Source organism: Amycolatopsis sp. NPDC049252 (genome assembly GCF_043197175.1).
Lineage (GTDB): Bacteria > Actinomycetota > Actinomycetes > Mycobacteriales > Pseudonocardiaceae > Amycolatopsis.
The window spans coordinates 1-56,058 of the sequence record NZ_JBICSQ010000036.1 but is presented as its reverse complement, the minus strand read 5'-3'; the positions used below and the strand labels follow the sequence as shown (position 1 = coordinate 56,058).

The 56,058-nt window shown below is 72.8% G+C and carries 54 protein-coding genes (1 of these 54 only partly in view); 30 read left to right on the top strand and 24 right to left on the bottom strand.

Features of this window, described 5'->3' with window-relative positions; translation table 11 throughout:
* Positions 1 to 702, bottom strand: partial view of an error-prone DNA polymerase gene (locus ACGFMK_RS29835; protein ID WP_392770025.1) — the 5' end (the start) only. Its footprint begins 2,616 nt before the window's first position; only the first 702 of its 3,318 coding nucleotides appear in the window; it begins with the start codon at positions 700 to 702; its stop codon lies off the left edge, out of view.
* 282 nt (positions 703 to 984) lie between these two features.
* Between ACGFMK_RS29835 and ACGFMK_RS29830 the strand changes: the two genes are divergently transcribed.
* Positions 985 to 1,422, top strand: coding sequence for a hypothetical protein (locus ACGFMK_RS29830; RefSeq protein ID WP_392770023.1), 438 nt, complete (start codon positions 985 to 987; stop codon positions 1,420 to 1,422).
* Between the two features lie 189 nt (positions 1,423 to 1,611).
* Positions 1,612 to 2,409 (top strand): maleylpyruvate isomerase family mycothiol-dependent enzyme, encoded by a 798-nt coding sequence (locus ACGFMK_RS29825; protein WP_392770020.1) that lies wholly within the window; start codon positions 1,612 to 1,614, stop codon positions 2,407 to 2,409.
* A 12-nt stretch (positions 2,410 to 2,421) separates the two neighbouring features.
* Here ACGFMK_RS29825 and ACGFMK_RS29820 read toward each other — a convergent pair whose 3' ends face one another.
* On the bottom strand, positions 2,422 to 3,657 hold the full coding sequence (locus ACGFMK_RS29820) for an epoxide hydrolase family protein (protein WP_392770018.1): 1,236 nt from the start codon (positions 3,655 to 3,657) through the stop codon (positions 2,422 to 2,424).
* A 29-nt stretch (positions 3,658 to 3,686) separates the two neighbouring features.
* Positions 3,687 to 5,084 carry an MFS transporter gene (locus ACGFMK_RS29815; RefSeq protein ID WP_392770015.1) on the bottom strand — a complete coding sequence of 466 codons (1,398 nt, stop codon included), beginning with the start codon at positions 5,082 to 5,084 and terminating at the stop codon, positions 3,687 to 3,689.
* An 81-nt stretch (positions 5,085 to 5,165) separates the two neighbouring features.
* On the opposite strand from ACGFMK_RS29815, the gene ACGFMK_RS29810 reads away from it, so the two are divergent.
* The 4 genes from ACGFMK_RS29810 to ACGFMK_RS29795 all read left to right on the top strand — a co-directional run bounded on the left by ACGFMK_RS29810 (position 5,166) and on the right by ACGFMK_RS29795 (position 7,861).
* Positions 5,166 to 5,876 (top strand): TetR/AcrR family transcriptional regulator, encoded by a 711-nt coding sequence (locus ACGFMK_RS29810; protein WP_392770012.1) that lies wholly within the window; start codon positions 5,166 to 5,168, stop codon positions 5,874 to 5,876.
* Positions 5,873 to 6,430 (top strand): DinB family protein, encoded by a 558-nt coding sequence (locus tag ACGFMK_RS29805; protein ID WP_392770009.1) that lies wholly within the window; start codon positions 5,873 to 5,875, stop codon positions 6,428 to 6,430. Before ACGFMK_RS29810 ends, ACGFMK_RS29805 begins: the two co-directional genes overlap by 4 nt.
* 580 nt (positions 6,431 to 7,010) lie before the next feature.
* Entirely contained in the window at positions 7,011 to 7,490 is a 480-nt protein-coding gene (gene crcB / locus ACGFMK_RS29800) for a fluoride efflux transporter CrcB (protein ID WP_392770006.1), read from the top strand.
* Positions 7,487 to 7,861 carry a fluoride efflux transporter FluC gene (locus ACGFMK_RS29795; RefSeq protein ID WP_392770003.1) on the top strand — a complete coding sequence of 125 codons (375 nt, stop codon included), beginning with the start codon at positions 7,487 to 7,489 and terminating at the stop codon, positions 7,859 to 7,861. The genes crcB and ACGFMK_RS29795 overlap by 4 nt, the downstream gene beginning before the upstream one ends.
* 1 nt (position 7,862) lies before the next feature.
* Here the strand turns inward: ACGFMK_RS29795 and ACGFMK_RS29790 are convergent, their stop codons facing one another.
* The 5 genes from ACGFMK_RS29790 to ACGFMK_RS29770 form a co-directional block, all read right to left on the bottom strand.
* Complete coding sequence (locus ACGFMK_RS29790; RefSeq protein ID WP_392770001.1) at positions 7,863 to 9,431, bottom strand: DNA polymerase Y family protein; 1,569 nt, start codon at positions 9,429 to 9,431, stop codon at positions 7,863 to 7,865.
* Positions 9,432 to 9,837: 406 nt separating this feature from the next.
* A complete protein-coding gene (locus ACGFMK_RS29785) occupies positions 9,838 to 10,536 on the bottom strand; it encodes a hypothetical protein (RefSeq protein ID WP_392769999.1) in 699 nt (232 codons plus the stop codon).
* A 128-nt stretch (positions 10,537 to 10,664) separates the two neighbouring features.
* Complete coding sequence (locus ACGFMK_RS29780) at positions 10,665 to 12,899, bottom strand: glycoside hydrolase family 3 N-terminal domain-containing protein (protein WP_392769997.1); 2,235 nt, start codon at positions 12,897 to 12,899, stop codon at positions 10,665 to 10,667.
* Positions 12,900 to 13,067: 168 nt separating this feature from the next.
* A complete protein-coding gene (locus ACGFMK_RS29775; RefSeq protein ID WP_392769995.1) occupies positions 13,068 to 13,466 on the bottom strand; it encodes an STAS domain-containing protein in 399 nt (132 codons plus the stop codon).
* A 169-nt stretch (positions 13,467 to 13,635) separates the two neighbouring features.
* Positions 13,636 to 13,812: a hypothetical protein gene (locus tag ACGFMK_RS29770; protein WP_392769993.1), complete on the bottom strand. Its 177-nt coding sequence runs from the start codon at positions 13,810 to 13,812 to the stop codon at positions 13,636 to 13,638.
* Positions 13,813 to 13,830: 18 nt separating this feature from the next.
* Between ACGFMK_RS29770 and ACGFMK_RS29765 the strand changes: the two genes are divergently transcribed.
* On the top strand, positions 13,831 to 14,466 hold the full coding sequence (locus ACGFMK_RS29765) for a hypothetical protein (protein WP_392769990.1): 636 nt from the start codon (positions 13,831 to 13,833) through the stop codon (positions 14,464 to 14,466).
* A gap of 21 nt (positions 14,467 to 14,487) precedes the next feature.
* Here ACGFMK_RS29765 and ACGFMK_RS29760 read toward each other — a convergent pair whose 3' ends face one another.
* Both ACGFMK_RS29760 and ACGFMK_RS29755 read right to left on the bottom strand, forming a co-directional pair.
* Positions 14,488 to 15,144 (bottom strand): phosphoribosyltransferase, encoded by a 657-nt coding sequence (locus ACGFMK_RS29760; RefSeq protein WP_392769987.1) that lies wholly within the window; start codon positions 15,142 to 15,144, stop codon positions 14,488 to 14,490.
* 85 nt (positions 15,145 to 15,229) lie between these two features.
* The gene (locus tag ACGFMK_RS29755; protein ID WP_392769985.1) at positions 15,230 to 15,745 is read right to left on the bottom strand and encodes an STAS domain-containing protein; all 516 of its coding nucleotides are present in this window, start codon (positions 15,743 to 15,745) and stop codon (positions 15,230 to 15,232) included.
* 319 nt (positions 15,746 to 16,064) lie between these two features.
* Here ACGFMK_RS29755 and ACGFMK_RS29750 point away from each other — a divergent pair, with 319 nt between their 5' ends.
* The 7 genes from ACGFMK_RS29750 to ACGFMK_RS29720 all read left to right on the top strand — a co-directional run bounded on the left by ACGFMK_RS29750 (position 16,065) and on the right by ACGFMK_RS29720 (position 22,617).
* Complete coding sequence (locus ACGFMK_RS29750; RefSeq protein ID WP_392769982.1) at positions 16,065 to 16,322, top strand: hypothetical protein; 258 nt, start codon at positions 16,065 to 16,067, stop codon at positions 16,320 to 16,322.
* A 278-nt stretch (positions 16,323 to 16,600) separates the two neighbouring features.
* Positions 16,601 to 18,784, top strand: a complete 2,184-nt coding sequence (locus ACGFMK_RS29745) for a SulP family inorganic anion transporter (protein ID WP_392769980.1) — start codon at positions 16,601 to 16,603, stop codon at positions 18,782 to 18,784.
* A gap of 45 nt (positions 18,785 to 18,829) precedes the next feature.
* A complete protein-coding gene (gene bioD, locus ACGFMK_RS29740; protein WP_392769978.1) occupies positions 18,830 to 19,555 on the top strand; it encodes a dethiobiotin synthase in 726 nt (241 codons plus the stop codon).
* 79 nt (positions 19,556 to 19,634) lie between these two features.
* Positions 19,635 to 20,648 (top strand): biotin synthase BioB, encoded by a 1,014-nt coding sequence (gene bioB, locus ACGFMK_RS29735; protein WP_392769975.1) that lies wholly within the window; start codon positions 19,635 to 19,637, stop codon positions 20,646 to 20,648.
* Positions 20,635 to 20,838 (top strand): hypothetical protein, encoded by a 204-nt coding sequence (locus tag ACGFMK_RS29730; RefSeq protein ID WP_392769973.1) that lies wholly within the window; start codon positions 20,635 to 20,637, stop codon positions 20,836 to 20,838. Before bioB ends, ACGFMK_RS29730 begins: the two co-directional genes overlap by 14 nt.
* 58 nt (positions 20,839 to 20,896) lie before the next feature.
* Positions 20,897 to 21,493: a DUF2567 domain-containing protein gene (locus ACGFMK_RS29725; RefSeq protein ID WP_392769972.1), complete on the top strand. Its 597-nt coding sequence runs from the start codon at positions 20,897 to 20,899 to the stop codon at positions 21,491 to 21,493.
* 68 nt (positions 21,494 to 21,561) lie between these two features.
* Positions 21,562 to 22,617: a M48 family metallopeptidase gene (locus ACGFMK_RS29720; protein ID WP_392769969.1), complete on the top strand. Its 1,056-nt coding sequence runs from the start codon at positions 21,562 to 21,564 to the stop codon at positions 22,615 to 22,617.
* Here the strand turns inward: ACGFMK_RS29720 and ACGFMK_RS29715 are convergent.
* Both ACGFMK_RS29715 and ACGFMK_RS29710 read right to left on the bottom strand, forming a co-directional pair.
* Positions 22,614 to 23,330: an LON peptidase substrate-binding domain-containing protein gene (locus tag ACGFMK_RS29715; protein ID WP_392769966.1), complete on the bottom strand. Its 717-nt coding sequence runs from the start codon at positions 23,328 to 23,330 to the stop codon at positions 22,614 to 22,616. The two genes, ACGFMK_RS29720 and ACGFMK_RS29715, sit on opposite strands and share 4 nt — an antisense overlap.
* A 41-nt stretch (positions 23,331 to 23,371) precedes the next feature.
* A complete protein-coding gene (locus tag ACGFMK_RS29710) occupies positions 23,372 to 24,004 on the bottom strand; it encodes an NUDIX domain-containing protein (RefSeq protein WP_323332620.1) in 633 nt (210 codons plus the stop codon).
* 111 nt (positions 24,005 to 24,115) lie between these two features.
* On the opposite strand from ACGFMK_RS29710, the gene nadA reads away from it, so the two are divergent.
* From nadA to ACGFMK_RS29690, 4 genes are all read left to right on the top strand, one after another.
* Positions 24,116 to 25,129: a quinolinate synthase NadA gene (gene nadA / locus ACGFMK_RS29705; protein WP_392769964.1), complete on the top strand. Its 1,014-nt coding sequence runs from the start codon at positions 24,116 to 24,118 to the stop codon at positions 25,127 to 25,129.
* Positions 25,126 to 26,775 carry an L-aspartate oxidase gene (locus tag ACGFMK_RS29700; RefSeq protein WP_392769961.1) on the top strand — a complete coding sequence of 550 codons (1,650 nt, stop codon included), beginning with the start codon at positions 25,126 to 25,128 and terminating at the stop codon, positions 26,773 to 26,775. The genes nadA and ACGFMK_RS29700 overlap by 4 nt, the downstream gene beginning before the upstream one ends.
* Positions 26,772 to 27,665, top strand: a complete 894-nt coding sequence (nadC, locus tag ACGFMK_RS29695) for a carboxylating nicotinate-nucleotide diphosphorylase (protein WP_392769958.1) — start codon at positions 26,772 to 26,774, stop codon at positions 27,663 to 27,665. The genes ACGFMK_RS29700 and nadC overlap by 4 nt, the downstream gene beginning before the upstream one ends.
* Positions 27,666 to 27,759: 94 nt before the next feature.
* Positions 27,760 to 28,911, top strand: coding sequence for a S8 family serine peptidase (locus ACGFMK_RS29690; protein ID WP_392770103.1), 1,152 nt, complete (start codon positions 27,760 to 27,762; stop codon positions 28,909 to 28,911).
* A gap of 227 nt (positions 28,912 to 29,138) precedes the next feature.
* On the opposite strand, the gene ACGFMK_RS29685 is transcribed toward ACGFMK_RS29690, so the two are convergent.
* From ACGFMK_RS29685 to ACGFMK_RS29660, 6 genes are all read right to left on the bottom strand, one after another.
* Entirely contained in the window at positions 29,139 to 29,504 is a 366-nt protein-coding gene (locus tag ACGFMK_RS29685) for a hypothetical protein (RefSeq protein ID WP_392769955.1), read from the bottom strand.
* Positions 29,501 to 30,847, bottom strand: a complete 1,347-nt coding sequence (locus ACGFMK_RS29680) for an alpha/beta hydrolase (protein ID WP_392769953.1) — start codon at positions 30,845 to 30,847, stop codon at positions 29,501 to 29,503. The genes ACGFMK_RS29685 and ACGFMK_RS29680 overlap by 4 nt, the downstream gene beginning before the upstream one ends.
* 31 nt (positions 30,848 to 30,878) lie before the next feature.
* Positions 30,879 to 32,195 (bottom strand): WXG100 family type VII secretion target, encoded by a 1,317-nt coding sequence (locus ACGFMK_RS29675; protein WP_392769950.1) that lies wholly within the window; start codon positions 32,193 to 32,195, stop codon positions 30,879 to 30,881.
* Entirely contained in the window at positions 32,192 to 32,575 is a 384-nt protein-coding gene (locus ACGFMK_RS29670; RefSeq protein ID WP_323332633.1) for a hypothetical protein, read from the bottom strand. The genes ACGFMK_RS29675 and ACGFMK_RS29670 overlap by 4 nt, the downstream gene beginning before the upstream one ends.
* A gap of 101 nt (positions 32,576 to 32,676) precedes the next feature.
* A complete protein-coding gene (locus ACGFMK_RS29665) occupies positions 32,677 to 32,979 on the bottom strand; it encodes a hypothetical protein (protein ID WP_072480751.1) in 303 nt (100 codons plus the stop codon).
* Between the two features lie 17 nt (positions 32,980 to 32,996).
* On the bottom strand, positions 32,997 to 33,341 hold the full coding sequence (locus tag ACGFMK_RS29660) for a WXG100 family type VII secretion target (RefSeq protein ID WP_155541946.1): 345 nt from the start codon (positions 33,339 to 33,341) through the stop codon (positions 32,997 to 32,999).
* Between the two features lie 299 nt (positions 33,342 to 33,640).
* Here ACGFMK_RS29660 and ACGFMK_RS29655 point away from each other — a divergent pair, with 299 nt between their 5' ends.
* Both ACGFMK_RS29655 and ACGFMK_RS29650 read left to right on the top strand, forming a co-directional pair.
* On the top strand, positions 33,641 to 34,540 hold the full coding sequence (locus ACGFMK_RS29655) for a hypothetical protein (protein WP_392769945.1): 900 nt from the start codon (positions 33,641 to 33,643) through the stop codon (positions 34,538 to 34,540).
* A gap of 45 nt (positions 34,541 to 34,585) precedes the next feature.
* Positions 34,586 to 36,049, top strand: a complete 1,464-nt coding sequence (locus tag ACGFMK_RS29650; protein ID WP_392769942.1) for a class I adenylate-forming enzyme family protein — start codon at positions 34,586 to 34,588, stop codon at positions 36,047 to 36,049.
* On the opposite strand, the gene ACGFMK_RS29645 is transcribed toward ACGFMK_RS29650, so the two are convergent.
* From ACGFMK_RS29645 to ACGFMK_RS29630, 4 genes are all read right to left on the bottom strand, one after another.
* Positions 36,046 to 36,522, bottom strand: a complete 477-nt coding sequence (locus tag ACGFMK_RS29645; RefSeq protein ID WP_392769940.1) for a nucleotidyltransferase domain-containing protein — start codon at positions 36,520 to 36,522, stop codon at positions 36,046 to 36,048. The two genes, ACGFMK_RS29650 and ACGFMK_RS29645, sit on opposite strands and share 4 nt — an antisense overlap.
* Entirely contained in the window at positions 36,522 to 36,965 is a 444-nt protein-coding gene (locus tag ACGFMK_RS29640) for a YdeI/OmpD-associated family protein (protein ID WP_392769937.1), read from the bottom strand. Before ACGFMK_RS29640 ends, ACGFMK_RS29645 begins: the two co-directional genes overlap by 1 nt.
* Positions 36,966 to 37,031: 66 nt before the next feature.
* Positions 37,032 to 37,748 carry a S1 family peptidase gene (locus tag ACGFMK_RS29635; protein ID WP_392769935.1) on the bottom strand — a complete coding sequence of 239 codons (717 nt, stop codon included), beginning with the start codon at positions 37,746 to 37,748 and terminating at the stop codon, positions 37,032 to 37,034.
* A gap of 214 nt (positions 37,749 to 37,962) precedes the next feature.
* Complete coding sequence (locus ACGFMK_RS29630; RefSeq protein ID WP_392769933.1) at positions 37,963 to 39,849, bottom strand: FG-GAP-like repeat-containing protein; 1,887 nt, start codon at positions 39,847 to 39,849, stop codon at positions 37,963 to 37,965.
* A gap of 217 nt (positions 39,850 to 40,066) precedes the next feature.
* On the opposite strand from ACGFMK_RS29630, the gene ACGFMK_RS29625 reads away from it, so the two are divergent.
* From ACGFMK_RS29625 to ACGFMK_RS29615, 3 genes are all read left to right on the top strand, one after another.
* Complete coding sequence (locus tag ACGFMK_RS29625) at positions 40,067 to 40,570, top strand: hypothetical protein (protein ID WP_392769930.1); 504 nt, start codon at positions 40,067 to 40,069, stop codon at positions 40,568 to 40,570.
* Between the two features lie 92 nt (positions 40,571 to 40,662).
* Positions 40,663 to 44,268, top strand: a complete 3,606-nt coding sequence (locus tag ACGFMK_RS29620; protein ID WP_392769927.1) for an ALF repeat-containing protein — start codon at positions 40,663 to 40,665, stop codon at positions 44,266 to 44,268.
* Between the two features lie 2 nt (positions 44,269 to 44,270).
* Positions 44,271 to 44,687 (top strand): hypothetical protein, encoded by a 417-nt coding sequence (locus ACGFMK_RS29615; RefSeq protein WP_392769924.1) that lies wholly within the window; start codon positions 44,271 to 44,273, stop codon positions 44,685 to 44,687.
* A gap of 8 nt (positions 44,688 to 44,695) precedes the next feature.
* Here ACGFMK_RS29615 and eccCa read toward each other — a convergent pair whose 3' ends face one another.
* Entirely contained in the window at positions 44,696 to 48,622 is a 3,927-nt protein-coding gene (eccCa, locus tag ACGFMK_RS29610) for a type VII secretion protein EccCa (protein ID WP_392769921.1), read from the bottom strand.
* A gap of 142 nt (positions 48,623 to 48,764) precedes the next feature.
* Between eccCa and ACGFMK_RS29605 the strand changes: the two genes are divergently transcribed.
* The 6 genes from ACGFMK_RS29605 to eccD are packed head-to-tail and all read left to right on the top strand — an operon-like array spanning position 48,765 to position 54,203.
* Positions 48,765 to 49,541, top strand: coding sequence for a WXG100 family type VII secretion target (locus ACGFMK_RS29605; RefSeq protein WP_392769918.1), 777 nt, complete (start codon positions 48,765 to 48,767; stop codon positions 49,539 to 49,541).
* A 40-nt stretch (positions 49,542 to 49,581) separates the two neighbouring features.
* A complete protein-coding gene (locus tag ACGFMK_RS29600; RefSeq protein ID WP_392769915.1) occupies positions 49,582 to 50,643 on the top strand; it encodes a hypothetical protein in 1,062 nt (353 codons plus the stop codon).
* Positions 50,644 to 50,646: 3 nt separating this feature from the next.
* A complete protein-coding gene (locus tag ACGFMK_RS29595; protein ID WP_392769913.1) occupies positions 50,647 to 52,008 on the top strand; it encodes a WXG100 family type VII secretion target in 1,362 nt (453 codons plus the stop codon).
* Positions 52,008 to 52,478: a hypothetical protein gene (locus ACGFMK_RS29590; RefSeq protein WP_392769910.1), complete on the top strand. Its 471-nt coding sequence runs from the start codon at positions 52,008 to 52,010 to the stop codon at positions 52,476 to 52,478. Before ACGFMK_RS29595 ends, ACGFMK_RS29590 begins: the two co-directional genes overlap by 1 nt.
* A complete protein-coding gene (locus ACGFMK_RS29585; protein WP_323332665.1) occupies positions 52,475 to 52,795 on the top strand; it encodes a YbaB/EbfC family nucleoid-associated protein in 321 nt (106 codons plus the stop codon). Before ACGFMK_RS29590 ends, ACGFMK_RS29585 begins: the two co-directional genes overlap by 4 nt.
* A gap of 34 nt (positions 52,796 to 52,829) precedes the next feature.
* Positions 52,830 to 54,203, top strand: a complete 1,374-nt coding sequence (gene eccD, locus ACGFMK_RS29580; protein ID WP_392769907.1) for a type VII secretion integral membrane protein EccD — start codon at positions 52,830 to 52,832, stop codon at positions 54,201 to 54,203.
* Between the two features lie 8 nt (positions 54,204 to 54,211).
* Here eccD and ACGFMK_RS29575 read toward each other — a convergent pair whose 3' ends face one another.
* Entirely contained in the window at positions 54,212 to 55,270 is a 1,059-nt protein-coding gene (locus ACGFMK_RS29575) for a type VII secretion protein EccE (protein ID WP_392769904.1), read from the bottom strand.
* A 153-nt stretch (positions 55,271 to 55,423) separates the two neighbouring features.
* Here ACGFMK_RS29575 and eccB point away from each other — a divergent pair.
* A partial coding sequence (gene eccB, locus ACGFMK_RS29570; protein ID WP_392769901.1) for a type VII secretion protein EccB occupies positions 55,424 to 56,058 on the top strand: 635 nt, incomplete at its 3' end.

The following is a 56,058-nucleotide window of genomic DNA, read 5'->3' as shown; positions in this document are numbered from 1 at the left end:
CTCGACCGCGACGTGGCCGCGCCCGAACCAGTCGACCAGCCGTGCCAGCTCGGTGTGCGCGGCCGCCGGACCGTGCTCGGCGAGCGCGCGGCGGACGGCGCCCTTGCGGCAGCCGCTCAGCACGACGACGTGCCCGGCCAGCTCGTCGACCAGCTCCTCGACGTCGTAGACCGGACGGCCCTTCGCACCCCCGGCGAGCTGGGCGTGGGAGATCACCCGGCAGAGCCGGTGGTACCCGTCCTGCCGCCGGGCGATCACCAGCAGGTGCGACCCGGCCGGATCCGGCTCACCGCCCTGCGGCGCCGGGAGGTCGAGGGACAGCTCGGCCCCGAACCCGACCCGCACCCCGAGCTCGCGGGCGGCGTCGTTGAACCGGACGGCGCCGTACATCCCGTCGTGATCGGTCAGCACCAGCGCGTCGAGCTCCAGCCGCGCGGCCTGCTCGACGAGGTTCTCGGGATGGGAGGCGCCGTCGAGAAAGCTGAAGTTCGAGTGGACGTGCAGCTCCGCGTACGGCGCCCGCCGCCGTTCCCCGCCGTCGTCCCGGCCCCGGCGGTCCCGCAGGTCGTCGGGCGCCCCGGCGTACCCGTCCCGCTTGCGCGACCACGCGGGCGAATCACCGCCGTCCCCCGGGAAGGGAGCCCGCCCGGAGGCGACCCGCTCGACCTCGGACCACGGCACATTCGGGTTGTTGAACACCAACGCCAGCTCCCACCGCTACGAGTTCGCCGTGGGGAAGCCAGCGACCACTGTTCGAACACACGTACGATTTCCGTTGCTGATCCTGAGTCCGACAGGACGCGCTGTCAACTCGTCGTGACGCCGATAACTGCAGGTGAGGCACTGGACACAAGGGACTGAGCCGACCGGGAACGGTCGCCGCCCGTAATTGACCGCTCACGCCGGCTAAACCGGTCCCGCACCCCGCGCGTGGTTCTGTCGCGGCTCGCTTCGGGCCGCCGCGACGGACAAAGGGGAGAAACCATGCTGAAGAACAGGACGACGGCGAAGAAGGTCGGCGCGGTCGTGGCCGCGGCGGCGTCGGTTGCCGGAATGGTCTTCGGGGCCGCGCCCGCCACCGCGGCCGCCTACCCCACCAGCTCCTTCAAGATCCAGTATGGGGAGAGCTACTACAACGGCACAGTCACCTTCTTCAACCGGTCGGTCGGCGTCACCGGAGCGTTCAAAGCCAGCAACTGCCGGCGGATCTACGTGAAGCCGTTCGCCGGCAGCACCCGGTTGGACTTCAAGAGCACCAGTCTCTGGTGCAACACAGCCGGGACGGCGCCCGTCGACGCTGAAGCGGACGTCCCCGGCGGGGCCGACAACGTCTGGGTCTACATGACCGACGAAACCGACGCCTACCTCAAAGGCGTGACCTGCTACCGCGGCTCCAGCCCCTGCATCGACGGTCTGCACTAGACCGAATCCAGGCAGGTCCGGACAGCTCGGCAAGCCGTCCGGACCTGCCTGGCGGACCGTGGTGGAGACCTCCGGCCGGAAAGATCGGAGGCCCTGTCGATCCCGGCTTTCGTCGTTCGACGCGTGGTCGAAGGCGCCTGCAGGGGGCGGGCACGACCACCGGCTGCCAGAGACCGAGGACACTCCACCATGACTGAGCTCAACGCGGAAACCACCCGGCGCGCGATCGTCGAGCACACCCGGCGCCTGGCGGAATCGGCCGTCGTGGCCGGGCCGGGCGCCGCTGTGCCGACGGCGCCGAAGTGGACCGTCGCCGATCTGGTCGCGCACCTGGGCCAGACCCAGCACTGGGTCGCGGAGATCATCGAACGGCGCATCACCGACCCCACCCGGCTGCCCACGGAGATGGCCGTGCCGCCGGCCGATCCCGGTGAGTGGCAGGCGTGGCTGTCGCGGTCCGCGCAGCGGGTCGCGGACGCGTGCTCCGACGACGCGCTCGAGGCGCCGGTGTTCAACGCCGCGGGTGACGCGCGGTCCGGGGCGCGGTTCTGGATGTCCAGCATGCTGAACGAGGCGGTCGTCCACGGCTTCGACGCGGCCGTCGCGGCGGACCGGCCGGTCGACGTCGAAGCCGACGTCGCCGCGGCGCTCATCGGCAACCACTTCACGATGCTCACCTCGCCCACCTGGGAGATGCAGCGGTCCGAGTCCGCCCACGCCATCCGGGGCACCGGGCAGACCCTGCAGTGGCGGGCCACCGACACCGCCGACGGCGAGGGGGCCTGGTTCGTCGAACGCCGGCCGGACGGGGCGGTGTGGCAGCCGGAAACCCGGGAGGCCGACGTGACGGTGACCGGGCCGGCCGGCTCGCTGCTTCAGATCCTGACCCGGCGTCTCCCCCTCGCCGGCAACGAAACCGTCGGCGTCGACGGCGACGCCGGCCTCGCCCAGCACTGGGTCGACAGCACCGCCCACGCCAGCGACTGACCGGGCCGGCGTTCAGGGCCGGCGGCCGCGGAAGGTGCGGCGCAGGTCGCTCACCCAGGCCTCCGGGTTCTCCCAGGGGATGAAGTGGCCGCCGCGGTCGTGGGCGGTGACGTTCACGTGGTTGAACCACCCGGCCTGCGGACCCGCCTCGAACGCCCGGACGCGCTCCTCGGCGGTGTGGACGCCGGGCGGGTTCTCGTAGGTGACGAAGGTGAGGCCGACCGGGGCCTGCACCACCGGGGTGCGGTCGTGGGCGGGGGTCCACGGGTAGCGGTTGGCGTTGGCGTAGTACCGCAGCGACGTGGCGACGGAGTTGTTCACCCAGTAGATCGTGGCGTGGGTGAGCAGGTCGTCCTTGGTGAAGACCGACTCGACGTCGCCGCCGTTGTCGCTCCAGGCGTTCCAGCGCTCCAGCAGCCAGGCGAGCAGCCCGGCGGGTGAGTCGCTCAGGCCGTGGGCCAGGGTGGCGCCGTCGAGCATGTGCACGGCGAGGTGGGACGCCGACCGGTGGTCCAGCTCGACGATGCGGGCGCGGACGTCGGCGGGCTGCTCGTCGGTGAGGGGCCGGTTCCGGGCGAAGTCCCAGGCGCGCGGGCCGGTGAAGAAGTCGAGCGGCAGCCCGGAGCCGATGTGGATGCCGTACAGCTCATCGGCGTACTTGTGGCCGAGCTGGCTGGAGACGATCCCGCCGATGTCGCAGCCCCCGGCGGCGTACTTCTCGTACCCCAGGGTCTCGGTCATCAGCGTGTGCCAGAGGTCGGCGACCTTCCAGAAGTTGACGTCCGGGAAGCCGGTCAGCGGGCCGGGGAAACCGAAACCGGGCAGGGACGGCACGAGGACGTCGAACGCGTCGGCGGGGTCCCCGCCGGACGCGGCCGGATCGGCGAGCGCGTCGATCACCTTCGACCAGTGCCAGAAGGTCCACGGCCAGCCGTGGGTGAGCAGCAGCGGGATCGGGCGGGGGCCGCGGCCGGGCTTGCGCATGAAGTGCACCGGGACACCGGCGACGCTCACCCGGTAGTGCTCGTAGGCGTTGATGGCGGCCTCGGCTTTGCGCCAGTCGTAACCGTCCCGCCAGTAGGCGACCAGCTCACGGAGGTAGCCGGCCGGGACGCCGTAGGACCAGTCGTCGTTCCCCTCGTCCAGCGGCGGCCGGGTCAGGGCGAGCCGGGCGCGCAGGTCGTCGAGCACCTCGCCGGGCACGTGGATCGGGGCGGGCTCCAGCGGGAAGGCGCGTGAGGTCGTCATCGCGGGACATTGTCGCAAACCGGTGGGGTTCACCCCGCTCTCCTGGGCAGCAGTCCGACCAGCAGCAGCACCAGCACGTAGCCGCCGGCGCAGAGGCCGAACACCAGCTCGGCGGCGGCGAAGTACGAGTGCGTCGAAGGCTGTCCGACGCGGGCGAAGAACACCGAGCCGAGGGCGGCGACACCGAGGGCGTTGGCGAACTGCTGGGCGGCGTTGAGCACGCCCGCGCCGGTGCCGACCTCTTCAGGGGTGGCGTCGCCGAGGATGAAGTCGAACAGCGGGACGAACAGCAGCCCGCAGCCGATGCCCGTCACCAGCAGGGCCGGGGCCAGCTTCGCCACGGTGAGGGCGTCGCCCCAGTGCGCGCACGTCCACCAGAGGCCGAGCAGGCCGGCGACCGCGATGGCCAGCCCGAGGTGCAGGTTGGCGCGTCCGAGCTTCTCGGCGAGCACCGCGCCGGACAGCAGGGTGGCGGCCGCGGTGCCCGCGGCCCAGGGGATCAGCGCGAAGCCGGTCTGCAGCGGCGTCCAGCCCAGGCCCGACTGCAGCAGCAGGTTGACGACCAGGACGAACGCGCTGAGCGCGGCGTAGAACCCGCCGACGATCAGCAGGCCGACGACGAAGCTGCGCTTGCCGAACAGCGACCGGGTCACGACGGGGTGGTCGCTGCGGCGTTCGGACACGACGAACAGGCCGAACACCACCAGCGCGGCGGCGATCATCACGTAGGTCCAGGCGGGCCAGCCGAGGTCGCGGCCCTGGATGAGCGGCACGATCAGCAGTGCCGAACCGGCGGTGAGCAGGCCCACGCCGCGGACGTCGAGGCGGGCGCTGCGGTCTTCGCCGCTGTGGCGCGGCAGGACCCACCAGCCGAGGGCGGCGGCGAAGACGCCGAACGGGACGTTGATCAGGAAGATCGAGCGCCACCCGCTGCCGAACAGGTCCAGGTGCAGCAGCCACCCGGCGAGGATCGGGCCGGCCACCATGGCCAGCCCCATGATCGGGCCGAACGGCATCAGCGCCCGGCGCAGGTGCTCGGGCGGGAAGACGATCTTCACCAGGGCCAGGCCCTGCGGGATCATCACCGACCCGAACAGGCCCTGGAACAGGCGGGCGACGATCAGGAACCCGGCGCCGGGCGCGAGGCCGCAGGCCAGTGACGCGAGGGTGAAGCCGGCCATGCCGAGCTGGAACAGCCGCCGGCGGCCGATGAGGTCGCCGAGCCTGCCGGAGGTGATCAGGCCGAGGGCGAAGGCCGCGGTGTAGGCGGACAGCACCCACTGCAGGGTCATCGGCCCGCCGCCGAGGTCGGCGCGGATCGAGGGGCCGGCGAGGTTGGCGACGCTGGTGTCGATCAGGTCCATGAGCTCGGCGACGATCACGACCACCAGGACGAGCCAGGCCTGGCCGAGGGGAAGCGGGGTCACGGGTCTTGACGAACTAAGTTCGATAGTCACGAACTTAGTTCTAAATGACGAACTTAGTTCGTGTCAAGGTAGGGTGGCAGCATGCCCACCGACCCCCGGCAGCGCCGCGAAGCCCGCCACGCGCCGCCCCGCGCCGGCTCCGCGCCGTCCGCGACGCGGAAGCCGCCCATCACGGCCGACCGGATCACCGACGCCGCCCTGCAGGTCATCGCCACCGAGGGCTACGAAGCGCTGACGATCCGCCGGGTCGCCGCGGTGCTCGAAGCCGGGCCGTCGTCGCTGTACGCGCACATCGTCAACAAAGAAGATCTGGACGACCTGATCATCGGCCGGCTCCACGCCGAGATCGTCCTGCCCGAACCCGACCCGGCGACGTGGCGGCGGCAGCTCCTCGACGTCTACGGCCAGATCCGCGACCAGTACCTGAAGTACCCCGGCGTCTCCCGCGCCGCGCTGGCCATGGTCCCCACCCACCTCGAATCCCTGCGGGTCGGCGAAGGAATCCTGGCGATCCTGCTCGCCGGGGGCGTCGCACCGCGGACGGCTGCCTGGGTGCGCGACGCGCTCACCCTCTACGTCAGCGGCTACGCGCTGGAGCGCTCGATCGTCCGGCACCGGCACCCGGACCAGGATTGGGTCCTCGGCCGCGAAGAGCTGGTCGACCGGTTCAGCGCCCTGCCCGCCGACCGCTTCCCCCACACCCGGCGCCACGCCGCCGAGCTGACGTCCGGCACCGGGCACGAGCGGTTCGAGTTCACCCTCACCCTGATGATCGGCAACCTGGGCTCGTGACCGACGACGCGAAGACGTACCTGCACGACGAACTGCGCTGGATCCGCGAGGCGATGCTCTCGAAGCTGGACGGACTCGGCGAATACGACGTCCGCCGTCCGCTGACGCCCACCGGGACCAACCTGCTCGGCCTGATCAAGCACCTGGCGACCTGGGAGGCCCGGTACTTCGGCGAGGTGTTCGGGCGGCCGTTCCCGGAGCCCCTGCCCGAGCGGGGCGGCGCCGACCTGTGGGTGACCGAGCACGAGACCCGCGCCGAGGTGGTCGACCGCTACCGGAGGGTGTGGACCCACACCGACACGACGATCACCGGTCTCGACCTGGACGCTCCCGGCCACGTGCCGTGGTGGCCGAGCCCGGAGGTGACGCTCTTCAAGGTGCTGGTGACGTTCCTGACCGAGATCAACCGGCACGCCGGGCACGCGGACATCCTGCGCGAGCAGCTGGACGGCACGGTCGGTCTGGACGCGGAGAGCCGGAGCACTCCGGACGCGGCTCGGGTGGCCCGGTACGCGGAGATCGAGCGGGCGGCCAGGGCGGCGGCTGAGACCTGACCTCGGCCGAGCGGCTGCAGCCGGGGTGCCGATCCAGCCGGGGCAAGGCCGGTCGGCCGGCAACTGCTCCGGCTGGGCCCCCAGGAGCCGCCCCAGCCGGAGCAGGTCAGTAGGACCGAAGCGTGATCGGCTTCGGCTGGTGCCAGCAGCTGCTTCAGCCGGGCCTGACCCGAGCGAGCCCGCGGCCGGGCGGCCGATCCAGTCCGGTCAGACCAGCCGCCAGAGGAGCCGCTCCAGCCGAGGGCAGAGGCAGCTGGCATCGCAGCCGATCGAGCCGGAGTCGCCAGCCCGGGGCCGCAGCGCCGGTCAGGCCGGCCACCGCGGATGCCACCCCAGCCGGAGCGGACCGGGCAGGGCGGCCGTCGCGGCAGCCGATCCGGCGGAATCCCGGCCAGGCCCGGTACCTGCGATCGAGCGTCCTGGGCGCGCTGTTAACCTGGCCGCGTGGTCATCTTCGCCGGTGGCCGCGCGGCGGTGGGGCCCGCCGTACCCGAACCGCGGCCGTCCGCCGCCAACGGTCCCTACCTGAACCAGCCGCACGAGTCGTCCTCGTGCCCGATCAGGTAGGAGTCTGCCTGCCGTGCCCCTCGAACATCCCGAACCCGCGGCCGAGCCCGTCGACCCGGACATCGCCGATCCGCCGCCGCACGACTCGCGGCGCCACCTTCTCGAGACCGTCGGCGCGGTCGCCGCCGGTGGGGTGCTCGGAGCCTGCGCCCGCTACGGCGCCACCCTGCTCTGGCCCACCGCGGCCGGCGGGTTTCCGTGGACCACGTTCTGGATCAACGTCACCGGCTGCGCGGCCATGGGCGTCCTGATGGCCGTCATCGCCGCCGTGCCCACCGCTCACCCGCTGGTGCGGCCGTTCCTCGGCACCGGCATCCTCGGCGGCTACACCACTTTCTCCACCTACGCCGTCGACGCCCAGCACCTGCTCGACGGCGGGCACGCCGGAACCGCCCTGCTCTACCTCGTGGCCACCGTGGCCGCCGCCCTCGCCGCGGTCTGGGTCACCGCCGCGCTCACCCGCCGGGCGCTGCGTCTCGGGAGCCGCTCGTGAACTGGCTCATGGTCATCGCCGGCGCCCTGGTCGGCGCGCCGCTGCGCTACCTGACCGATCGCGCCGTCCAGAGCCGCCACGACACCGGCTTCCCCTGGGGCACTTTCACGGTGAACCTCGTCGCCTGCACCGTGCTCGGCTTCCTGACCGGCGCCGCCACGGCGACCACCGTTCCCCAGCCGCTGCAGCACCTGATCGGCCCCGGGCTGTGCGCCACCCTCAGCACCTACTCGACGTTCTCCTACGAAACGCTCCGTCTGGCCGAAACCGGCGCGAAGTTCTTCGCCGCCGCGAACGTCGTCGTCAGCATGGTCGCCGGACTGGGTGCGGCCTACGTCGGCACGGCCGTGGCCCAGGCGGTGTTCGGGTGACTCAGTCGTAGCTGCCCTCCACCGTCCACTGTGGAGTCTCGCCGACGGTGACGGCCAGCAGCAGGGCGATCTGCTCGTCCTCGTCCGCGAGCACCGCCTGCAGCCGCGCCACGCGCCGCCCGCGGGACGGCAGCGCCGGCTGGTGCAGCCACGGCCCGGCCCAGGCCAGCACCGGCCGCGACGGCCGTCCTTCGACGGCGACGGTCGCCGGCCGCGCGGTGAGCTCGCCGCGCTCGGTGCAGCCGACGACGTCCCCGCCCTCGTCCAGCACCTGGGCCGGGTGATCCGCGACGACGGCCGGGGACGGCGCGGGCAGCCGCCCCGGCCAGGGCGCGTCCGGGGAGACGGGCGTCCGCGGGTCACCCCACGGGATGAGCCGCACCCGCTCGGCGGGGCCGCGGCCGCCGTCGAGCAGCGGGGTGACGACGGCCTCCGGGCCGAGCAGGCCCTGGATCCGGACCAGGGCGCGGGCCGCGCGTTCGGCGGCGTCGGCGTCCCGGCCCATCGACCCGAGCTGCAGCTGCAGCGCCTGCCCGCCGACGACCTCCTCCGGGTCGAGCCGCAGCCGGACGATCCCGGCGCTCGGGCGGGCCCCGTCACGGGCGGTGAGCCAGCCTTCGCACTGCCACCGCACCCGGTCGGCCGTCGCGCGCGCGGTCAGCGGCTCGGCGCAGCGCCAGACGCGCACCCGCTCCTCCCCCGCCTCCGTCACCGCGACGATGGCCAGGCGCGTGCATGCCAGCCCGTGCCGCGCCAGCCCCGCGAAGAACCGCTCCCCCAACGTCTTCGCGACGAACGCGGCTTCGTCGACGCGTTCCAGCGGGTGCTCGAACTCCTCGGTGATCGACAGCTCCGGCGGCAGGGCCCGGCGCAACGGCGGCCGTTCCGACAGCCCGCGCGCCAGCCGGTGCGCGGTGATCGCGTCACGCGGGAAGCGGCCCGCGACGTCGCGCTCGGCCAGCGCGGCGAACGCGCCGAGGGTCCGCAGCCCGAGCCGCTTGAGCAGGCCGACGAGCTCGCCGCGGTCGTCGCCGGGCTGGTCCAGCTCGGCGATCGGCAGCGGGTCCAGGAACTCCGCGGTCCCGCCGTCCGGAACCAGGGTGGCGCGACGGGCGGCGAGCGTCGCGGCGAAGAGGCCGTCGGCGATCCCGACCTGGCATTCCACGCCCGCCCCCGCCGACACCTCGTCGAGCAGCAGCTCCGAAAGCGCCTCCTCGCCGCCGAAGTACCCGGCGGCGCCGGTGACCGGCACCGCGACGATCCCCGGCCGCACCACCTCGACGCCGACGGCCTGCCGCTCCACCGCCGCGGCGACCGGTTCGAACAGGCGCGCGTCGCGCTCCGGATCGTGTTGGTGCACCACCAGATCCGGGCACCGCGACTGCGCGTCGCGGCGCCGCATCCCCCGCCCGACACCGTCCCGCCGCGCGGCCGCGGAACAGGCCACGACCCGGTTGGCGGAGAACACCGCGGCGGGGCCGAGGGGCGGCGACCCGGCAGCAGCGCCCGCAGCGACGACCGGCCAGTCCGGGCACCACAGCACCAGAAGCCGGGGAGCATCGGAACTCACCCGGCGACGACCGCGCCATCGGAGCCTGGCAGCCGCGACGCGGCCGCAGAGGCCGTTTGGCCGACCCGTGCCCGAAGCCGCTTGACCACCTCGGCCAACCGGAGCCCCGACGGCAGCTCGCCCACCACAACCACCCGCGCTCCGGCCGCCGCAGCACCAGCGGCCGAACACGGCACCCGAAGCCGCCAGGCGCTCACCCGGCCACCTCGACCTCCCGGCTTGAAGCCGTGAGGGGCGCCTTCATGGGCTTTTAGTCCATGAAGGCGCCCCTCACGACTTTCCACCTTCGGCGGCTGCCAGCCGACCACGACACCAAGACCGGGCAGCCGCAACACAACCACGTGCGACCGAGCCACCGCACCACGAACCGGCCAGCCCGAGCACCACAACAAAAACCGTCCGGCGCTCACCCGGCCACCTCGACCAACCGGCGCCCGGACCGCGGCTCCCCGGCCACCACCGCACCACCGGGACCCGGCAGCTGCAACGCAACCGCCTGCGGCCGGACCGCCGCGCCGCGGCCCTGGCTGGTCGCCACGATCTCCCGGGCCTGCAGGTGCCCGTGCCCGTCCGGGGTGGCTCCGCGCCAGCGGCGTCCGGTGACCCGGACCTCCAGTTCCGCGCCCGGCCAGGCGCCGACCGTCAGCAGGACCGCGCCGCGGTTGCGGACCCTCCCGGCCAGGCGGCGGGCCACCTGCGGCCGGACGCCGCGGGCGAGCACCGGGCCCAGCACCACCAGGTCGAATCCGTCCACCAGGGCCGAGAGCACCGCGACCACCTCAGCCCCGGGCCGCGGGACCAGGGCGATGCGGTCCAGGTCGACGCCCAGCTCCGCGGCCGCCGCCAGGCCCAGGTGCGGCAGGCCGGTGACCGCCGCCCACGAGCCCGCCCTGGTCGCCTCCGCGAGCAGGGCCAGCACCAGGGACGTCGACCCGGTGACCGACACCGTGGTGCCGCGCCGGAGCCCGCCGGCCGGGAACAGGCCGGCGAGCGCCGAGGCTACCGGGAGTGACTCACCCGGATGGGTGACGTCCGGGCTTGGCTCGCGTAGCTGCGAAGCCGTCCGCACCCCCGGGATGGACGTGAGCGCCTCCGGTATCGCCACCGCCGCTCACCTCCAGCACCACGAACTCGTACCGGAGACACCCGCGGAAACCGGCGGGCGAACCCAGGACAATCATCGAACACTTGTTCGCATCCTGCGAGACGACAGCGGCTCCTGTCAAGGGAGGCTCACGTCACGGTGAAGCTCGAGGTCAGGGTGGCGGCCGAGCTGTTGCCGACGTAGACCTCGATCTTGCCCGGCTCGACGCGGAACTTCGCGGCGTTGTCGTAGAAGCCGACGTCGTCGGGGGTGAGGGTGAAGGTGACCGTCGTCGACGCGCCCGCCGCCAGCGTCACGCGCTGGAAGCCGCGCAGCCGCCGGACCGGCTGCACGATGGTGGCAACCGGGTCGCGCAGGTACAGCTGGACGACCTCGTCGCCCGCGCGGCCGCCGGTGTTGGTCACCGTGGCGCTCACCTGGATCCGGCCGCCGCGGGCCGGCATCCGCGTGTCCGAGAGCCGCAGGCCGTCGATGCGGAAGGTCGTGTAGGACAGGCCGAAGCCGAACTCGTAGAGCGGGCCGGACTCCAGGTCGAGGTACTTGGACGTGTACTTGTTGGCCGGGTCGGCCGGGCGCCCGGTGTTCTCGTGGTTGTAGTAGATCGGGACCTGGCCGACCGCGCGCGGGAAGCTGACCGGCAGCTTGCCGCCCGGGTTCACCGTGCCGAACAGGACGTCCGCGATCGCGTTCCCGCCCTGGACGCCCGGCGCCCACGCCTCGAGGATCGCCGGGGCGTTGTCATGCAGGTACGGGATCGTCAGCGGCCGGCCGTTGACCAGGACCACCACGAACGGCTTCCCGGTCTCCTTGACCGCGGCCACCAGCTGCTGCTGGACACCGGGCAGGTCGATGGTGCTGCGCGCGGCCGCCTCACCGCTCATCGCGGCGGTTTCGCCGACCACGACCACCGTCACGTCCGCCGCGCGGGCCGCCTGCTGCGCCGCGGCGAACCCGCTCGTGTCGGCGCCGTCGACGGTGCAGCCCGCGCTGTAGGTCACCGTGGCCCCGGGCGCCGCGGCCTTGATCCCGTCGACCACGGTCACCGGCGGGGTCGTGGCCGCGCCGGTGCCGAGGCCCGACCAGGTGCCGTTGAGGTCGTAGGTCGCCGTGCCGAGCGGGCCGACGACGGCGACCGAGCGGACGGTCTTCGCCAGCGGCAGCACCGGCCCGTCGTTCTTCAGCAGCACCATGGACCGCCCGGCGGCCGTCCGCGCCTGCGCGAGCGCGGCCGGGGACGGCGCCTTCACCTCGCCGGCCTCGTCGACGTACGGGCGGTCGAACAAGCTGAGCTTGACCTTGACGAGCAGGATCCGGCGGACGGCGTCGTCGATCTGGTCGTTCGTGATCCGCCGCTGCGCCAGCAGCTGCTGCCCGTACTGCACGTAGTTGGTGCTGACCATCTCCATGTCGACCCCGGCCGGGAGCGCGGCCGCCGCGGCGTCGGCGCCGTCACCGGCGAGGCCGTGCAGGATCAGTTCCTGGACGCCGGTGTAGTCGCTGACGACGAACCCGCGGAAGCCGTAGGCGCCTTTGAGGACGTCGTGCAGGACGTAGCCGTTGCCGTGGGCGGGCACGCCGCTGATGGTGTTGAAGCTGGCCATCACCGTCGCCACGCCGGCCTCGACGGACGCCTTGAACGGCGGGAGGTAGAGGTTGTGCAGCCGCTGCAGCGAGACGTCGACGGTGTTGTAGTCGCGCCCGCCTTCGGCGCCGCCGTAGGCGACGAAGTGCTTGGCGCAGGCGGCGAGGCGATCCGGCGACGAGTAGTCGTCACCCTGGTAACCGCGGACCTTCGAGACGGCGAGTTTCGTGGCCAGGTAAGGATCTTCGCCGTACCCCTCGGCGATGCGCCCCCAGCGCGGCTCGTGGGTGACGTCCATCATCGGCGCGTACGTCCAGTGGATGCCGCTGCGCCGGGCCTCCTTCGCCGACACCGACGCGTCCGCGCCCGCCACGGCGGGGTCGAAGCTCGAGCCCTGGGCCAGCGGGATCGGGAAGTTGGTGGTGTAGCCGTGGATCACGTCCAGGCCGAAGATCAGCGGGATGCGCAGCCGGGTCTGCTCGACGGCGATGTGCTGCAGCGCGTTCAGCTTGGCCGCGCCGACCACCGAGAAGACGCCGCCGAGCTGCCCGGTCGCCAGCGCCGTGCGTGCGTCGGCCTCGTTGCCGAGCAGCTGGAGCTGCCCGAGCTTTTCCGCGAGGGTCATCTTCTTGAGCAGCGCCTCTACGCGGCCGTCCCGCTCGGGCCGGGCGGCGACGTCGGCGGGATCTGCGGCGGCGGGCGCGGCGAGCAGGCCGCTCGACGCGACCCCGCCGGCGGCGAGGAGGCCACCGAACCCGGCGAGCAGGCTGCGCCGGTTCACCCCGTCTGATGTCGCTTGATCGGCTGCGTGACTCTCGGGCTGCTGCATGGCGGGGACCCTTTCGAGTGAGAATCGATCAGCCAGGATAGGCCCGGAAAGCGGCCTGCCGCCGATCGATCGGCGGCCGTCCCCGCCGCGCCCGCCGGGTCCTTCCCGCGCGCCGGGGAGCTACCCGGTGGCGCCGACGGTGCCGAGGACGGCCAGCCACTCTCGCGCGGCCGCGAGGTTCTCCTGCACCTGCAGGAGGTGGTCGAGCCCCAGCACGGCGATCGGGCGCCGGACCGCGCGCTGGTCGCTGACGATGACGCACGGGATGCCCGCGGCGTGGGCGTCGGCCGAGGTCGTGAGCAGCACGCGCAGGGTCCGGGCGGAGCAGAAACCCACCCGGGTCAGGTCGACGACGAACGCCCGCGGTCGCAGCGCGAGCTCGTCGGACAGCCGGGCGAGCAGGTGGCCGGCGAGGGTGCCGTCGAGGTCCCCGGTGGCGGCCACGACCGTCGAATCGTGGGTGGTGGTCACCGTGAGCGTGGTGGTGCCCTGGTGGTAGCGGGCCAAGGGATCGCGCATGATCTTGCTGTCACCTCCGTGGCGGATGGCGACACCGCGGCCGGGCCGCCACCGCTGAACCGGTGCAACACCGGCGAATGGGACAACGGCTGCTCGGCTGAACCGCGGACACCCGGAACATACCCGGATCGGGTGAACTTCATGCATCACGGAACGGCGACCCCGCCGGTCAGCCCGGCTGGTCCTCTCCGGACTCCGGTCGTGTGGCGTCGAGGCGCGCGTGCAGTTTTTCCCGGACCTCGTCCGGGGTGTAGGCGCGCCGCCGGCGCTCCTGCCGCACGACGACCACCCCGGTCGCGGCGACCCCGACGAGCCCGGCCAGCCCTACTGTCTTCCACCAGCGCATCGGCCTAGGCTACTGCCCGTGCCGGCCAGCGAGCTCGATCTCGACGAAGCGGTGGCCGTGACGCGCACCGGCGACCTGTGGCTGTTCCGGGGCCGGTCCGCGGCCGACCGCACCATCCGCGTCGTGACGAACAGCCCGGTCAACCACGTCGGCATGGCCGTGGTGATCGAGGACCTCCCGCCGCTGATGTGGCACGCCGAGCTGGGCCGGTCGCTGCCGGACGTCTGGTCGGGCACGCACCAGCGGGGCGCCCAGCTGCACGACCTGAGCCGCGCGGTGCAGGTGTGGGCCGAGAAGTACCACCAGCGCGTCTGGCTGCGCCAGCTCGACCACCCGGTCACCGCGGAGCTGGAGGACGCGGTCCTGCGCACCGTCGCGCGGCTGGACGGCACGCCGTTCCCGTCGACCGCGCGCCTCGCCTCCCGCTGGCTGGGCGGGCGGCTGCCGTCCCGGAAGCGGGACACCCGGGACGCCGACCTCGAGTCCGGCTACTGCGCGGAGATCGTCGCGCTCACCTACGAAGCCATGGGCCTGCTGCCGAAGGGCCGCCGGCCCAACTGGTACGACCCCGGCCGGTTCTGGAGCGGCGACCAGCTCGAGCTCACCGGCGGCGCCGCGCTGGGCGACGAGATCGCCGTGCGCCTGCCGGGCTGACCCCCTGGTCGGTTGTGGACGTCAGCGCGGAACCTCGGTCGGCAGGCGGGGTTCGCGGTGCAGCAGCTCGAGCGCGTCGGTTTCGGCCACCGCGGAGAACTTCCGGTAGCTGTTGCCGACCGCGTGCATCCAGGACAGCGGCCGGAGGCAGACGACCTGGTCGACCTCGCGGGAGAGCCGGTCCAGCACACCTCTCGGGGCGACCGGCACCGCGAGCACGATCCGGCCGGCCCGGCGGGCGCGCAGGACGCGGATCGCGGTGTGCGCCGTCGTGCCGGTGGCGGCGCCGTCGTCGGCGAGCACGACCGTCCGGCCGGCGATCGGGGCCGGCGCCACGGTGTGCCGGTAGACGGCGACCTGCCGGGCCAGCTCGGCCCGCGCGTGGCCGGCGAGCCGGGTCAGCTCGGCCGGCGTGACGTCGAACCGTTTGATGGCCGCGTGATCCGAGACGAGCAGGCCGCCCTCCCCGACGGCGCCCAGGCTCGTCTCCGGCGGCCCGGCGAACTCGATCCGGCGGGTCAGCAGGATGTCCAGCGGCGCGCCGAGGACGTCGGCGATCTCACCGCCGACCACCAGGCCGCCCTCGGACAGGCCGAGGACCACGGCCTCGCGCCCGCGCATCGGGCGCAGCAGCAGCGCCAGGCGCTCGCCGGCTTCCCGGCGATCACGGAACCGCATGGCCACTCCCGTCGAAGAACTTCTCCCCAGCATCACCCGGTGGCCACCGGCGCACGAAGGCCGATGGTCACCGGGCGCGCACCGATCATCGGGCGTCCTTGTCCGGCCATCTCGGCGCCGCGATCGCCGCCGCCCGTGAAGCGTGGATGACCAGCCGTTCGTGCGTCCTGGTGAGCTGCAGCGGACGCCACGTCGCGCGGGTCGTGGCCACCAGCCGCAGGTCGGTGTCCGGGCCGGCGCGGCGGTGCGCGTCGAGCAGCACCTCCAGCCCGGCGGTGTTCAGGAACCGGACGAGGGACAGGTCCACGACGACCCGCCGCGGCGCCCGGCCCAGTGCCTCGTCGAGAGCGTGCCGGAGCATGGGCGCGGTGCTGAGGTCGACGTCGCCGTCCACGGCGACGACCAGCGTCCACCCGGATCGTTCGACGGTGATCACCAGGTCGTGGTGGCGCAGGGCCGGGGGCTCACGGCCGCTGGAGGCGCCGAAGACCGCGTGGACGACACGACGCTCTTCACGGTTCTCGGCGATCGGGAGCGATGCCGGTGCGGATTCCGGGAGCGGACGGCGGGGGCGGGGGAAATCGAAGACGTTGAGTTTCACGATCGGAGCTCCTGACCTGCCGGCCGCGCGGTGCTCACCGCGGCCGCCTTCGATGGTTTGAACGTCACGAGGCGGGGTCTGGGCGCTCTGCGCTGGTTGATCGTGCTCGCCGGGCCCTGGTGCCGCCCAGAGTCACAGGTCCCTTGATCGGGAGGCGAAGGAACTTTCTCCGGCGTGCGAAGCCACCGACGCTCCCTCGTTCGGGGGATTTTTCCGGCTGATGGAGCAACGGTGGCTAGACTGACCGGACTGCCCCAGACCTCGGCTCCGCAGCCGCCTCGCGCTCCGCGCGAGTGCGCCGGAACAGCGAGGGAACGTGATGGCCCCGGGAAACCCGCCCAGCACGGGCACCGGCCACCGGCCGCGGCGGCAGATCGCCTACAGCGTCGGCCGGTGGAGAGTCACCTACACCGGGGCGGATCCGTCGTCGCCCTGCACCGGCACCCTCGCCGGCCGGCCCCGGTACCGGCCCGCCGGCACCATCCTGGTCCCGGTCATCGCCGACGACGGGCCCGCGCACTCGGTGAGCTGGATCGAGCAGCGGAACATCCTCGACGTCACCGGCCCGGCCGGCTGAGCACCGGCGCGCGCCACCCTCCCTTGTGGACGGTCAGGCGCGGGCCGGCCCAGGGGGGCGTGGGGGGTGGGGCGGGGGGGCCACCCCCCCCCCCCCCCGCCACATCGGGGCGCTCGGGAACCCTTGTGGTGCACGGGTTTACCGGTCGGCCGACAGGCACGTGCCGCGTGAACGGGCGGTTAACCGGGCGCCCGATTTGTGTCGTTCGGGCAAAATCTGGCCAGTTGTTCACTCGATCGGGTGGCGCATAGCGGACATTTCACACGATTTCCGGTTGCATGGTGATCATGAGACCCCTCGCCGTGCTCCGCCACGACCTGCCGGCCTCACTGGTCGTCTTCCTCGTCGCCGTCCCCCTGTCCCTCGGCATCGCGCTCGCCTCGGGTGCGCCGGTCGCCGCCGGCCTGATCGCCGCCGTCGTCGGCGGCGTGGTCGCCGGTGCGCTCGGCGGCTCCGCGCTCCAGGTGAGCGGGCCCGCCGCCGGCCTGACCGTGATCATGGCCGAAACCATCAGCACCTTCGGCTGGGCCGTCACGTGCCTGATCACCGTCGCCGCCGGTGCCCTCCAGATCCTGCTCGGGCTGAGCCGCATCGCCCGCGCCGCGCTGGCCATCTCGCCGGCGATCGTGCACGGCATGCTGGCCGGCATCGGCGTCACGATCGTGCTCGGCCAGCTGCACGTCATCCTCGGCGGCAAGGCCCAGAGCTCGGCCATCGAGAACATCGCCGAGCTGCCCGGCCAGATCGTCGCCCACCACGACTCCGCCACGATGATCGGCCTGCTCACCATCGCGGTCCTGCTGGTCTGGCCGCGGCTGCCGGAGGCCGTCCGGAAGGTGCCCGGACCGCTGGCCGCGATCGCGCTGGCCACCGTGGCGTCGGTCGCCTTCGGGATGACGCTGCCGCGCGTCGAACTGCCCGGTGACCTGCTGAACGTCCACCTCGTCCCGCAGCTGCCCGACGGCGGCTGGGGCGCGGTCGCGCTCGCCGTGGTCACCATCGCCCTGATCGCCAGCGTGGAGAGCCTGCTCTCGGCGGTCGCCGTCGACCGCATGCACACCGGCCCGCGCGCCAACCTCGACCGCGAGCTGGTCGGCCAGGGCGCGGCCAACATGGTCTCCGGGGCGCTGGGCGGGCTGCCCGTCACCGGCGTCATCGTCCGCAGCTCCACCAACGTCACGGCCGGCGCGAAGACCCGCGTGTCGGCGGTCCTGCACGGCGTCTGGGTGCTGGTGTTCGTCGTACTGCTCGCCGGGCTGATCCAGAACATCCCGCTCGCCGCGCTGGCCGGGCTGCTGGTGCACGTCGGCGCGAAGCTGGTCAACCCCGGGCACATGAAGACCGTGCTGGCCCACGGCGACCTGCCCGTCTACCTGCTCACCCTCGCCGGAGTGGTGGTGTTCGACCTGCTCACCGGCGTGCTCGCCGGGATCGGGCTGGCGCTCGTGCTGATGCTGCGGCGCACGGTCTGGTCGGGGATCCACGTCGAACGTGACGGTGACCGCCACCGCGTCGTCGTCGAAGGCGTCCTGACGTTCCTGTCGGTGCCGCGGCTGTCGAAGGTGCTCGGCGCCATCCCGGCCGGGGTGCCGGTGCGGCTGGAGCTGGTCGTCGACTACCTGGACCACGCCGCCTTCGAAAGCCTCACCACCTGGCAGCAGGCGCACGAGCGTGCCGGCGGCACGGTGGACGTCGACGAGGTCGGCCACCCGTGGTTCGGCGAGGGCAAGGCCGGCCGTCCGACGCGGTCGCGGTTCGCCGCGAGCCGCGCGGTGCCGCGCTGGCTGGCGCCGTGGTCGGACTGGCAGGCGGTGGAAGGGGTCGACATCCCGGCCCAGCAGACCCGCCGCGGCGCGACCGAGTTCCACCGCCGGGCCGCGCCGCTGCTGCGGGACACGCTGTCCGGGCTCGCCGACGGCCAGCGGCCGCGGACGCTGTTCATCACCTGCGGCGACTCCCGGATCGTGCCGAACCTGATCACCACCAGCGGGCCGGGTGACCTGTTCACCATCCGCAACATCGGCAACCTGGTCCCGCCCGGCCAGGCCGATCCGTCGATGAACGCGTCGATCGAGTACGCGGTGGGCGTGCTCGGCGTCGAGGAGATCGTCGTCTGCGGCCACTCCGGCTGCGGGGCGATGGCCGCGCTCGCCGACGGCCCGCCGCCGGGGCCGCTGTCGGTCTGGCTCCGGCACGCCGAACCGAGCGCCCACCGCCTCGGCGCCGCCACGCTCGACGGCGCGGTGCCGGAGCGTGAAGGCGACCGCCTCGCCCTGCACAACGTGCTCCAGCAGCTGGAGCACCTGCGGGAGTACCCATCGGTGGCGGCCGCCGAAGCGGCCGGGAAACTGCAGCTGACCGGGATGTACTTCGACGTCGGGGCCGCCCGGGTGCACCTGTTCGACGGCGACGCGCGCTCGTTCCGGCCGGCCGGGGCCGCGGTGGTGGGGCCCGAGACCTGACGCCCGCGTGGTCGCCGTCCGCGGAGGTCACTATGTTGATGGTCCGTGACGATGCTGGTGATGACGGGGACCGGGACCGGGGTCGGCAAGACGATCTCCACGGCGGCGATCGCGGCGCTGGCCGTGGCCGGCGGGCAGCGGGTGGCCGTGCTGAAACCGGCCCAGACCGGGGTCGGCCCGGACGAGCCCGGCGACCTCGCCGACGTCGTCCGCCTGGCCGGCCCCGAGGTGACCACCCGCGAGCTGCGCCGCTACCCCGACCCGCTGTCGCCGGAGGCCGCCGCCCGCCGCAGCGGCCTGCCGGCGCTCGACCCGGGCGAGATCGCGCGGGCGGCGTCCGACCTGGACACCGGCCACGACCTCACCCTGATCGAGGGGGCGGGCGGGCTGCTCGTGCGGTTCGACGGCACCGGCTCGAGCCTGGCCGACGTCGCCTGGTCGCTCGGCTCGCTCGTGATCATCGTGGCCGAGGCCGGGCTGGGCACGCTCAACGCGACCGCGCTGACGGCCGAGGTCGCCACGAAGCGCGGGCTCACCGTGGCCGGGGTGATCATCGGCTCGTGGCCGGCCGAGCCGGACCTCGCGGCGTTGTCCAACCTCGAAGACCTGCCGGTGGCGGCCGGCGCGCCCCTGCTGGGCGTGCTGCCCGCCGGGCTCGGCACCGCGTCCCCCGAGGACTTCCTGGAGGCGGCGCGGGCCGGGCTCTCGCCGTGGTTCGGCGGCGAGTTCGACCCCGAGCTGTTCACCGGACGGGCGTCCGCCCAGAAGTGACCTGCGTCGCTGTCGCCTCGACCGCACGTCGTGCACGATGAGAGACGCTTTCCGCACCACCACGACCAAGGAGACGCCCGTGACCGCAGTCCCGGACACCGATGTCCTCGCCTACGCGCGCGAGCAGGTCCTCGAAAACGGCGTCGGCCTGGGTGAAGCCGAGATCCTCGAGCTGCTGAGGCTGCCCGACGACCGGCTCTCCGACCTGCTGGCCCTGGCCCACGAGGTGCGGATGCGCTGGTGCGGGCCCGAGGTCGAGGTCGAGGGCATCATCAGCCTGAAGACCGGCGGCTGCCCCGAGGACTGCCACTTCTGCTCCCAGTCGGGCCGCTTCCCGACGCCGGTGCGCTCGGCCTGGCTCGACATCCCGAACCTGGTCAAGGCGGCCCGCGAGACCGCGGCGACCGGCGCCACGGAGTTCTGCATCGTCGCCGCCGTCCGCGGCCCGGACAAGCGGCTGCTTTCGCAGGTCCGCGAGGGCGTGCAGGCCATCCGCGCGGACGGCAACGACATCCAGATCGCCTGCTCGCTGGGCATGCTCACGCAGGAGCAGGTCGACGAGCTCGTCGAAATGGGCGTGCACCGCTACAACCACAACCTCGAGACGGCGCGCTCGCACTTCGCGGAGGTCGTCACCACGCACACGTGGGAGGAGCGCTGGGAGACCCTGCGGATGGTGCGCGAGGCGGGCATGGAGGTCTGCTGCGGCGGCATCATCGGCATGGGGGAGACGGTCGAGCAGCGCGCGGAGTTCGCGGCGCAGCTGGCCGAGCTGGGCCCGGACGAGTGCACGATGAACTTCCTCATCCCGCAGCAGGGGACGCCGTACGAGCACTACGAGATCGTCGAGGGCAAGGACGCGCTGCGCACGGTCGCGGCGTTCCGGCTGGCGATGCCGAAGGCGCTGATGCGCTTCTCCGGCGGCCGCGAGCTGACGTTCGGCGACCTCGGCACCCGCCAGGGCATGCTCGGCGGGATCAACGCGATCATCGTCGGCAACTACCTGACCAGCCTCGGCCGCTCGGCCGACGCGGACCTGGCGATGCTGGACGAGCTCAAGATGCCCATCAAGGCCGTCAGTGACAGCCTCTGAGCTCGCCTTCTGCGTCCACTGTGGACAGGAGTGGCCGGGTGGCGCGGACCACCCGGCCTGCCGGATCCCGGGCCGGGACCTGCAGCCGCCCCGGTTCTGCGGGCACTGCGCCCGGCGCCTGGTGGTCCAGGTGACCCCGCTGGGCTGGACGGCCCGCTGCAGCCGCCACGGCGACACGGCCAGCGGCTGACGTCGCTCGCACACCGACCGGTTACGCTCGGTCGCACGTGTTGCAGGAGGGAGACCGGGTGACTGAGTCGTCGGGCCCCGCGCACCGGCCGTCGGCCGTGCCGGGACCGTGGTCCGTGCCGGTGCTGTTGCGCCCGCGGCAGCCGCGGGTCGTCGTCAAGGCCGACCTGCTGCCCGCGCTGAGCGTGTTCTTCACGCTGACCGTCTTCGGCGTCCCGATCGGCTTCCTCTGGTCGCGGATCGCGCCGCCCGAGCGGGTCCGGATCATCGCCGCCGACGGCACCACCGGCCCGCTCGAGCTCGAGAGCTGGCACCGCTTCGACGACCTCGCGATCTTCGGCTTCCTGACGCTGGGCCTGGGGATCGTCGCCGGGCTCGTGGTGTGGCTGCTGCGCGAGCGCCGTGGGCCCGTCGTCTTCCTCGGCGCCGTGCTCGGGGTGACCGCCGCCGCGGCGATGGGGATGTGGCTGGGCCCGGCACTGGCCGACGGCCACTACGCCATCACCAGCGCGCCCGCGCTCGGCTCGGTGGTCGAGCTGGCGCCGCGCCTGGAGACGTGGTGGGTGCTGATCACCGGCCCGTTCGGCGTGTCGGTCACCTACAGCCTGCTGACCACCTGGAACGGCCGGGACGATCTCGGCCGCCGTCTCGGCTGAACGACTTCCCTTGGCTTGAGCACCGCCCCTAGGCTGGGCCCCTCGAAAACCACAGGGGGGATCCAGCAGTGACCGAGGACATCGAGGTTTCGCGGCACAACGCCGTCCGTTTTCCCGGCATCAGCCCGCGTGCCTACGAGCACCCGGTGGACCGCGGCGCGCTCGCGACGCTGCGCGCGGTGCCGGGGTTCGCGCAGGTCGTGAAGGCCGTTTCGGGGTTCTACAACGAGCGCGGCGAGCGGCTGATGGCGCTCGCGTCGTCCATCCGCGTCGGGCCGAAGCAGTACCCGGAGCTCGAGCGGCTGCGCCACGAGTGCGCCGAGACGCTCGACCTGCCCGCGGTGCCGAACGTGTTCGTCTACCAGGACCCGCGGGTCCAGGCGGCGGCCGTCGGCATGGACGAGCCGTTCATCCGGGTCAGCACCGGGCTCGTCGAGCTGATGAGCCACGACGCGCTGCGGTTCGTGCTCGGGCACGAGATGGGCCACGTGCTCTCCGGGCACACGGTGTACCGCACGATCATGGTGCGCCTGATCGGCCTGCAGATGTCGCTGTCGTGGACGCCGGTCAGCGCGCTCGGCATCCGGGCGGTCATCGCGGCGCTGCGCGAGTGGTACCGCAAGGCCGAGCTGTCCTGCGACCGCGCCGGCCTGCTCTGCAGCCAGGATCCGACGGCCGCGCTGCGCGCCCAGATCCAGGTCGCCGGCGGCATCGACCCGGCCCGCATCGACATCCCGTCGTTCCTGCAGCAGGCGACCGAGTACGAGTCGGTCGACGACATTCGCGACAGCTTCCTGAAGCTGCGCTACGTCGAGACGGAGTCGCACCCGTTCGCCGTGGTCCGCGCGGCGCAGCTGCAGAAGTGGGCGGCGTCGGCGGAGTACCGCGCGATCCTCGCCGGCGACTACCCGCGCCGTGACGACGACACCCCCACGTCCGACTGGAAGGACGACCTGAAGTCGGCGGCCAAGTCGTACAAGGACTCGTGGAGCACCTCGGCCGACCCGCTGACGAAGGTGTTCAGCGACGTCGGCGAGGCGGTGTCCGGCGCGGCGGGCAAGGTCTGGAACAAGTTCGGCAACGGTGCGAACGGATCGTCCGAGAGTTCCTCTGACCAGCGTTAGTTCAGGCTGGCCGGGCGGCTCAGGTCGGTGAGCTCGCCCGGCGGCAGGGGCACCGCGCCGAGCGTGTTCAGGAAGCCGGTTTCGCGCGTCAGCAGGCGGCAGGCGATGCGCAGGCGGCGCAGCGGGTGGCGTTCCTCCAGCAGCCGCTGGCGGTCTTCGAGCGGGAGCAGGCAGTCCGCGGCCAGCAGGTAGGCCAGGTCGGCGATCTCGGCGTCGGCCTCCGGCTCGGTCCAGTCGTCGCTGCGCCACGCCGTCTCGCAGTAGCGCTGGTGGGCCGTCCGGGCGACGGCCGCGAGGCGCTCGGCCATGCCACCGCTCGGGGCCACCGGCTCGTCGTCGACCCATTCGACCGAGCCGATCAGGTACGGCGCGGAAACGCAGTCGAGCTCCCGCAGGCGGAACCGGCGCTGGGCGAGCGTGACGACGTCGAACCGGCCGTCCGGCAGGCGTTTCGCCTCACGGAGCACGGTGCTGCAGCCGATGTCGTACAGCTGGTCCAGACCACGGACCTCGCGGGTCAGCGACGAGCGCAGGGCGACCACGCCGAACTCGCGCCCCGGCACGGTGCCGCTGACCAGGTCGGCCGTCAGCTGCCGGTACCGCGGTTCGAAGATGTGCAGCGGGAGCCGGGTGCCGGGCAGCAACACGGTCTGGAGCGGGAACAACGGCAGGATCGTCGTCGTCGCGTCACTTTCCGATTCCGGCTCGGTCACGCGTCCCACGGTAAGGGGAGAACGGTCCTCCCGCAGGATGGTCACCGGTTCGGCGGCTTGAACACGGCGAACGGATCGGTGATCTGCATGCCCTTGCCGGCGAAGGAGAACAGCGCCGCGGGGCGCCCGCCTGCACGTCCTGGTGGCGCCGTGTGGCCCGTCGGGACCAGCAGTCCTCGCCGCGAGAGCACTCGCTGGAGGTTCGTCGCGGACACCTTGTACCCCAATGCGGCCGAGTACAGCCCGCGCAGCGCCGACACCGTGAACTCCTCGGGCGCCAGTGCGAACCCGAGGTTCGTGTAACAGAGCTTCGAGCGCAGCCGGTCGCGGGCTCGCAGCACGATCGACTCGTGGTCGAACGCCGTTCGCGGCAGCTTCGCGACGTCGTGCCACTCGGTGTCCTCGGGCACCTCCGGGTCGACGTCGGAGGGGACCAGGCCGAGGAACGCGGTCGCCACCACACGCGGGCCGGGCACGCGGCGCGGGTCGCTGAACACCGCGAGCTGCTCGACGTGTTTCAGCTGGCGGACGTCCACTTTCTCCTTCAGCTGGCGCCGGATCGACGTCTCGACGTCCTCGTCGGGCCGCAGCCGCCCGCCCGGCAGGGACCAGCGGCCGAGGTGCGGGTCGAGCGCGCGTCGCCACAGCAGCACCCGCAGTGTGTCCGAGCGCACTTGAAGGACCGCTCCCAAAACCTCGTGGGCCAAGGGGGTCTGGGTGTTAAGATGACTTCGCACGGTTTTCGATTATAAGGCGAAAACCGGAGACAGGTCCAGGAGGGCCAGATGACCACCACGTTGGTTCCGGAAGGTCTCACGCCGTTCGGCGGCGTCGAGGCGAACGCGGCCTGGGCGGAGGAGGTGCGGCGCCTGGCGAAGCAGCGCGACGCGGTTCTGCTCGCGCACAACTACCAGGTCCCGGAGATCCAGGACATCGCCGACCACACCGGCGACTCGCTCGCGCTCAGCCGCATCGCGGCGAGCAGCGACGCGTCCACCATCGTCTTCTGCGGGGTGCACTTCATGGCCGAAACCGCGAAGATCCTGGCCCCGGAGAAGACCGTCCTGATCCCCGACGCGCGGGCCGGCTGCTCGCTCGCCGACTCGATCACCGGCGCCGAGCTGCGGGCCTGGAAGGCCGAGCACCCGGGCGCCGTCGTCGTCTCCTACGTCAACACCACGGCCGAGGTGAAGGCCGAAACCGACATCTGCTGCACGTCCTCGAACGCGGTCGACGTCGTCGCCTCCATCCCCGCTGACCAGGAGGTTCTCTTCCTGCCGGACCAGTTCCTCGGTGCGCACGTCAAGCGCGTCACCGGCCGGGACAACATCCACATCTGGGCCGGGGAGTGCCACGTCCACGCCGGGATCAACGGCGCGGAGCTGGCCGAGCGCGCGGCCGAGGACCCCGAGGCGGACCTGTTCATCCACCCCGAGTGCGGGTGCGCGACGTCGGCGCTCTACCTGGCCGGCGAGGGCGCGGTGGCGCCGGAGCGGGTCAAGATCCTCTCGACCGGCGACATGGTCCACGAGGCCCGCGACACCAAGGCCAAGAGCGTGCTGGTGGCCACCGAGATCGGCATGATCCACCAGCTGCGCAAGGCCGCGCCGGGCATCGACTTCCGCGCGGTGAACGACCGGGCGTCCTGCCGGTACATGAAGATGATCACCCCGGCCGCCCTGCTGCGGTGCCTGCGCGACGGTCTCGACGAGGTCCACGTCGACCTCGAAACGGCGTCGAAGGCGTGTGCTTCGGTGCAGCGGATGATCGAGATCGGGCAGCCCGGCGGCGGCGAATGAGCACGCCGGTTAATGACCCACAGGCGAAAACCCCGGTCTGGGAAGCTCGTGCGGACCTGGTCGTGATCGGCAGCGGCGTCGCCGGTTTGACCGCGGCGCTGCGGGCCCAGGCGCTCGGGCTGCACGTCCTGGTGGTCACCAAGGCGGCGGTCGCGGACGGCAACACTCGCTGGGCCCAGGGCGGGGTCGCCGTGGTCCTGGAGAACGAGCACGACCTCGACGACTCGGTGGAGAAGCACGCGGAGGACACCTTCACCGCGGGCGCCGGCCTGGTCGACGAGGCGGCCGCCCGCTCGATCCTCGACGGCGGCCCGGCCGCGATCGCCCGGCTCCGGGCGGACGGGGCGACGTTCGACGCGGCCGCGTCCGGAGACGGTTTGCTGGCCCGGACCCGTGAGGGCGGGCACAGCGCGTTCCGCGTGATCCACGCGGGCGGCGACGCGACCGGCGCCGAGGTCGAGCGCGCCCTGGTCGCGCAGGCCGGGCAGGCGCGGGTGCCGGTGCTGGAGCACCACATCGCCGTCGACGCGCTGCGCACGCCGGGCGGCCGGGTCGCCGGCGTCACGGTGCTGGACCGCAACGGCGTGCCCGGGGTCGTCCGGGCGCCGGCCGTCCTGCTGGCCAGCGGCGGGCTCGGGCAGCTCTACCAGGCGACGTCGAACCCGGAGATCGCCACCGGCGACGGCCTCGCGCTCGCGCTGCGGGCCGGGGCGACCGTCGCGGACGTCGAGTTCGTCCAGTTCCACCCGACCGTGCTCTACACGCCGGGCGCGCGTGGCCGCTGCCCGCTGGTCACCGAGGCGGTGCGCGGCGAGGGGGCGACCCTGGTCGACGGCGCCGGCCACTCGGTGATGCGCGGCGTCCACCCGCTCGGCGACCTCGCTCCGCGCGACGTCGTCTCGGCGGCGATCACGCGGCGGATGATGACGGCACCCGGCGGGGTCGACGACCACGTCTTCCTCGACGCCACCGGGATCGCCGGATTCGCCCAGCGGTTCCCGACGGTGTTCGCGGCGTGCGGGGTGCTGGGGCTGGACCCGTCCCGCGATCCGATCCCGGTGACCCCGGCGGCGCACTTCTCGTGCGGCGGCGTGGTGACCACTGTGGACGGACGCTCGTCGGTGCCCGGTCTGTACGCCGCCGGCGAGGTGGCGCGAACCGGCCTGCACGGCGCGAACCGGTTGGCGTCCAACAGCTTGCTCGAAGGCCTGGTCGTCGGGCAGCGGGTCGCGGAGGCCGTCGCGGCGGACCTCGCGGCCGGGCTGCTGGCCGACCCGTCGCGCGGGCGGCTGCCGTCGTGGACGACCGCGCCGACGGCCGAGCGGGACGCCCTGCAACGCGTGATGAGCCGGTACGCGGCGATCGGCCGCGACGCCGACGGCCTGGCGGCCGCCGGTTCCGTGCTCGACTTGTCGACACAGGACAGTCCGTTGTGGACGCACGCGGCCGTCGAAGACGCGGCGCTGACCGTGGTCGCGCAGGCGTTGCTGACCGCGGCCGACCGGCGCACCGAGTCGCGCGGCTGCCACGTGCGGACCGACTTCCCCGCGACGTCGGAGACCTGGCGGCGCAGCCAGCACATCCGGCTCAGCCCGTCGGGCCAGCCGGTGCTGGCCGACCCGATCCCCTTGGAGGGCGTGGCATGACTTTCCCGATCTCCGAACCGGTCCTGCGCCTGATCGCGGCTTCGGGCCTCGACGTCGACGACGTGACGCGGGTCGTCACGACGGCGCTGGGCGAGGACCTGCGGTACGGGCCCGACGCGACGACCGCGTCGACGGTGCCCGCCGACGCGATCGCCGTCGCCGAGCTGACCCCGCGTACCGACGGCGTGGTGGCCGGGTTGCCGGTCGCGCTGGCCGTGTTCGACATGGTGCTGGGCAACGGTTACGAAGTGCTGGCCGGGCGCGAAGACGGTGACCGGCTGATCGCGGGGGAGCCCGCGCTGGTGCTGCGCGGGCCGGTCCGCGGGCTGCTGACCGCCGAGCGGACGGCGTTGAACCTGCTGTGTCACCTCTCCGGCGTCGCCACCGCGACGGCCGCGTGGGTGTCCGAAGTGGATGGTACCGGCGCCGCGATCCGCGACTCCCGCAAGACGTTGCCGGGACTGCGGCTGCTGCAGAAGTACGCCGTCCGGTGCGGCGGCGGGGTGAACCACCGCATGGGGCTCGGAGACGCGGTGCTGATCAAGGACAACCACGTCGTCGCCGCCGGTTCGGTCACCGCCGCGCTGGAGGCGGCCCGGGCGCACGCGCCGGAACTGCCGTGCGAGGTGGAGGTCGACTCGCTCGCGCAGCTGGAAGAAGCTCTGGCGGCCGCGGCCGACGAGGTGCTGCTGGACAACTTCACGCCGGAGGAGTGCGCCCAGGCGGTCAAGCGCCGCGACGACGTCTCCCCGAAGACGCGGCTGGAATCCTCTGGTGGGCTCACCCTCGACCGTGGTAAAGCCTACGCCGAGTCCGGTGTGGACTATCTGTCGGTGGGCGGTTTGACGCACTCGTCACCCGCGTTGGATCTCGGCATGGACCTTCGCTGAACGGGGTTTCCCCGTTAGACTGCCGGTGGCGGAAGTTCCTTTCCGCCACCGGTTTTTCTGTCGTGGTTCGGGGGTTGGGGTGCGGTTTCCGGCGGTGCTCGCGGTGGCGGGCCTGATGCTGACCGGTTCTCCCATGCTCGCTTTCGCGGCCCCTGAAGCGCAGTGCGCGAACCCGTCCGGCACCTACACCGGCGCCGTCCCGTGGGGGCAGCGGCTGGTCGACCCGGCGCGGCTCTGGCCGTTGACGCGGGGTGAAGGGCAGCTGGTCGCCGTCATCGGCACCGGCGTCGACGGGCAGAACACCCAGTTCGCCCCCGGCCAGCTCGAGGGTGGCGGCGGGACCGAGGCGACCGACTGCGACGGCCGTGGCACGATCGCGGCCGGCATCGTCGGCGCCCAGCCCGATCCGTCGACGACCTTCGCCGGCGTCGCGCCCGGCGCGCACCTGCTGCCGATCCGCTACACGCAGGCGAACGGCTCGTCCAACGACGGCGGCGACCCGGGCGCGCTGGCCGGCGCGATCGACACGGCCGTCGACCGGCACGCGGGCGTGATCCTCGTGGCCGTCCCGGCGGCGTTCGACAGCCCGGCGCTGTCCGGCGCGGTCGCGCGGGCGCGTTCGCAGGGCGCGGTGGTCGTTTCGGCGGCGACGGCGACCCAGCAGGGCGCGCGGACGTACCCGACGGCGACGTCCGGGGCGCTGGGCGTCGGCTCGGTGAACCAGGCGGGCGAGCCGGTGCAGACCGAGGCGGGCGACTACGTCGGTGTCGCCGCGCCGGGTGCGGAGCTGGTCAGCACGTCGGCCGGCGCGGGCGGCGCGGTCGCGCACCGCTGGCCGGTCACGGACCCCGGGCTCGCGGCGGCGTACGTCGCGGGCGTCGCGGCGCTGGTCCGCGCGTACCACCCGAACCTGACCGGCGACCAGGTCGTCACCCGGCTCACGCTGACGGCCCACCGACCGCCGTCGGGAGCCCACGACCCGCGGCTGGGCTGGGGAGTACTGGACGCCTACGCCGCGGTCTCCTCCACCCTCCCCGCCGACGTCGCCCCGCCCGGCTCGGCCGTCACCCCGGCCGCCGAGCCGGCGGTGATCCCGGCCGCGGCCCCGGCCCGCCCGGCCTCCGACGTCGCGGCAGGCACGATCGCCCTGGCGGGCGTGGCCCTCGCGGCCGCGGCGGGCATCACGGTGGCGGCGGTCCGCCGGGCCCGCGCCCGGGGCTGGCGCCCCTCCCGCTTCACCCCGTAGCCACCCCGCGTGTCGTCCATCCCGGTACGCGTGTCGTCCGGTCAGGTACGCGTGTCGTCCGTTCGATCACGGGCAATGGCCCTTCCCGCCACGGGAGGCACGTACCGGAACGGCGAACTCGCGTACCCAGACGGTCGGTTCGCGTACCTGGACGGACGACTCGCGTACTCAGGTGGACGACACGCGTGCATGGGTGGACGACACGCGTACCTGGGGGGACGACACGGTTACGCGGGGACCGGGCGGGTGGAGCCGATGATCGCCACCGCGTGGCTGGTTCGGGCGACGTGGACGGTGAAGTCGGCGCCTTCGCGGCTGAAGCGGGCGATCAGCTCGCGGGGCGTGCTGCGGTCGTGGGCCTGCCAGCCGCGCTGCTCCAGCGAGGGCAGGATTTCTTCGACCAGGCGGCGTTCCGGCTCGCCGGCCGGCTCCAGGCGGACGCCGTACTGCCAGCACCGCAGGTGGCCGGGGCGGGTCGGGTCGACGTCCAGCTCGCCGTCGACCGTGGGGTCCGCCGGCGAGCCGAAGACGGCCGCGACGCTGTCGATCACGCCGGTCAGCTCGCCCGCCAGACGGTCCAGTTCCGTGGTCATCGCAGCACACCTCCGTCGTTGAGGAACTCGACGCCGTTCTCGAGGATGCCATGCGGGTCGAAGGTGCCGTTGGCCGTCGTCGGGCCGCCGGTGATGACGCGGTACATGTTGGTCCACGACTCCGAGCCCGGCTTGAGCACGTCGCTGTGCGACGAGAGGCCCCACAGCTCGTTGCCGGAGGCGTCGCGGCCGGTCTCCAGCTCGGTGACGCCGGGGAAGGTGTCCGGGTCGGCGCCGTGGCCGATGCCGGTCCATTCGAGGCCCCACGCGTTGCCCTGGGCGATCTCGATCGGGTCGAGCGGCGCGGTCATCGAGAACCGCTGCACGCCCGCCTGGCTCGCCGGGAGGTCCGACGGCGACCACACGCCGTGGCCCATGCCCGCCGACTCGACGTGCAGCACGCGGTCGACGTCGAGGCCCTGCGTCTCGGCCAGCCCGACCGTCGCGCCGCCGTAGCTGTGGCCGATCGCGGTCAGCGTGACGTCGTCGCCCGCGTGGCTCGAGATCTCGCCGCGCAGGTCGTCGGTGAAGTGCTTGAGGTCCGGCGCCATCGTCTGGGCGTAGCTCGCGTCCGGGCCCTGCACCACCGGGTTCTGCGGGAAGACACCGTCGGCCCAGACGACCATCGCGGTGCGCCCGGTCGGGTCCGCGGCGACCAGGCTGCGCCCGAGGCCGGCGTAGGCGTCGAAGTTCGACATCTGCGTGTTGACGCCGGGCACGAACAGCCCGACGTTGCGCGTCCCCGGCTCGATGTGCCCGACCAGCTCGGCGATCCGGCCGTTGCCCGACGGGTCGAACTTCAGGATCTGCCGGTGGTTCGCGAGGATGTCTTCGTAGAGCTTGATCCGCGCCTGCGACCGCGCGATCTCGTCCTGGTCGGTGAGCTGCGCGAGCCGCGAGCGCTCGGCGGTCAGCGCGTCGGCGACCTTCGCGCGGTTGGCCGCGATGGCCTGGCCCCACACGCCGGTGTCGGCGGCGCCGCCGATGCCCGCCGGATTTCCCGCCTTGGGCAAGGGATCCTCGGGCATCAGGGCCCGGTACATCGCGGCGACCTGGGCGTCGGCCCGCCGGTACCCGGCCGCCGACTCGGTCAGTCCACTTTGGAGCTTCTTGACGCGCGCGACGTGGTCACCGAGCTTCGAGCCCAGCTCCGTCATCGTCTTCTCGAACGTCTTGGCCGCGGCCGCGGACTCGCTGACCTTCCCGAAGGCCGCGGCCGGCACCTTTTCCCCGGCCACCGCGGACTGCGCCGTGGCCAGGGCGTCCGCCCGCGTGCCGTACTCTCCCGCCGCCGTGTCGAGGCGAGCGGGGGCGACCCGGTAACCCGTGGCTGATCCCGTCACCGGGTCGCCTCCGTTCTGCGTTTCCGAAGGACTAGTAGACGTCCGGCTCTTCGCCGATCACCGGCGGCGCGACCGGGGCGGACTGGCCCCAGACGTTCTCCGTCTCGACCAGCCAGGCCGGGATCCGGCGGCCGGACCCCATGTCCCCGCCGCCGCCCATGCCCATCGGCATCATGGGCATCATCGGCATCGCGCTCTTGGCGGCCGCCGCACCGGCGGCGCCGACCGCGCTGCCCGCGAGCCCGCTGAGCGCGTTGCCCGAACCGCCGTCGCCGGCCAGGCCGGAGTGCGCCGCCGGGGCGTCCGCGCCGCCGCCGGCCGAAAGACCGCCACCGCCGGGGATGCCGCCGCCGATCGAGGGCGCGTCGCCCCCGCCGATCGGGATGCCGCCACCGGCCCCGCCCTCGACGCCGGCCCCGCCGCCGCCGAGCTTCGTGCCGGGCGCCTCGTCCTTGTTCTCCTTCGGGTCCTTGCCGGACGCCCAGCCGGGCACCTTCGGCATGATCGAACCGAAGCGGCCGAACGCGGCGGCCGAGGCCGCGGCGAGCCCGGCGGTGAACATGTCGCCGAAGAGCGGGTTCGACGTCGGCACGGTCGTGCCGGGCTGCGGCGTGGTGCCGTCGGCGCCGGGCAGCGGGTGCCCGTCGGTCGGGGTGACGACGACGCCGGGGCCGGTCGTGCCGTTGCCGACGAGGCCGGGCGAGCCGACGCTGCCCGCGCCACCACCGGCGGGCGGGGCGACGGGCGTCTCGACGGCGTTCGGCGACGCCGGGATCGAGTCCTCGGCGACGCTGTACTCACCGGCCAGCGTGGTCATCACCGCGATCGCCTTGCCGTGCGCGGAACCCGCGGCGTTCGCGGCGGACTGCTGCGCTTCGACGTTCGAGATCGCCTGCTGCCGCTGCTGCGCGGCGGCCTGCACGACGGCGGGCGAGGCGTCCGGCGGCAGCAGCGGCGGGTTCACCGCGAGCGCGACGTCGGCGGGGGAGACGTCCGGCACCGAAACCGGCGGCGGCATCTCCTTCTTGGCCTTGACCAGCGCGTCGGCGGCGTCGTCGAGCATCACGTTCATCGCCTCGGCGGTCTGCGCCACCTTGGAGATGCCGTTCGCGAGGTCGACGATCATGTGCTGGTACTGGTCGGCGGCGCCACCGGTCCACTGGTCCTTGAACTCGGTGAGCTCGGAGTTCAGGTTGTGGGCCTGCTCGTGCAGGTGCAGCGCGGCGGACTTCCACTTGTCGGCGGCGTGCCGCGCGCTGTTCGGGTCACCGGCCTGCAGCATCGCGTACAGCTGCTGATGGCTGTACGCGGCGAAGTTCGTGTGCGCGGTGTCGTGGTGGTGGGTCATCCCTTGCTCCCGTTGCCGTCACCGAGGCCGAGGAGGCCGAGCACCGGGTCCAGCAGGCCGGTGACGGCACCCGAGCTGTGCAGGTCGCCGGCCACCGACTGGTCGGCGTTCGCGTAGCCGTCGGCGACCGTGTTCGTGACGTCCTGCGCGAACCCGATCGCGCTGCGGACCTGGTCGAGCAGGCCCTGCATCTCCGACACCGCGGCGCGGTTGGCGTCGGCCAGCGACCCGGCCTCGCCGAACTCGCCGAACAGCAGCGGCTCGTCGCCGAGGGTGAGCAGGAAGTCGTTCGGTTTGGACATCGCCTGGATCTGGGTCTCCAGCTCCCGCACGAAGTCCTTCAGCGATTCCAGGTGGACGTAGTACGACTGGTCGTGCATCGGGTCCCGGCTCTCTCGTCGCACGTGGGGGATAGGGAAAGCCGGTCGGCCGGTGCGAGCGGGGGGTTTCCCGCACCGGCCGACCGACGTCTGGGCGCGGATCAGCCCGCGAACAGTCCCTGGTTGCGGTTCTCCAGCTGCTGCTGGAGGTCGTGGGCCTCGCCGACCTTGCCGCCGAACTGCGCGATGATGGCGACGATGTCCGCGGTGGCCTGGCGCAGCCGGGTCTCCGACTGGCGCGCCGCGTCACCGGCGGAGCTGCCGGAGGCGTACCAGGTGGCGGTGATGGGCTGGAGGTTCTGGTGCAGCTGCTCCAGCTGCGAGGTGAGCGCCTTGGCCTTGGCGGCCAGGGACGCCGAGCTGTGCTGCAGCGCGGCGAAGTTGATTTCGACGACGTCGGCCATCGGTACGTCCTCTCGGGTCAGGGGTTGAGGCGGGGGATCACGCCCGAGCCCTCGAGGGTGTTGCCGACCCCCTGGAAGCTCTGGTGGACGTCGGCGTCGCCGCGGCCGTAGTTCTGGTGGCTGGTGTGGACGAGCTGCGACATGGTGTCGAGCTCCTTCACGGCCACGGTCATCTTCTCCTGGAGCCGGCGCTGGAGGTCCCAGAACGCCACGGCCTGGTCACCCTTGTAGTTGCGCAGGGCCTCGGTCAGCTCGGACTCCAAGCTGGCCATCGTGGACTTGGCGTTCGTCGCGGTTTCCTCGAAACCCTGGACGGCGCGCGTCATGGCAGCGGAATCTGCCTGGAATCCCGGACTGGACATCGACGGGCCACCTCCTTCCTGAAGCGAATTCCCCTGGCGCGGTGGTCCGCGCGGTGTGAAAGTCACGCTAGAAAGAAGGCTGGTGTGGTCAAACGGCACAACTGCCGGTCGTACTGACGGCACTATTACCCACAGGGGCCAGGTAGGGCCCGCCCCACCCCGGGACGGGGGCGCGCTCCAGTGCCCGCGCACGCCCTCCCGGCCAGGCTGTAAACCATGGCAGACAAGGGAAATCCGCTGGTCACGCTCCGGTCGTGGCACCGCCCGCTGGTGGTGCTTGCCGGGGCCATGGCGCTGCTGTGCGTGGCGTCGCTGCTCGGCTGCTCGTCGATGATCGCACGCTGGTCAACGCGCCCGTCTGGCTCAAGCCGCTCAAGTTCTCGGTGTCGATCGGGGCGTACGCCCTGACGCTGGCCTGGCTGCTGTCGCTGCTGCGCCGCGGACGGCGGGCCGGCTGGTGGTTCGGGACGGTGTTCGCGGCCGGGATCGGCGTCGACGTCGGCCTGATCGTGGTCCAGATGATCTTCCGCGACCGCACGCTGCACTTCAACAAGGCGGCCCCGGCCGACGTGATGATCAACAACGTGGTCGCCGGCGGGGCGTACGCGGCGTTCCTGATGACGGCGGCCGTCGTCGTGCTGCTGCTGTTCCAGCGCCTGCCGGACCGCGCGCTGGCCTCGGCACTGCGGTGGGGGACCGGGCTGGGTCTGGCCGGGATGGCCGTCGCGATGCTGATGTTCTCGCCGACCCCGGCGCAGCAGGCGGTGCTGGACGCGGGTGGCAGGCCCTCGACGTTCGGCGCGCACTCGGTCGGCGTCGCGGACGGCGGGCCCGGGCTGCCGGTGCTCGGCTGGAGCACGGTGGGCGGCGACATGCGGATCCCGCACTTCGTCGGCATCCACGGCCTGCAGGTGCTGCCGCTGGTCGCGTTCGGGCTGCTGGTGCTCGCCCGCCGGTACCCGCAGCTCTCGTCGGACATCGTCCGGCGACGGCTGGTCCGGACGGCGGGGCTCGGTTACGCGGGGCTGATCGTGCTGCTGACCTGGCAGGCGCAGCGCGGCCAGTCGATCGTCCACCCGGACTTCCGGACGCTCACCGCGGCGGCCACGCTGGTCGTGCTGGTCACGGCGTCGGCGGTGCTGTCGGTGCGGGTGCGCGACCGCGTGCTCGCTGCCGGAACGTCTCTGCCGAAATTCTGAGATCCGCCCGGTAGACCGGGGGGCCCCGGACGGAAGGCGGTCGAAATGGTCCACCCGCAGGCGCTGCTCACCGAACTGGACCGCTCGCCGGACGTGCCTGCGTTCGAACGCGGCGGCGAGGTGACCAGCCGCGCGTCGGTGAAGGACCTGATCGGCCGGTTCACCGCGGGACTGCGGGCCGCCGGCCTGGGCCCGGGTGACGGCGTCGGGATCGCCACCGCCGTCACGCCGGAGGGTTTCGCCGCGATCGTCGCCGCGCACGTGCTCGGCTGCCGGGTCGTCTGCGTGCGGGCCGGGCTGCCGGTGCCGCAGCTGCGGCACATCGTCGAAGACATCGGCGCGCTCGTGGTCGACGAGGCGACCGAGTCGCCCGAGCTGCTCGGTACCGTCGCGGGCGCGCTGATCCTGCGGATCGGGCCGGAACTGCTTTCGGTGTACGAGGAGCCGGTGCCCGCGGGGCGGCCCGAGGACATCGCGACCGTCGTGTTCACCAGCGGCAGCACCGGCGTCCCGAAGGGCGTCGCCTTCGACTACCGGGCCCTGACCGAGGGCCGGGTGTGGCGGGCGCCCGAGCCGGGTTCGGCCCACGCGAAGCTCGGCGCGGGGTTCGGCCGGTTCCTGCTGTTCGGCACGCTCTCCAGCGCCGTGATGCTCGAACAGACCGCGCTCTGCCTGCTCTCCGGCGGGACGGCGGTGATCCCGGACGGGCTCCCGGACTTCCCGTGGATCCTGCCGCGGCTGCGGGTGAGCGCGGCGCTGATGACCGTGCCGCGGCTGCACCAGGTGCTGGACGTCCTGCGGGCCGAGGACGTCGACCTGAGCGACCTGCGGACGCTGATCGTGGCCGGCTCGCCGGTGCCGCCGCACAAGCTCGCCGAGGCGGCCGAGCTGATCGGGCCCGCGATGCACCACGCGTACGGGCAGACCGAGACCGGGATGCTGACGGTCTGCGGGGCGGACGAAGGGGCCGGATCGGTCGGCAAAGCGTGCGACACGGTCGAAATCGAGGTCCGGGACGCGGCCGGCGCCGCGTTGCCCCAGGGGCAGGAGGGTGAGGTCTGGGTGCGCACGCCGTCGGCGCTGGCGGGCTACTGGCGTGACGAGACCACCACGGCCGAGGTGCTGCGCGAGGGCTGGGTCCGGACCCAGGACCTCGGGCACCTCGACGCCGACGGGTACCTGCACCTGTCCGGGCGCGCCCGGGACGTCGTGATCGTCAACGCGATCATCCACTACACCGGCCCGATCGAGCAGGCGATCGCCGCACACCCGGACGTCGACCAGGCCTACGTCGTGGCGGTGCCGGACGCGCGGACCGGTGAGGCGGCGGTCGCCTTCGTGCTCCCGGTGCCGGGGCACTCGCCGGACCTCGGCGAGGTGCGCAAGGCGGTGGCGGCCGAGCTGGGGGAGGCCGCGGTGCCGGCGCGGTTCGAGCTGGTGGACTCGGTGCCGGTGGCGCCGTCCGGGAAGCCCGACAAGGCGGCGCTGCGAGCGTCCGTTGTGGACTAGAAGTGGGTTTCGACGCCGAATTCTTCGCGCAGGGCGCGCATGTCCGCGAGGTCGCGCTCGGTCGGCTCGTAACCCTGGTGGAAGAACACCTGCTGGGCCACGGAAACGCACGGCACCTCGACGCCGTCGATCCGGCCGGTGACAAAACATTCGGCGGGGTAGGGGAAAGTCCCGCCGGGAGCGGCCTGGACCGCCGAGCCGTCCCCGGCGAAGACCAGCGGGTGCAGGTCGAGTTCGGTGCGGCCGTCGGACAGCACGAACCGGACCGGGCGCAGGTCGAGCGTCTCGCGGTAGCCGAGCGCGCCCAGCGCCGTGAGCACGGCGGGTTCCTGGTCCCGGCGGTGCGCCAGGTCGAGGTCACGGTGGTCGCGCGTCTGGCGGCCGAGCAGGGCGTCGACGCCCCAGCCGCCCGCGACCCAGACTTCAGCCGGGGCCAGGGTTTCGAGCACCCGCAGGACCGTGCGGGCGTCCATCACTTGCCGGCGTGCAGGTCCGTGACGGCCTTGGCGATCCGGCGCTGCCGGGTCTCCTCGGTCTTCGCCTGGCCGATCGGCAGCACGTACCGCTGTTTTCCGCTGTAGGACAGGCTTTCGAAGCGTTTCCGCGCTTCGGGATCGGCGGCCAGCGCCGTCGTGAAGTCCTCGGGGATCGCCAGCTCGCGGGGTGCCGTGTCGAGGACGATCTCGACGTCGACGTCGTCACCCGCGCAAACCCCGGCCTGCTCGCGGTTCTCGGCGCTGAGCGGCACGAGGAACTGCCCACCGCGGCTCGCGACCGTCGTGCGGTAGGAGTGGCCGCCGAGGGTCACCGTGACGGCGGGTTTCCTGCCGGCGCCGAGCGCCTCGACGACGTCGCCGGGAACCGGCAGGCCGGTCGCCGTCTTGCCGCCGAGCAGGACCGTGGTGCGGAACTTCATGGGGCGAGTATGCCCCGGCCGCGCCGTGACGGCCTCCCGGGCGGTGAGGCCGTCACGGCGGCGGGCTCAGACGCCCGCGGTGGTGCGGATCCAGCTGCGGCTCGACGCGACGCTCGCGTAGTTCTGCGTGCCCTGCGGGTTCGAACCGGAGTTGTTGCCCGTGGAGCAGACGCCGACCTGGAGGCCGTTGTAGAGCTCCGGGCCGCCGGAGTCGCCGTGCCAGGCCGAGCCGTTGACCCCCTGGCTGGCGATCGCCGTGCCGCCGAAGGCGTCCGTGCTGGTGCCGGTGACGCGGACGTTGGCGGTCTTCAGCGTGCTCGACGGCGGGCTGGTGCCCTGCGTGCGGCCCCAGCCGTAGATCTGGTTGGTGGCCCCGGACGGCGGGTTGCCGGTGCCGAGCTTCATGTACGTCGTGTTCACCGCGGTCGACAGGTGCAGCAGCGCGATGTCGCCGTTGGGCGAGGCCTTCTGCTGGTCGACGGCGGCGTTCGTGCCCTGCTGGAGGGTCACGTTGCCGACCTTCACGTGCATGCCGGGCGAGTTCAGGCAGTGCTGGGCGGTGAGCACCCACTGCGGGGCGATGATCGTCCCGGAGCACTCGAAACCGCCGTAGGTGGTGACGTTGTTCCAGTAGATCTGGGCGCCCCACGGCGCGGAGGAGACGGTGCTCCCGCCGATGATGTCCTGCTGGGCGTCCGCGACTCCCGCGGAGACCAAGCTCAACGCCGCGGCGGCGGCACCGACCGCTGCTACCGCCCTCGAAGCCTTTCGAAGCACCGACATGCGCATGAAAATGCCCTTCGGCCTGGGATTCCGTCTCGATCGAGACGACTCGCCCAAGGTAGGTTCCGCCGGAATTTTCCGGAACCTACCGAAGTCGGAAAGTTGCCGACGGTGAATACCTCCCGGTCCGGTGAGCGGGACGGCCGGAGTTCTTACGGCCGTGCACGAGGGGACCTTCCCCCGGGACGCCGGTCCCGGGGGAAGGTCCGCCCGCTCAGAGAACCGTGGTCACCCGAGGGGCCGGGACCTCGTCGCCGATGCCGAAGAAGTCGTGCCAGAGGACCCCGTCGCCGGTGAACCGGGTGCCGTCGGAGAGTGCGACGTAGACGTCACCGCTGGTGCCGCGGCTGAAGACGACGATGTCGTCCTTGCCGTCCCCGTTGAAGTCGCCGACGCCGGGCTGCTCGGCGTTCAGCGCGAAGTGGTCGTGCCAGAGGACGCCGGTGCCGAACTTGGTGCCGTCGGAGAGCGCGACGTAGACGTCGGCGGTGCTGCCGCGGGTGAAGGTGGCGATGTCGTCCTTGCCGTCCCCGTTGAAGTCGCCGACCGCGGGCAGTTCGTCGCCGATGCCGAAGAAGTCGTGCCAGAGGATGCCGTCGCCGGTGAACTGGGTGCCGTTGGAGAGCGCGACGTAGACGTCACCGCTGGTGCCGCGGCTGAAGACCGCGATGTCGTCCTTGCCGTCCCCGTTGAAGTCGCCGACGAACGGCAGTTCGCTGCCGATGCCGAAGTGGTCGTGCCAGAGGACGGCGGTGCCGAACTTGGTGCCGTCGGAGAGCGCGACGAGGACGTCGGCGGTGCTGCCGCGTTTGAAGAGGGCGATGTCGTCCTTCCCGTCGCCGTTGAAGTCGCCGACCGCCGGGATCTCGTCGCCGACGCCGAAGAAGTCGTGCCAGAGGACCCCGTCGCCGGTGAACTGGGTGCCGTTGGAGAGCGCGACGTAGACGTCGCCGCTGGTGCCGCGGCTGAAGACGACGATGTCGACCTTGCCGTCGCCGTTGAAGTCCCCGGTCAGCGGGATCTCGCCACCGATGGCGAAGTGGTCGTGCCAGAGGACGCCGGTGCCGAACTTGCCGCCGTCCGAGCCCGCGACGAAGACGTCGGCGGCGGCGCCGCGGGTGAAGGTGGCGATGTCGTCCTTGCCGTCACCGGTGAAGTCGCTGACCGACCGGGCGCCGGTGGTCGCCGTGAACTGCGGGCTCGAGGCCCCGTTGGACGCGATGACCAGGTAGTGCCAGGTCTTCCGGGCCGTCGCCGAGTGCAGCAGCGTCGTGCCGGACGTCGTCCCGATCAGCTGCTCCGCGCTGAAGACCGCCGGCCCGGTGGAGCTGGCGTACACGGAGTACGTCGCGGCGCCGGCGACCGGGGTCCACGACAGCGTGACGCCGTGGCCGACCACCTTCGCCGTGCCGACGATCGCCTCGTCGCGGATCCAGCCGCTCAGGTCGTCGGCCCGGGCGGCGGTCGTGCCCTGGCGGGTTTCGGTTTCGCCGAAGCAGCCGTGCTGCCAGGACTTGCCGGCCACCGCGGCGAGGGTGCCGTCCGCGCGGGACACCGGGGCGCCCGCGTCGCCCTTGCAGGCGTCGGCGCCGCCGACCCCGGTGAGCGACAGGGTCGTGGCGGTGCTCGCCGAAACGGTGAAGGAGGCGGCGTGCGCCTCGGCGGGCACCCATTCGGTTGCCGTGCGGCCCCAGCCGGTGAGCGTCAGGCTTTCCGAGCCTCCGGGCACGCCCGCGGTCGCGGCGAGCCTGACGGGGGCCACGTCGGTCACCACAGTGTCGAGCCGCGCCAGCACCGCGTCGCGGTCGGAGCTGGTGACCAGGGCGGTCACGGTGGCGGTGTGCCCGCCGACGGTGACCGTGGTCGCCTTGGCAGGCACGCCTCCCTGCGGGTTTTCGGGGAAACAGCTCTTGGCGGTGAGCACCAGCGCGGGCTCGACGAGTGCCCCGCTGCAGGCCCGGCCCTCGGCGGTCAGCTTGGCGGCGTATCCGGTGGTGGACGCGGCGCTGCCGGACACGGCGGACGCCGGCGCCGCGGCCAGGCTCCCGGCCACGAGCGCGATGGCGAGCGCGCCGAACCCGGCCGCTCCTGGTCGACTCATCACAGTTCCCCCTATCGGCTGGCCGCGCGGCCAATCACCGCGTTCGGCCATTCAGAGCAGATTGTCCGGCAAGTCCGGCACAACTCTGGTTGATCGCCGATCCACCTCGTTTTTTTACACGAAAAACTGTGGTCTATACCACGCTGTGTGGTACGTCTGATTTGGGTAGTGTCCAGAAGGCTGCCCGGTCGCGGGCGGCTCAGGGGAGGAAAGTCCAGTGCAGAAAATTCTCCGCCCGCTTTTGGCGGGCGCCGTTCTCGCCGCTGTCGTGCCGGTCGTCGCGAGTCCGCCGACGGCGCTGGCGACGCCGGGGTCCGCCGCCGCGGCGAGCGATGACGCGCCGCCGCCGATCGTCGAGACGTACGACTACCCGGGCGCCGACAAGATCTTCGCCGAGCGCGGGATCCGACTGCTCAAGGGCGATGGGCACATCCTGTTCACCGACTGTTCGGCCACCGCGAACCCGATCCAGGTGTGGAGCCGGACGAAGGCGGATCCGTTCTGCTTCCGCGTCACCGCTCAGCAGGGTTACCTCACCCTCGACCTCGCGTCCGTCTACCTGATCAAGGGTGACGACCACGCGCTCAAGGCGACATTGACTGTCAAGGGCACGGCGACCGTCTACGACGTCGCCAAGAACGACCTGGTTCCCGTTGGCGAAGGGCTCGATCCCCAGAATGGGTTGACGCCGCTCGTCGAACTGAGGTCTGCCGCGTCCTGAAATAGGACCGTCGTCAATCCGGGTGCTGGTGTGGATAACGTCGGCGCCTGGTCATTCGCGCCTTCTTCACCTGCGAGGTCTCGATGTTCAGCGTGCGTTCTCTTCTCTCCGCGGCGCTCGCGGCCGCCGTGTTGTCCGGGATGGTGGCCGCCCCGGTCGGGGCGGAGGAGGAGCCCCCTCCGCCTGGGTCCGAGCGGGCTCAGGTGCTGGCGTTGCTGCAGACAGGCGGGACCAGCGTGGCGAGCGGCGCCGAAGCCGCCCTGGTGGGCTCCGACGAGGACGTGCACCAGTATCTGACCGCGGGGCAGTTCGCCGCGCTCGAGACCGACCTGCGGGTAGGGGTCACGCAGGTGCTGGCGCAGGGTGGCCCCGGGGTGCGTGGGGCGGCGGTGCAGGCGCTTGGTGGGACGGCCGAGAACATGAGGGCGTTCCTCGCCGGCGGGTACCAGGAGCCTTACCAGCAGGACCAGCGGGTCCGGGCGACACAGATCCTGGCCATCGGGGGACCGGGGGTCCAGGCGGCCGCGCGGGACGCGCTGACCGGGGACGCCGCCGCCGTCGAGGCTTTCCTCAACCACGGGCAGTACACGGCTCGCGACAGCGACGACCGGGTGCGCGTCACCCAGCTGCTGGCCACCGGAGGACCGGAGGTGAAGGCGGCCGCCAAGCGCGCGCTCACCGGCTCGACGGCCGACATCCGCGAGTTCCTGGCCGTCGGCTACCCGATCGCCGCGCAACGGGACCAGGAAGTGCTCTCGGTCGCCCAGCTCGCCGATACGGCGAAGGCGGCCGGTGACCGGGCCGCGGACCAGACGAAGCTGGCCGTCGAAGCGTCCGACCAGGCGGTGAAGGCAGCTCAGCTGGCGAAGGAGGCAGCCGCTCGCGCGGCGGCGGAGACCCAGGCCGCGCAGGGGTCGGCGGCGCGGGCCGCGGACGCCGCGGGCCGGGCCGCGGATGCCGCGGACCGGGCGGCCGACGCGGCTCGCACGGCCGTGAACGCGGCGCAGTCGGCGAACTCGGCGGCGCGGGTTGCCGCAACCGCTGCCAGCCAGGCCGCGACCGCCGCCTCGATGGCGAACCAGGCCGCGTCGAGGGCCGGTGACGCGGCCGCGCTCGCGTTGATCGACCGGGGACACGCGTTTGACGCGAAAAAGGCGGCGACCGACGCGCTCGCCGTCGCCCAGGGCGCGAAGAAGGCCGCCGAGGCCGCGGACGCCGCGGGCAAGGCGGCGATCGCTGCGGGCAATGCCGCCTCCGCCGCGGCTTCCGCGGGGACGCACGCGGACGAGGCTTCGGGTGCGGCCGGCGAAGCGGGTTCGTGGGCGCAGAAAGCCGGTGCGAGCGCGGCCCGGGCGAGCGCCGCGTCAGCCCGCGCCAAGCGGGCTGCCGCCGAAGCGAAGCGCGCCGCTGCGGCAGCCGTGTCGATCGCGCACGAGGCGGCGGCCGCGGCCGAAGAGGCCCGCCTGGCCGCGCTGGATGCGGCGACCCACGCCGAGAACGCGGCCAAAGCGGCGAACGACGCGGCCGACTTCGCCGGGGACGCCGCGGCTGCGGCCGACCGGTCCGCGGCGGCCGCGACCGAAGCCCAGCGAGCGGCCGACGCCGCCACCACGGCGTCCGACCAGGCTGCCGGGATCGCGGCCACCGCGCGCCGCGCGGACGACGAGCGGCTGACCGCCCAGCAGAACCAGGCGATCAGCGACGCCGAGGACGCCGAGGACGCCGAGTCGGCAAGGCAGGTCAGCACGGCCTGGGAGGCGGGTACGGCGGTCCGGCTCGAACCCGACGTCCAGCGACTCCTCGACGAGGCCGGTGCCGCCGCCACGTCGCCGGAGGTCGTCGTGACCGACGGCCGCCGAATCGCGGCCCGGTTGCTGCACGTCGGCGGCCCGTGGGAGAAGTCGGCCGCGGCCGACGCACTGGCCGGCCAAGGAGCGGACGTCGTCGCGTTCGTCCGGGGCGGCCTCTCTGCCGCCGTTGAGCGCGACGACCGCATCAGCGTCGGTTCGATCGCCGACAACACTGACAAGCCCGCGCAGCGGACGGCGGCGGAGACCGCGCTCGCCGGCGGGTACGACCAGGTTAAGGAATTCTTGCGGACCCGCGCCTACGCCGGCAAGGAGATCGACGACCGGGTGCTCGCGACCCAGCTCGTGAGCGCGGGCGGACCGGGTGTGCAGGCCGAAGGCCGGAAGGCCCTCCAGGGCGGTCCGGCCGACGTAGAGGCGTTCCTCGCCACCGGCCAGTACACCGCGCGCGAAGGGGACTACCGTGCCCTCGTCACGCAGGCGCTGGCGACCGGCGGTGCCGAGGTGAAAGCCGCGGCGCGGGTCGCCTTGTCCGGGCCCGCGTTCTACCTGGACAACTTCCTGCAGGGAGAGAAGTTCCGCGCGCAGGTCCGCGACGCCGACACCGCGACCCACGTCGCCGAGGTGGGCGGTTACCTGGCCGCCGCGGCCCGGTCGGCCGCGCTGGCGCAGCAGAATGCCTTCCAGGCCGCCGCATCGGCCGCCACTGCGCGCGGTGCGCAGGAGGACGCCGACCGGTACGCGGCCGACGCCCGGGCATCGGCCGCCCAGGCCAAGATCTACTCCGACCAGGCGCAGCAGTCCGCGGACCAGGCCCAGCAGTCCGCGAACGAGGCCGCCACTTCGGCGAAGCAGGCGACGGCGGCGTCCGTCGCCGCCCAACGGGACGCGCGTGCCGCGGCCCACTCGGCCGAGCGCGCACGCATCTCGGCGTCCGAAGCACGGATCGCCGCGGACCGGGCCGCGTCCTCGGCCAAGATCGCCCGGGACGCGGCGACCGAGGCCGGCCAAGCCGCGTCGGACGCCGCCGCGGCGGCCACGGAGGCCGGCCGGATCGCTTGGGAGAAGAGCCAGCAGGAGGACAGCGCGCGCCGCGCCGCCGAAGCCGCGTCCGGGACGTATGACGACGGGGTCTTCAGCATCCGCCAGTACGCGGACGGCGCGATCACGCTCGTCTATTTCGACGGCGGTTGCTTCCTCAACGGCACGAGGCTGCCGGCCGGGCTCGGGCAGTCCTGTGACGTGCTGGCCATCGACTTCGGGATCTGGCTGGCCGAGGAGGGCAGCTCCTGGGGGCCGATGCGCTCGGGCCACACTCTGAGCCTCTCCGACCTCTACCTGAAGGCCTACTGCAACAGCGACGAACACGCCCTGGTGTGCGGCGACACGCTACGAAACCAGCTCAACGCGGCGCCGGACCAGCTGGGCCAAAAGCTCGAGGCCGGCATCGGCAAGCCGCTCGAGCGCCTGCTCAAGGTCCCGCTCGCCGAGCTGCTCGGCGAGTCCGTCGTGCCCGGCCTGCTCCGCGGCGCCGGTGAAGGGGCCTTCGGAAAGTTGCTCACGTCGCTGCGGGCTCAGATGGCGAAGCCGTTCACGACGAACCCGCAGCTCTCCGGCTTGATGAACGAGCTGTACCGGCCGGGCGCGCGCTTCGGCAGCGGCAGCACCGCGGCCATGGTCCGCGTGGAGCGGGCGCTCGACCTGAGCGGCACCGGCTTCGACCACGCGAGCAAGGCACGCAGCTACATCACCGCGTTGCAGAAGTGGCTGCGGGACAATCCGACCGGGGCGGAGATACCCCCGAAGTCGGGGATCATCGTGAGCGAGGCCGACCGGGCCGCGGCACAGAACGTTATCCTCGACATGCAGAACGCGTTGGCAGGGAAGTGACAGTGACACCGGAAGCGGTCGAAGCCGTGGTGAGCGTCAGCGAGGCGCTCGCCGCGGTCGATCGAGCCCAGGTACTGGACTGGTCCGGCGACGACACCGGAGTGGACCCGGAGTTCGGCGAACTGCCGCTGATCGTGCGGCTGGGCCACCTGGGCTCGGCCTTCGTGCTCGCCGCGGCCGGGCTGTCGCCGGAAGAACGGCGGGCCGTCCTGGCGGCAGTCGAAGACGTCGTCGCCGGTGGGCCGCCGGACGCCCGGACGGCCATGACGACCGGCTTCCTCGAAGCGGTCCAGAACGTCCGCGGCGACGGCGTCGACTTGGCGGCGCTCTGGTCCGAGCTCGGGCCGCAGTCGCGGGAGTTCTGCCTGCTGGTGGAACGGCGTGGGGGTGGCGAGCCGCCGGAGTGGATGCGCTCCTGAGCGCCGTGTCAGGAGTCCACGGGCTTGGTCCACGCCACCTGCACCAGCCCCGTCCCGTGCCGCCGAGACACCAGCGTCCCGCGACCAGGTGGTTGCGGTGACGGCTTGACGTCCGCCAGCAGCGCGCCTTCGTCCTTCGTGCCCGACATGATCAACCCCGGCGAGCCCAGCTCCCGCAGCCGCTGCAGCACCGGCTCGAACAACGCCCGGCCGGCGCCGCCGGAACCGCGGACGATGAGCACGTGCAGGCCGATGTCCCGGGCCTGGGGGAGGAACTCCAGCAACGGCTGCAACGGGTTCCGGCCGACCGTCGCCACCAGCTCGTAGTCGTCCACCAGGACGAACAGCTCCGGGCCGCGCCACCACGAGCGGTTACGCAGCTGTTCCGGCGTCACCGACGGGCCCGGGAGGCGGTTGCGCATCGCCGTCGCGCAGTCCGCGATCAGCTCCGTCAGCTTGCCTTCGGCGCCCGCGTAACCCAGCAGGTGCTCCTCCGACACCGCGCCGAGCAGGCCGCGGCGGTAGTCCGCGACGATGATCGCCGCCTCGGCCGGGGAGTACTTCGACGTGATGCCCCGGGCGATCGCCCGCAGCAGCGAAGACTTCCCCGACTCGACGTCGCCGAAGGCCACGAAGTGCGGGTCCGCCGCGAAGTCCAGGTACACCGGGCGCAACGTCGACTCCGCGATGCCCAGCGTCACCTGGCGGGCCGGGCCGGCGGCCAGCGTGTCCAGCGGGACCTCCGGCGGCAGCAGCCGGACCTGCGGCGCGCGCGGGCCCTGCCAGGCCTCGGAGATCCGGCGCGTCAGGTCGACGCCGCCCGCGCCGATCGTCTCCGGGCGCTGGTCCGCGTCGATCCGTGGCAGCGCCGCCAGGAAGTGGAGCTTCTCCGCGGTGATGCCGCGGCCGGGGCGGTCGGCGGGCACGTTCACCGCGACCTTGCGGTCGATCGAGGAGTCCATCGGGTCGCCCAGGCGCAGCTCGAACCGGGTGCCGATGGCGTCGCGCAGCTGGGCGCGGACGCCGATCCACTGGTTGAGCGAGACGATCACGTGGATGCCGAACCCGAGCCCGCGCGCGGCCAGCCCGGTGATCTGCTCCTCCAGCTGCTCGTACTCCTGCCGGATCGTGGTCCAGTTGTCCACGAACAGGAAGACGTCGCCGAACTCGCGGCCGTCGGTGCTCTCGGTGAACTCCGCGCGGCGCTGGCGGAACGTCGTGATCGACTCGATCCCGTTGGCGGCGAAGAACTCTTCGCGCTGTTCGAGCAGCGTCGTCAGCTCGGCGACGACGCGGCGGCAGCGCTGGGCGTCGCGGCGGGTCGCGTAGCCGGACGTGTGCGGCAGCCCGGCGATCGGCGCCAGCGCGCCGCCACCCATGTCGAGGATGAACAGCTGCACCTCGGCCGGCGTGTGCGTCAGCGCGAGCATGCCCGCGATGTCCTTCATCAGCGTCGACTTGCCGGTCTGCGGGGCGCCGACGATCAGCGCGTGCCCGCCCGCGCCCGAGAAGTCGGCCCACAGCAGGTCGCGGCGCTGCTCGAACGGCTTGTCCACCAGCGCCACCGGGATGGTCAGCTTGCCGTTGCCGCCCCAGCCGAGCGGGCACAGGCCGCGCGCGGCGTCCTCGCCCAGCGGCGGGAGCAGCTGGTCCAGCGTCGGCGGCTCGTTCAGCGGCGGCAGCCAGATCTGGTGCGCGGCCGGTCCCTTGCCCTCCAGCCGCGAGAGCATCGCGTGGATGATCGTCTCGCCGGTGCCGTCGGCGGCCGGGGCGTCGGAAAGCTCGGTCGTCACCGGGATTTCGACGGGGGCCAGCGAGAACGGCAGCACCCCCAGCTCCTGGCCGTCCTCGCGGACGACCGTGCTGCGCGGCGGCAGCTCACCCGAGACATAGGCCGCCTTGAGCCGGATGAGCGTGTCGGTGTCGGCCTTCAGGTACGCCGACCCGGGCACCGGCGGCAGGTGGTAGGCATCGGCCACCCCCAGGACCGCGCGGCTTTCCGCGGCGGAGAACGTCCGCAGGCCGACGCGGTAGGACAGGTGCGAGTCCAGCCCGCGCAGCCGGCCCTCCTCCAGCCGCTGCGACGCCAGCAGCAGGTGGATCCCGAGCGAGCGCCCGAGCCGGCCGATCGCGACGAACAGGTCGATGAACTCCGGGCGCGCGGACAGCAGCTCGCTGAACTCGTCGATGATCACCAGCAGCGACGGCAGCGGGTCCAGCGGCGCGCCGTCCGCGCGGGCCTTCTCGTAGTCGCGCACCGACGCGTAGTTCCCGGCCGCGTGCAGCAGTTCCTGCCGCCGCAGCAGCTCGCCGTTGAGGGCGTCGGCCATGCGGTCGACGAGCGCGAGGTCGTCGGACAGGTTGGTGATGACGGCGCAGGTGTGCGGCAGCCCGGTCATCCCGGCGAAGGTCGCGCCGCCCTTGAAGTCGATCAGCGCCAGGTTCAGCGTCTCCGACGAGTGCATCACGGCCAGCGCCGTCACCAGCGTCCGCAGCAGCTCGCTCTTGCCGGACCCGGTCGCGCCGATGACCAGGCCGTGCGGGCCCATCCCGCCCTCGGCCGACTCCTTGAGGTCCAGGTCCACCGGACGGCCTTCGGGGTTGACGCCCAGCGGGATCCGCAGCCGGTCCCGCGCCGCGCGCGGCGCCCAGGTGACGGCGGTGTCGGTGTCGCGCGGGTCGCCGATGCCGAGCAGCCCGGCCAGCCCGAACGTCGCCGACATCGGCGCCTCGCCGACGACGGCGGCGGGGGTGTGCAACGGCGTCAGCATCCGGGCCAGGGCCTCGGCGGCCCCGCGGTCGAGCACGTCCGGGCGGCCGAGGAAGCCGAGCCGCTGCTCGGTGGCGTCGCCGACGACCATGCCGAGCGAGTCCGGGGTGGTGTGCAGGCTGAGCAGCTTCTCGGTCGAGAACGTCCGCGGGTGCTCCGAGCCGATCTCGATCACCGTGACGCCGAGGCGGCCGTCCTCGCCGATCAGCCGGGGCTCGCCGTGGGCGTTGCCGCCGTCGACCACCACGACCAGGTGCGGCAGGTCGAGCTCGCTCGCCGCGCGGCGGCTGAACACCGGCCGCTCGCCGAGGTCCGGCCCGAGCAGCTCGGCCAGCGGGGCCGCCGCCTCGGCGGCCAGCCGGCGGGAGCCGACCGCGTCGGACGCCGTCGCCGCCGTCGCGTGTGGCAGCCACTTCGCCCACTCCCAGTCGTGCTGCCGGTCCGGCGGCACGCAGAGCGCGATCCGCAGGTCGGCGGGGGAGTGGAAGGTGGCGAGCTGGCACAGCAGCGACCGCGTCAGGCCCAGCACGTCCGGGCGCCGCCCGGCCAGGGTCACCGCGGCGAACGACCGCAGCGACAGCGCCACCGGCAGGCCGTCGACCGTCGAGTAGGTGCGGATGAAGTGCTTGAGGCTGGTCGAGGAGACCGGGTCCAGGTCCTCCAGCGGCACGGTCTGCGGGGCCTTCAACGGCGTCGCCAGCCGCTGCGGCCCGGTACCGGCGCGGACCTGCGCGAACTGCGAGTCGGTGCGCCGCCGGTCCCACAGCTGCCCGGTCTCGACGTAGGCCCACAGGTCGGCCGGGTCGGGCTGGACGGCGACCATCGCGGCGCGCTGGCCGTCGGCGATGTCGCGGACCTGGCCCCGCAGGCCGGTGAGGTACCGCTGGTAGTCGCGGCGCTCGTCGTTGATCTGCGCCTTCTTCGCCATGCCGCCGCGGCCCAGCGACATCACGACCATGCCGCCCATGGCGCAGAGGAACAGGGCGCCGAAGACGTAGGTCATCACCCCGCCGTCGCGTCCGATGTAGACGAACGACATCGCGCCCATGCCGAGCATCATCGGCAGGAACATCATCAGCTGCATCATCCCGCCGGACGAGCTCTTCGGCAGCATCGGCGGCGACTGCAGCACGATCTCGGTGGGGCGCTCGGGCGTCAGACTCATGCGGCGAAGACTCCAGATCCGGGATGGCTCTGCCCGGTATTTTGGCCACTCACCGCCCGCTCGCGGTGGGTACTTTTGCCGTCCGCCCGCTTCCGGGGACGAACTTACGCTCTGCCGAGCAGCCACCCGCGGAAGGAGACCCATGGCCGGCGAGTACCGGGCTGAGCCCGAGGCGATGCGCTCCGCCGTGGGGAACGTGGGCGGCATCATCGCCCACGGGATCAACGCCGTGGCCGACCTCGAACGCCTGGTCGTGCAGCCGACGTCGTTCGCGACGTTCGGCAGCGCGGTGGCCGCCGCCAACGCGGCGCTGCACTCCGGCCAGATCACCGCCGTCCGCACGCTCCTGCAGCTGCTGCAGCAGATCAACGGGCTCGTGAAGGCCAGCGCCGACGCCTACCAGGCGGCGGACCAGGACGTCGCCACCGGCTACGGCGGCGGCTCCGCGACCGGCGCGACTCCGCCGGCCGCGTCGATCTGGGGGAACTCGCACGCCTCGGAGCTGGCGACCCTGGCGATCAACGACAGCGCGGGCGCCCACGGCGAACCGTCGTCGGTCGGGAACGTCCTGCGCTACCTGGGGGACGCGGAGCTCGGCAAGCTCGGGGACCACCCGATCACCGACACCCGCTTCCACGGGGTCGCCGACTTCAACGACTGGCTGGCCGGCGACGCCGACAACCAGGCGCGGATCGGGCTGATCGAGGTCTACGCGGGGACCGCCCGCACGTTCTCCGACGTCCCCGGCGGCGTGCACAGCGGGGACGTCGTGGTGGTCGAACCGCTGCTGTTCTCCGACCGCCAGCCGGTCATCGGCGTCGCCGGCGACGGCGGCCGCCTGTACAACCACGGGCTCCTCGACGCCCGCATCAGCGGACTGGCGAAGGTCAGTGTGTACCGGCCCGCTTCCGTCGTCTGAGCTGTGTTTCCCGCCCGATGAGACTTTGTGAGGTCGTCCGATGCTGACTTTCCCGAACTCCAGCGCGATGGACGCGACCGCGTCTTCGGGCGGGCCGATCACCATCCTGCCGCAGATCGTCACCGGCCAGCCGGAGCAGATCGCGAAGCACGTGCTCGACCTGGTCAAGAAGGCCGAGCAGTTCCTGAGCATGTACACCGAGCTGTCCAAGGCCGCCGACCAGCTCGGCAAGATCTGGTCGGGTGCGGCGAGCGAATCGGCGCTGAAGAAGATCACCGACTCGCTCGACCAGCTCACCAAGATCATCGGCGTGGTGCAGAAGGGCGCCGAGCTGCTCGGCATCTCCGGCACGCTGATCAAGACGGCGCAGGAGGCCTACCGCGCGGTCGTCTCCGCGGTGAACCCGACGGTCGCCTCGCTGATGTCGAACCCGTGGACCTACGGCGCGGCGGTCGCTTTGTCGACCGGGACCAGCGCCTCGCTGCGGGCGTTCATCACCTCGATCGGCGCGCTGCTCAAGGCCCTCGGCGCGACCGACCTCGCCCAGCAGATCACCCAGCTGGCGACGGTCATCGGCGAGATCGAGAAGCTGTTCCACCACGACACCGGCACCACGGGCGCGACGACGCCGTCGGCGGGGACCACCCCGGTCACGGCGCCGCAGGCCCCGTCGCCGGTGGCGAGCCCGGCCGGGCAGCAGGCGGTGGCGGGCGGGAGCGGCGGGGGGATCCCGCAGCAGCCTTCGTTCACCGACTACACCCCGCCCGCGCTCGCCACCGGCGGCGGTTCCAGCGGTGCCACGACTCCCGTGACGGCCAACGGCACCCCGCTCGACCCGTCGAACAGCTGGATCGCGGTGGACCCGGCCCAGCACGGCGCCACCGTGCCGACCCAGCCGGCGCCGGTCACCCAGCCGGCTCCCGTCACCAGCGGCGCCGGGTCGATGGGCGGCGCGAACGAGGTCGTCATCCACACCAACCTCACCACCGGTGAGTCCACTGTGGAGGCTCCGGGCGGGCAGGACTTCGACGTCGACATCAACCTGGACTACAACGGAAAGCACTTCAGCCAGCACGTCGGCTACGACGCGGCCGGGAACTAGCCGATGTGGGGCTCGGGGGTCGTCGACGCGTCCGGGGTGGTCAGCTCCGTGCTGTCCGGGTACCGGCAGGTCCTGGTCGAGTGTCAGCGGCGCGTCACGGGGGATCCCGGCGCGCTGAGTGCCGCGTCGCAGCGCGTCGCCACCCAGGCCACGACGGTCTCGGGCAGGGCGAAGGAGATCGGCGAGTCCGCGAAGACGCTGCACGCGGACTGGGACGGCGACGCCTACACCGCGTTCGCCACCGCGGCCCAGAAGCTGGGCGAGGAGCTGACCGACGCCGCCACGAAGCTCGACGACCAGGCGAAACGGCTCGCGACGGCGTCGCAGCTCGTGCAGTCGGCGAAGGCGGCGGTCGACTCGATCATCGCGCAGTTCGACCAGTACGCCCAGCAGCTGACCGCGCAGGCCCGCGCGGTGAACTCGGGCTCGGTCGGCGCGTTCATCCAGGCCGCGCGTCAGCTCGGCGAACAGAGTGTCCAGGCCGCGCGCCAGGTCGTCGACGAGTTCTCCGAAGCGCTCGCCGAGCTGTTCCCGCCCGAGGGCACCCAGCGGCTGGAATACAAGCTGGGCAAGAAGACCGCGGGCCCGCTGGGCTGGCTCAACGGCAGCCCGCTCGACGGGCGCAAGCGTCCGCGCGACGCGCCGTCGTGGTTCAAGAACTCGGGCTGGAAGAAGCTGACCTGGGACGGCCTCGAAGGCACGCGCGCGCCGAAGAAGGCGGACACGCCGTTCGGGCAGCCGAAGCCGGAGAGCGTCAAGGACAAGCTGGGCAACAACACCGAGATCACCTACTACAAGTTCAAGCACGACCAGGACGGGCTCACCCCGGAGTACGACGGGAAGATCACGTCGAAGGGCTGGGACGTCGGTGCGTCCGGCCACACCGAGCTGGCCGCGGTGAAGGAAGAGGGCGAGCTCAAGGGCGACTGGGGCGTCTCCTCGGCGCACGCCAAGGGCACCCTGTTCGCCGGCGGTGAGGCGAGCGCGTCCGGCACCCTCGGCGCGCACGGCGTGGGCGCGCACGCGAACGCCTTCGTCGGCGGCAAGGTCGAGGGCGAGGTCGCCGCGGACGTCGCGGGCATCGGCGTCGGCGCGAACGGCACGCTGCAGTACGGCGTCGGCGCGCAGCTCGACGCCCAGGCCGTCTACGACGCGGGCCACATCAAGGTCAACTTCAAGGCCGGGGCCGCGCTCGGCTTCGGCGCGGGTGTCGGCGCGAAGATCGACATCGACCTGCCGAAACTCGGCCACACGATCGGCGAGTACGGCGGCGCCGCGGCGGACTACGTGGGCACCGCGGCGCACGACGCCGCCAACGCGGTCGGCTCCGCTTGGGACGACGCCACGTCGTACGTGGGGCTGTGATGACCCTTCCCCTGGACTTCGTGATCCCCGACGGCTGGACCGCCGTCGACCCCGGCGAGTCGGGCGCGGTGTTCGTCGCCGTGCACGACGCGCCGGCCGGCGAGTTCGTCCCGAACATCACGGTGAGCGTCCAGCAGCGGCCCGACGAGGCGTCGATCGACGACGTCGCCGCCGAGGCCGTCGAACGGCTTTCGCGCACCACGGCCGGGCTCGACGTGCTCAGCCGCCGGGACGTCGGCGCCCCGGCCGCGCCCGGTGTCATGCAGCTGCTGCGCCTGCGCACCGGCGAAGGCACCGAGCTGATCCAGACCCAGGTGCACCTGACCGTTCCCGGCGCCACGCCGGAGCAGCGGCTGGTGCTCGAGCTCGCCTGCACGGCCGCGCCCGCGACCGCGCGGGCGCTCTCACCCGGTTTCCAGCGGTTCGTGGGCAGCGTCCACGTCCGCCAGCACGAAGGGAAAATCCGATGACCGATCCGTACGCGGTGCCGGACATGGACGAACTGCTGGCGCAGGTGCGCAAGCAGACCGAAGAGGTCCAGCGGATCCAGCGCACGGTCGAGGCGATGGAGATCAAGGCGCATTCGCGGCAGAACGAGGTCACCGTCACCCTCCGCGGCGACGGCCGGTTCACCTCGATCGACATCGACCCGCGCGCGATCCGCGAGTACGACGCCCGCAACCTCTCGGAGATCGTCCTGGAGGCGGTGAACGCCGGGCTCACGAAGCTCGCCGAGGCGTCGAACGCGAAGTTCGCGCCGGTGATCTCCGCGGCCAAGAACATCTGATGCCCGCCGACGTGTTTTCTCCCGCGGAGGCGGCATGACCACGGCTTCTCTCACGGGTACGACCAGGCGGGTCACCGTGGTCACGCCACGGGCCCGGGTGGACGTCGCCCTGCCGCAGCAGTCGACGTTCGCCGAGCTGGTGCCGCAGCTGGTGCGGCTCGCCGGGGCGTCCGGGCAGGCCTCGGCCGACCACCCGGGCTGGGTGCTTTCCCGGCTGGGCGGGGCGCCACTGGCGCTCGGCCTGAGCGTCGCCGCGGCGCAGATCCGCGACGGCGAAGTCCTCCACCTGACCCCGCGGGAGCGCCCGCGGGGTCCGCTGCTGTTCGACGACGTCGTCGATTCGATCGCCAGCGCCGCCGACGCGACCGGCGGCTGGGGCCCTTCGGTCGCGCGGCGGTCCGGGCTGGTGGCCGCGGTCGTGCTGCTGCTCGCGGGCGGGCTGCTGGTGCAGGCCGCGGCGTCCGGCAGCGTCCTGGCCCCGATCGGGACGGGCTTGCTGGCGCTGGTGCTGCTGTTGGGCGGCGGCGCGCTGAGCCGCGCGTACGGCGACGCCGAGGCCGGCGCGGCCGGGTCGCTCGCCGGGGTCGGCGTCGCGCTGCTGGCCGGGATGTCCGTGCTGCCACCGCATCCGCTGTTCTCGCTGTCGGCCGGGCCGCTGGCCGCGGGCTTCGCCGCGGTGACGGTGTACGGCGTGCTCGCGGCGGTCTCGGTCGCCGATCGCCTGCCGTGGTTCGTCGCGATCACCGTCGCCTCCGGGTTCGGCGCGGTGACGACCGGAGTGGTGCTGCTGGCGGGCGTCTCCCCGATCTCGGCCGCGGCGGTCGTCGCGGTGCTGTGCACGGCGCTGGCGGCGGTAGCCCCGATGATGGCGCTGCGCCTGGCCCGCCTCCCGCTGCCGCGCGTGCCGGACGACATGGAGGCCTTCCGCGCCGACGAACAGCCGTCGCTGGGCACGGAGATGTTCGGCCGCACGTCCCGCGCCCAGGCCGTGTTGACGGGCTTGCTGGTGGCGCTGGGCCTGGTGGTCCTGTTCTCGGCGGTCGTCCTCGCCACGGGCGGGCCCTGGGACGCCGGCCTGGCCGCGGTGCTGGGGGTCGCGTGGATCCTGCGTTCCCGTTCGTACGCGGGCAAAGCGCAGCGCCTGGTCCTGGTCGCCTTCGGCGTCACGGGCCTGGTGGTCGCGGGCGTCTGGCTGGTGGCCTCGGGCAACCGCACGGCGATCTTCGCGACGGGCTGCGCGGTGGTCCTGTCGGCGGCGATCTGCCTGATCTACGCGACCCGGGTGGCCCGCGGCCTGCGTTCGCCGTACTGGTCACGGCTGCTGGACGTCTCGGAGTTCCTGGTGCTGCTCTCGCTGGTCCCGTTCGTCGGCATGATCGCCGGAGTCTACGAAGCCGTCCGCGGCTGATCTGGCCTTCAGGAATCCAGGGCCAAGGGGAGTGTGCGGCGGACTCCTTCGCCGTGACGGCCATGCAGGGGGACAGCGGATCCGCTGGGCGAAGGCACCGAAGCGCCGGAGCGGGAACCCACCCGGATCGTCAGCTCCTCGTGCTCCTTGCCGCCCGCCGTGCGTCGCAGGGTGTACGACGTCGCCGTGAACGCCGCCTCCGGCACCGAGACGTCCAACGAGCGCACCGAGCGGGGCGTGAAGCACATCTGGCTCGCGTCGCCCCACGTCCACGCCCGCCAGTGGTCGCTGGGCTCCGGGGACGGGCCCTGGACGCCCAGCGCCACCCGCAGCTCCTGGCCCAGCTCGCCCGCCTCCAGCACCGTGCTCGGGTAGCCCGCCTCGGCCAGCTCGCCCATCAGGCTCAGCGCCGCGGACGCCGTGCTGCGCAAGGCACCCAGGTCGCCGCCGCCGCGGGCCAGCGCCGCGATCGGCGCGAGGTCCGGGCGGTAGCGGACGGCCAGCCAGCGCACCCGCAGCACCTGGTCACCGCGCGGGACCGCCCACGTCAGCAGCTGGGCCGACGCCAGCGGGACGTCCGTGCGCCGGTAGGCCGCGCGCAGGATGTCCACCAGCGCCTCGGGGGAGGGCTCGCCCGAGCCGGGCGTGAGCCGCACCAGCGCGCTCCACCCGCCGTCGACTTCGGCGACGCCGAAGCGGTTTCCGGCGCGGTCGACGTGCTGGCGCACCTTCACCGGCCCGGCGACGCGCATCAGGGCGTCGGGGCTGTCGTGGCGGGTGTCGTGGCGCCGCAGGCGGTACGCGATCCACGTCAGCGCCCAGCCGGCCGGATGCCGCCCGGCGAACCGCACCGACGTCAGCAGCACCACCACCGCGGCAGCGGCGCTGACGCCGATCCGGACGGGCTGCGCGAGGCCGTCGAGCGTCCACGCGAGCAGCGCGGCGATGCCGGCGACCTCCCACAGCGCGGCCTGCAGCGGCCGGATCGGCAGCAGCCACGGCAGCGGCGTGCGCGCGGGCCGCGGCGGTGCCGGGCGGACGGCGGACTCAGCGGTTCCGACGGACACAGGTACCCCTTTCCCCGCTCCGGACGCTAGTGCCTCCCCAGATAGGGCGTGGGCGTAAAAATTACCCTCGCCGCCCCCGGATCGGGTGCTTAGCATCAGGCGCTCGGAGGGTTCGGGACGCAGACAGGACGCACAGCCGGGGGCACGAGAAGCGTGTGGACGCAGCGGGACCAGATCCAGGCGTACCAGTTCCTCCGCCGCAGGCTCGTCTCCGCGCTCGTCGCCGCCGACGCCAACCACCCCGTCGCCCCCAGCCGCCGCCTGGTGCTCGGCACCATCCTGGGGCTCGTGGCCGCGCTGCTCGTCACCGCCGTGTTCGGCATCATCGGCCTGCTCAACCCGAACGGCGGCAAGGACTGGCTGGCCGGCGGCAAGGTGATCGTCGAAGAGGGCACCGGCGCGCGGTTCGTCCTCGGCGCCGACGGCGTGCTGCACCCGGTCCTCAACTACGCCTCCGCCCGGCTGCTGGCCGGCGGCAACGGCGACGCGACCGTTTCGGTGTCGTCGGAGAACCTCGGCAAGGCCGGCCGCGGCGCCCAGATCGGCATCCCCGGCGCCCCCGACTCGCTGCCCGCGTCGGCCGCGCTGGTCACCACGCCGTGGACGAGCTGCAGCCGGACCACCCAGGACGCGCCCGCCTCGGCCGAGCCGCGCACCGCCGTCCTGCTCGCCGGGCCGGCTTCCGGCGTGGAGCTGCCGCGCGACCAGGGCGTCATCGTCAAGCTGCCCGAGGGCGACCGCTTCCTGCTCAGCGGCGGCCGCCGTTACAAGCTCAGCGACGAGGCCGC

What these genes read in the sequence shown, in the direction of transcription:
- ACGFMK_RS29825 (WP_392770020.1), top strand. Translation starts at nt 1,612, where the DNA reads ATGACTGAGCTCAACGCGGAAACCACCCGGCGCGCGATCGTCGAGCAC.
- nadC (WP_392769958.1), top strand. Translation starts at nt 26,772, where the DNA reads ATGACTTTCCCGATCTCCGAACCGGTCCTGCGCCTGATCGCGGCTTCG.
- ACGFMK_RS29810 (WP_392770012.1), top strand. Translation starts at nt 5,166, where the DNA reads ATGCCCACCGACCCCCGGCAGCGCCGCGAAGCCCGCCACGCGCCGCCC.
- ACGFMK_RS29760 (WP_392769987.1), bottom strand. Translation starts at nt 15,144, where the DNA reads ATGCGGTTCCGTGATCGCCGGGAAGCCGGCGAGCGCCTGGCGCTGCTG.
- ACGFMK_RS29630 (WP_392769933.1), bottom strand. Translation starts at nt 39,849, where the DNA reads ATGAGTCGACCAGGAGCGGCCGGGTTCGGCGCGCTCGCCATCGCGCTC.
- ACGFMK_RS29685 (WP_392769955.1), bottom strand. Translation starts at nt 29,504, where the DNA reads ATGACCACGGAACTGGACCGTCTGGCGGGCGAGCTGACCGGCGTGATC.
- ACGFMK_RS29660 (WP_155541946.1), bottom strand. Translation starts at nt 33,341, where the DNA reads ATGTCCAGTCCGGGATTCCAGGCAGATTCCGCTGCCATGACGCGCGCC.
- ACGFMK_RS29820 (WP_392770018.1), bottom strand. Translation starts at nt 3,657, where the DNA reads ATGACGACCTCACGCGCCTTCCCGCTGGAGCCCGCCCCGATCCACGTG.
- ACGFMK_RS29590 (WP_392769910.1), top strand. Translation starts at nt 52,008, where the DNA reads ATGACCCTTCCCCTGGACTTCGTGATCCCCGACGGCTGGACCGCCGTC.
- ACGFMK_RS29595 (WP_392769913.1), top strand. Translation starts at nt 50,647, where the DNA reads ATGTGGGGCTCGGGGGTCGTCGACGCGTCCGGGGTGGTCAGCTCCGTG.
- ACGFMK_RS29745 (WP_392769980.1), top strand. Translation starts at nt 16,601, where the DNA reads ATGGTGATCATGAGACCCCTCGCCGTGCTCCGCCACGACCTGCCGGCC.
- ACGFMK_RS29775 (WP_392769995.1), bottom strand. Translation starts at nt 13,466, where the DNA reads ATGCGCGATCCCTTGGCCCGCTACCACCAGGGCACCACCACGCTCACG.
- ACGFMK_RS29585 (WP_323332665.1), top strand. Translation starts at nt 52,475, where the DNA reads ATGACCGATCCGTACGCGGTGCCGGACATGGACGAACTGCTGGCGCAG.
- ACGFMK_RS29675 (WP_392769950.1), bottom strand. Translation starts at nt 32,195, where the DNA reads ATGACCCACCACCACGACACCGCGCACACGAACTTCGCCGCGTACAGC.
- eccD (WP_392769907.1), top strand. Translation starts at nt 52,830, where the DNA reads ATGACCACGGCTTCTCTCACGGGTACGACCAGGCGGGTCACCGTGGTC.
- ACGFMK_RS29650 (WP_392769942.1), top strand. Translation starts at nt 34,586, where the DNA reads ATGGTCCACCCGCAGGCGCTGCTCACCGAACTGGACCGCTCGCCGGAC.
- ACGFMK_RS29640 (WP_392769937.1), bottom strand. Translation starts at nt 36,965, where the DNA reads ATGAAGTTCCGCACCACGGTCCTGCTCGGCGGCAAGACGGCGACCGGC.
- ACGFMK_RS29750 (WP_392769982.1), top strand. Translation starts at nt 16,065, where the DNA reads ATGGCCCCGGGAAACCCGCCCAGCACGGGCACCGGCCACCGGCCGCGG.
- nadA (WP_392769964.1), top strand. Translation starts at nt 24,116, where the DNA reads ATGACCACCACGTTGGTTCCGGAAGGTCTCACGCCGTTCGGCGGCGTC.
- ACGFMK_RS29600 (WP_392769915.1), top strand. Translation starts at nt 49,582, where the DNA reads ATGCTGACTTTCCCGAACTCCAGCGCGATGGACGCGACCGCGTCTTCG.
- ACGFMK_RS29665 (WP_072480751.1), bottom strand. Translation starts at nt 32,979, where the DNA reads ATGGCCGACGTCGTCGAAATCAACTTCGCCGCGCTGCAGCACAGCTCG.
- ACGFMK_RS29635 (WP_392769935.1), bottom strand. Translation starts at nt 37,748, where the DNA reads ATGTCGGTGCTTCGAAAGGCTTCGAGGGCGGTAGCAGCGGTCGGTGCC.
- ACGFMK_RS29645 (WP_392769940.1), bottom strand. Translation starts at nt 36,522, where the DNA reads ATGGACGCCCGCACGGTCCTGCGGGTGCTCGAAACCCTGGCCCCGGCT.
- ACGFMK_RS29700 (WP_392769961.1), top strand. Translation starts at nt 25,126, where the DNA reads ATGAGCACGCCGGTTAATGACCCACAGGCGAAAACCCCGGTCTGGGAA.
- ACGFMK_RS29670 (WP_323332633.1), bottom strand. Translation starts at nt 32,575, where the DNA reads ATGCACGACCAGTCGTACTACGTCCACCTGGAATCGCTGAAGGACTTC.
- eccCa (WP_392769921.1), bottom strand. Translation starts at nt 48,622, where the DNA reads ATGAGTCTGACGCCCGAGCGCCCCACCGAGATCGTGCTGCAGTCGCCG.
- ACGFMK_RS29605 (WP_392769918.1), top strand. Translation starts at nt 48,765, where the DNA reads ATGGCCGGCGAGTACCGGGCTGAGCCCGAGGCGATGCGCTCCGCCGTG.
- ACGFMK_RS29770 (WP_392769993.1), bottom strand. Translation starts at nt 13,812, where the DNA reads ATGCGCTGGTGGAAGACAGTAGGGCTGGCCGGGCTCGTCGGGGTCGCC.
- ACGFMK_RS29830 (WP_392770023.1), top strand. Translation starts at nt 985, where the DNA reads ATGCTGAAGAACAGGACGACGGCGAAGAAGGTCGGCGCGGTCGTGGCC.